The organism is Bradyrhizobium sp. C-145 (assembly GCF_023375135.1).
Lineage (GTDB): Bacteria > Pseudomonadota > Alphaproteobacteria > Rhizobiales > Xanthobacteraceae > Bradyrhizobium > Bradyrhizobium zhanjiangense.
In genome coordinates this window covers 2,714,176-2,771,846 of the sequence record NZ_CP088150.1, presented here as the reverse complement: position 1 = coordinate 2,771,846, position 57,671 = coordinate 2,714,176, and the positions used below count along the sequence as shown (strand labels likewise).

Genomic DNA, 57,671 nt, shown 5'->3' with positions numbered 1-57,671 from the left:
GCGGCCAACGATCGGCGCAATATGGTGCTCGCAATGGCTTTCGAAGCGGACGCCGCGCAGGACGATCATCTCGTCATAGCCTTCGATCTCCTCGAAGGTCTTTTGCAGGATTTCGGTCGGATCCAGCGCATAGCCGGAAAAATATTCTTCGAAGGCACGCGCAACCCGATCCGGCGTGTCGCGCAGGCCGTCGCGCGCGGGATCATCGCCCGCCCAGCGGATCATGGTCCGGACCGCTTGCTCGACCTCCGCCCGATCAGGTCGCTCGGTTGGCCTCTGCGCCACCGCGACACGTTCCAGCTTGCGCACTTGCGACTTCATCTAGATCCTCCCTGCAACGAGCCGCGACATAGACGCGGCCCCACAGCTTGGACGGCTGCAATCGGAAAAGGTTCCCAGGATCAGGAAAAATCGGAAGGACGACAAGCCAGCCGCGAGACGAGAAACCGGCTCTATGAGGCCGCCTTCCGGACATCGAGCACGGCCTGCGCCCATTCGGCCGGCCGCTCCTGCGGCAAATTATGACCGGCGCCCGCGAACACGCGCCGTTCGAAAAAGCCCTCGAACTTACGCGCGTGATGGGCGGTGCCGGGATTGACGCCGTCGCTGTCGCCGTCGATCGCGATCGTCGGGACGCGGATCGGCGGTTGGCTTGCAAGCTTGGCCTCGATCGCGGCATAGGCGGGATCGCCCGCGACCAGTGCATAGCGGTGGCGATAGGAGTGGATCACGACATCGACGAAATCGGGATTGTCGAACGACGCGGCGCTCTTCTCGAACGTGGCGGCGTCGAATATCCATTTCGGTGACCACATCGACCAAAGCTGACGCGCAAAGCCGCGCCGGTTGCGCTCCAGCGCACGGCGGCCACGCTCGTTGTGGAACAGATATTGATACCAGAGCGCGGCCTCCTCCGGCGGTGAGGCCGGCTCCATCGCGCGGGCGATGTTCTGGATGTTGTAGGAATTGCCTGAGACGAGTCCGATCACGCGCTCCGGAAAGAGTGCTGATACCACGCAGGCGGCGCGTCCGCCCCAGTCATAGCCGCCGACGACCGCACGCTTGATGCCGAGTGCGTCCATGAAGGCCAGCAGGTCGGCGCCGAGCGCCGCCTGCTCGCCGGAGCGCAGCGTCTCGGCCGCACGAAACCGCGTCGGCCCGTAGCCGCGCAGCCAGGGCACCAGCACCCGAGCGCCGGCTTGTGCGATCAACGGCGCGGTTTCCGCGTAGGCGTTCACGTCATAGGGAAAGCCGTGGCCCATGATGCAGGGCCAGCCATCGGGCGCGCCGTAGTCCAGATAGGCGATGTCGAGGATATCGGTGGTGACGGTTTTTTGTTGCATGATTTGCTCACCGATTGACGCGATGTCGTAGCCCGGATGGAGCGCAGCGAAATACGGGATTCGCGGATGCAGGGCGTCCCCGCATTCCGCTTCGCTCCATGCGGGCTACAAGAGACGACGAGCCGATCTATCTCTGCGGACCGGACAGCGAGATGTCGCGTTCGGCGCGGAACACGTTGCTGTAGAGATTGGCGATCCACTGCCGGCCGATCTCGGTCTTGTTGAGATAGCCGATCTCGGTCTGGATGTGCGGTGCGACGCTGTTCCAGTAGAACTGCGGATAGCGGTTGACGATGTCGGCGGGCGAGTCGTAGCCGAGCTGGCGGTTGATGCCGACCTCTTCGAACTCGTAATAGAGCGCGTTGGCCTTGCGCAGATAGTTGGGATCGCCGAGCTGGCCGATGAAATCGGCGGCGCGCAGGATCGAGGCCTCGTCGTCGTACTCCTGGCCCTCGCGGGCCGGAAAGCGGGTACCTTCGATGGCGCGCGCGATGCGCTCAGAGTCGAGGCCGCGGATCGGCGGCAGCCGCCGACGCACAAAGAGTTTCGAGCGATCAACGTGATACATCATCAGACTGGCATCCGACGCGCCCCGCGGCAGCGACACCTTGGTCCCGGCCTCGTTGATGATGAAACCGTCGTCGTCATCCTCCGGAAACAAGCCGCGGACATAACCGATGTCATGAGCAAGGCAGGCGATCAGGATATGGAGGTAGTCGTCCGCCGCAAGATGCGCATGGAGATTGCGTCCCGTGAGGATCGCCTGAGCGGCCAGAGTCACCAGCATCGTATGCTCGATGTTGTGGTACAGCGCGTCGCTGTTGCCGATGCATTCCATCGCGGTGCGCGTCGAACCCTCCAGCACCCGGGCAGAGGGCTCGTCGTACCGGCGACGCATGAACGAGCCCAGCATCTTCTCCAGGGTCTCGGCCGCCAGTCGCGGTAACGTCATCATGGATGCAGCCCCGTCTGTCGATGGTATTCCACGCCAACTCCCGACGTTTCATTCTTGTCCTCGGCGCACCAGTCAGCATAGCCCATCTTGGGCCGAGGGACCAAATCCCGGAACGAGAACACGAAAATATATTGCAGTTGCGCTCCGCCATATCGCGATTGCAGCGATGTGGCGACACATCCTAGAGGTGCCGGCGTCCAGACCGCAAGATTGAGGTCATTCGACCGGCAGCACGTCGACGGCGACGCCGAGCTTCTGTTTCGGCGAGCCGACGATGACGCCATCGACAGGCGAGACGTCGGAAAAGTCGCGTCCGACCGCGAGCACGATGTGGTCGTTGGCGATCAGGAGATCATTGGTCGGATCGAAATCGACCCAGCCGAGCTCAGCCCCGCACCACAGCGACACCCAGGCGTGGGTGGCGTCCGCCCCTTGCAGGCGCGGCTGGCCCGGCGGCGGAGTGGTACGTAAGTAGCCGCTGACATAGGCCGCGGGCAGACCGAGCCCGCGCAGCCCTGCGATCATCACATGGGCAAAATCCTGGCAAACGCCGTGACGCTTATCGAAGACCTCGCCGAGCGGCGTCGAAATTACCGTCGCCTTGGGATCGTAGCGAAATTCGCTGCGGATGCGATGCATGAGATCGACCGCGCCTTTGAGGATGCCCGCGCCGGGCGCAAAGCTCACCGCCGCATAGGCGCTGACCGGACGCAGCACCGGCACCAGCGGGCTCGCAAAGACATAGCCGACCGGCGAGGATGGCCCGAGACTCGTCGCCTCGAAGGCAACGTCGCGAATGGTCTCCCAGGGCGGGCTAGAGGCATCGCGCGCCGGCGGCTGTCGCGAGACGGACACACGCGAACGTGAATCGATCCTTAAGTTGCGGTGCGCAGCTTCGATCACCACGCTCTCGGTGAGCGTGCCGAAGAAATCGCGGCGGACATTGCGCTCGACCGGACGCGGTCGGATCTCGAGGTTGTGCGAGATCAGCTCCTGGCCATTGCCGCTTCTCGGCTCCAGCCGCAGCGTGCAGCGGGCGAAGCTGACCGGATTCTCATATTCGTAAGTCGTAACGTGGCGGATGTCGTAGATCACGCCAGCCCCGTCAGCTTTTCCGGCCGGCTGGCATTGGGGCCGTGCGGGAAATAGTGCTGCCCGATCGCCTCGGCGAGGCTGAGCAGATCCTGCTCCAGCGCAAACAGCATCTTGACCTCGAGCTTCTCGGCCTCCGCGGTCGCGAGCATGGCCTGCATCGCCACCGCAAGCCGCTGCGGCTGCTCGATCAGGCCGTACTCCTTCAGGCTCGGCAGCGCGGCGATGTGCTCGTTCAGCGTCGTGACCTGGAACGCCACCGAACGCGGATTGTAGGGATCGAGCACGGCGAGGTCGCGCACCGGCGCCAGGATCGGCGCCAGCAGATAGCGCGAGCGATAGGTGATCTGGCAATCCACCAGCGTCAGCAGGATGTCGAGATCCTCGTCGCCGGCCTCGTCATAGGCGAATTGACGCGTGAAGCGCGTGGTGTTGATGGCGCGCTCGACGCGGCGGCCGACGTCGAGGAAGCGCCAGCCGGCGGCGCGGTTCATGTTCTCCTGCGCGAGGCCTGCAAAGCTCGCAAGCTCCTGCAAGGTCAGTTCGGCAGCGCTCAGCACGCTGTCATCGTCCTCGACCTCGTAGGCGAGCCGCTCGGTCATCTCGGTGATGACCTGCCAGGCATCGGGCGACAGGCGCTCGCGCAACGAGGTCGCGGTGCGCTGGGCCGCGCGGACCAGCGACAGTGCCGAGCCGAGACGCGCCTCGCTCTGCAACGCTTCGGCGACGATAGGTCCGGGCGCCGCGCGCGAGGTCTGCGAGATCGCGCCCCAGGCCACCAGCAGGCGCTGGATGCGTTCGGCCGATTGCAGCGAGGCCGCGGTGCCCTTGTTGGGCCCGCTCGGCGAGCCCAGCGCGCGCACCAAGCGCAGCGTCGCCTCGGCGCGTTCCAGATAACGGCCGAGCCAGAACAGATTGTCGGCGGCGCGGCTCGGCAGCACGCCGGCGATGCGGCGGATCCGCACCTTGTCGGTCGCCGGCAGCAGCGTCGCGGTCGAGACCTGCTTGTCCGATACGACCCAGACGTCGGCGGCGCGGGCGCCGTCGCCCATCGACACCGCGCGCGCATCGGCCTGCTCGGCGATCCGGCAGAAGCCGCCGGGCATGATCACCCAGCCATCGGGCGTGGCGGCTGCGAACACGCGCAGCACGAAGGGCCGCGGCGTGAGCTGCCCGTGCTCCCACACCGGCATGGTCGAGAGCCGCACCACCTCCTGGCCGACATAGTCCATGCCCCGCGCGGTGATGGCGTCGATCAGGCGCTGGCGGTCGCTCGCATCCAACTCGCTCGCGAGCACCGGCCCCGTGCTGTCGAAGCCGGGAACGCCGCGCCGGTAGGCGCCCTCGATCGCGACCTCATCGAGCCGTGCCAGCACCTCATCGCGTGCTGCGCGCTGGCCGCACCACCAGGTGGCGATGTGCGGCATCTTCAGCTCCTCGCCGAGCAGGCGGCGGCTCAGCGCCGGCAGGAAGCCGAGCAGCGCCCGCGCTTCCGGCACGCCCGAACCCGGCATGTTGGCGACGACGACGCCGTCCTTGCGCAGCACGTCGATCAGGCCGGGAACTCCTAACCGCGAGGAGGCATCAAGCTCGAGCGGATCGAGCGAGTTGGAATCGACGCGGCGGAGCAGCACGTCGAGCCGCTTCAGGCCGGCGACAGTGCGGATGTGGATACGGCCGTCGCTGACGGCGAGATCGTCGCCCTCGACCAGGAGGAAGCCGAGATAGCGCGCCAGCGTCGCGTGTTCGAAATAGGTCTCGCTGAAACTACCCGGGGTGAGCACGCCGATGCGCGGCTCGTCGCGGTCGGCCCGCGCACGCAAGCTGTCGCGAAACGCCTCGAAGAACGGCGCGACGCGCGGCACGTTCATCGACTTGTAGAGGTCGGAGAAAGCGCGCGAGAGCACCAGGCGATTCTCCAGCGCATAGCCCGCGCCTGAGGGCGCCTGGGTGCGGTCGCCGAGCACCCACCAGCGGCCGTCGGGCCCGCGGCCGACATCGGCGGCGTAGATCGACAGATACCGCCCGCCGGGCGGCGGCACGCCGCAGACGGGACGGAGATATTCGGGACTGCCGGCGATCGCGGCCGCCGGCAGCGCGCCTTCGGCGACGAGGCGGCCCTCGCCATAGATGTCGCGCAGCACGAGCTCGAGCAGCTCGGCGCGCTGGATGATGCCGGCGGACAGCTGCTGCCAGTCGGCCTCGTCGATCAAGAGCGGCAGATGGCTGATCGACCACGGCCGGTCGGCGCTGTCGCCGGGCGCACGATAGGTGACGCCGGCCTCGCGGAGATGGCGGTCGGCCATGCCGAAGCGACGCTCGACCTCGTCCGGCGCGAGCGCGCCGAAGGCGTCGAAGAAGCGGCTCCAGACCGCGCGCGGGGCGCCGTCGGGTCCCAGGAACTCGTCGGGAATGCCGGGCAGGCGGCTATAGTCGCGGACCCATTGCGCCAGGCGGCGCTGGCCGTCACGCTGACCTTGCGCCCTGCCCGCCTGGTCGTCCTGTTCGGCTGCGCCCTCGCCCATGCGCCTCTCCCTGCCCCACCATCATACTCATTGCAGGAGCGGGGTCCGCAAGTCGAGGGTCAGCGGAAACTCATTTGTGCGTTCCTCCGGCGGCGGCTGGACCGGACCCGGGGTGTGGCCGTGGTCCTGGAAGCGCGCGAGCCGCCGCGCCTCGGCCTCATAGGTGTTGACCGGCTTGGTATCGTAGTTGCGGCCGCCGGGATGGGCGACGTGATAGACGCAGCCGCCGAGCGAGCGGCCGTTCCAGGTGTCGATCAGGTCGAAGGTCAGGGGTGCGTGGACCGGAATGGTCGGGTGCAGGCCGGAGGCCGGCTGCCAGGCCTTGAAGCGGACGCCTGCCACGGCTTCAGTCGAGCGGCCGGTCGATGTCATCGGCAGCCGGCGGCCGTTGCAGGTGACGATGTGGCGGCCCTCGATAAATCCCTCGGCCTTGACCTGAAGCCGCTCGACCGATGAGTCCACATAGCGCACCGTGCCGCCGGCCGAACCCTCCTCGCCGAGCACGTGCCAGGGCTCCAGCGCCTGGCGCAGTTCCAGCGTCACGCCGCCATGATGGACCCGGCCGAAGGCGGGGAAACGGAATTCGAGCTGGGCCAGATACCATTCCGGCTCGAAGGCATAACCGAACTGCTTCAGCTCGGTGAGCACGTCCTGAAAATCCTCCCAGATGAAATGCGGCAGCATGAAGCGGTCATGCAGCGCGGTGCCCCAGCGCACGAACTTGCCGGCCTGCGGCTCGCTCCAGAATTTTGCGATCAGCGCGCGGATCAGGAGCTGCTGCGCCAGCGACATCCGCGGATCGGGCGGCATTTCGAGCGCGCGGAATTCGACGAGGCCGAGGCGGCCGGTCGGACCTTCCGGCGAATAGAGCTTGTCGATGCAGATCTCGGCGCGGTGGGTGTTGCCGGTGATGTCGACGAGCAGATGCCGGAACAGCCGGTCCACCAGCCACAGCGGCGTCTGGGTACCCGGCGGCGGCACATGCGAGAGCGCGATCTCGAGCTCGTAGATGCTGTCGTGACGGGCTTCGTCGATGCGCGGCGCCTGGCTGGTCGGGCCGATGAACAGGCCGGAGAAGAAATAGGACAGCGCCGGATGGCGCTGCCAGTACAGCACGAGGCTCTTCAAGAGATCGGGCCGCCGCAGGAACGGCGAATCCTGTGGGCTAGAGCCGCCGACCACGATGTGATTGCCGCCGCCGGTGCCGGTGTGGCGGCCGTCGACCAGGAAGCGGTTGGCGCCGAGCCGCACCTTCGCAGCATCCTCGTAGAGACCGGTGGTGATGTCGACCGCATCGTGCCAGCTCTTCGCCGGCTGGATGTTGATCTCGATGACACCGGGATCTGGCGTCACCTTGATCACCTCGATGCGCGGATCAAACGGCGGCGGGTAGCCTTCGACATGGACCTGGAGCTGCATCTCCTCGGCGGTGTCTTCCAGCGCCGAAATCAATTCGAGATAGTCTTCGATGCGCTCGACCGGCGGCATGAAGGCGCAGAGCACGCCGTCGCGGATTTCCACGGCCATTGCAGTACGCACTGGAATTGCCGTGTTGAGATGCTCGGGGGCGGTGCGCGGCGGCGATGGCGGTCGCGCCATGCGGGTGAACACGGGAAGCCTGCCACGCGGCTCCATCGGGTCCTGCTCGACGATGTAAGGATATTGGTTCGGCGGGACGTGACCGAGCGAGCCCATCGGCAGGCGCAGGCCAAGCGGTGAATCGCCCGGTGACAGGAACAGGTGATTGCGCCGGAGCGGCCAGCGCTCGCTGCGCCAGCGCGGCGGCGCATTCCAGCGCTGGATCGGCAGCACGAAGCCGCGCGGCGTGGTAAGGCCCTGGTCGAACACGCGCGCCATCCGCGCGCGCGCTTCGGGATCTGACAATTTGGAATCGGTGGGGTCGACGTTGATCGGAAGCTCGGCTTCCTTGTGAAGCCAATAGGCCGGGTCCTCATAGGCCGGCATGATGTAGCCGAGATCGAGCCCGAGCCGCGCCGCGGTGCCTTCCATGAAGGCTTCGGCGTCCTTGACCTCCGGCCGCCTGGGATTCTCGATCCTGGCGATGAGGTCGGCGTTCTTCCAGATCGGCACGCCGTCCTTGCGCCAGTACAGGCCAAAGGCCCAGCGCGGCAGGCTCTCGCCCGGATACCATTTGCCCTGGCCGTAATGCAGCAGCCCGCCCGGCGCAAAGCGCGAGCGCAGGCGGCGGATCAAATCATCACCAAGCGCGCGCTTGGTGGGGCCGACGGCTTCGGTATTCCACTCGCCTGCCTCGAGATCGTCGACCGAGACGAAGGTCGGCTCGCCGCCCATGGTGAGCCGCACATCCTGCGCGGCGAGGTCGCCGTCGACCTGCTCGCCGAGATCGTTGAGCCGCGCCCAGGCTTCGTCGGAGAACGGCTTCGTGATGCGCGGCGCCTCGCGGATGCGCTTCACGCACATGTCGAAAGCGAACTCGACCTCGGCAAAGCCGGCGCCACCGGAGATCGGCGCGGCCGAGCGATAGTGCGGCGTCGCCGCAACCGGGATGTGCCCCTCGCCTGCGAGCATGCCGGAGGTCGCGTCAAAACCGATCCAGCCCGCGCCAGGCAGGTAAACCTCGGCCCAGGCGTGCAGATCGGTGAAATCGTTCTCCACTTCCGGCGGTCCCTCGATCGGGTCGATGTCGGGACGGATCTGAATGAGATAGCCGGAGACGAAGCGCGCGGCGAGCCCGAGATGGCGGAGCGTCTGGATCAGGAGCCACGCGGAGTCGCGGCACGAGCCGGCGCCGGAGGCGAGCGTCTCCTCCGGCGTCTGCACGCCCGGCTCCATGCGGATAATGTAGCGGATCTTCTTCTGCAGGTCGCGATTGAGCTCGACCAGGAAGTTGACGGTGTTCGGCGCTTCGTGCGGGATCGTATCGAGATATTTCGCAAACAGGCGATCGGGTTTGATGGTCTCGAGATACGGCGCAAGCTCCGTCTTCAGATCCTTCGGATAGTCGAACGGAAAACTGTCGGCATAGGGCTCGACGAAGAAGTCGAACGGATTGACCACGGTCATCTGCGTCGTGAAATCGACCTCGAATTTCAGCTCGGTCGTCTTCTCCGGGAAGACATAGCGGGCGAGCCAATTGCCTTGCGGGTCCTGCTGCCAGTTCACGAAATGATTGGATGGCGTGACCTTCAGCGAATAGCTCAGGATCGGCGTGAGCGTATGCGGCGCCGGCCGCAGGCGGATGGTCTGCGGGCCGAGATCGATCGGGCGGTCGTATTTGTAGTGCGTGACGTGGTGTAATGCGACGTAGATCGACACGGGGTGCGGTGCTCCAGCAGCTTTTTTGAGCAGAACACCTGATGTCAATGCGATCAAGCACTAACAACGGGCAGACCGTGCCTAGGAAGTATCCGCGCTACGCGGGCAGTATCGGTAGGGTGGGCAAAGCGACTTGTCCGCCGTAGCTCGAAGAGCGAAGGCGGAAGCGTGCCCACCGCTTCTGTTGCAATGTGGATCGATGGTGGGCACGGCGCAAGAGCGCCTTTGCCCACCCTACGGTTCTGCCGGTGGCTATGGGTCCGGGATCGGCGCGCGCTTTAGGACGCGCTTGTCCGGGACGACAGCGGTGGGTGGCGCAGCGTTACGCCGCCGAGGTCAGCCGCTGCAGGAACTGCGTCACCTCGCGCCGGAGCGTCTCGACCTCGCCATGGACGCGTTCGGAGGCGCTGTTGACGCGGCTCGCGACGCGGCCGGTGTCGGCGGCGGCCTCGTTGATGCCGGTGACGTTGGAGGACACCTGCGTCGTGCTGGACGAGGCCTCCTGGACGTTGCGGGCGATCTCGCGCGTCGCGGCCCCCTGCTGGTCGATCGAAGCTGCAATGCTGGCGGTGATCCCGTCGATCTCTGCGATGGTTTGCGCAATCGCCTCGACCGCCGCGACCGAGTTGCTCGTCGATTGCTGCATCTCGCCGACCTTGGCGCTGATCTCCTCGGTCGCCCTCGCAGCCTGGTTGGCGAGGCTTTTCACCTCGGACGCCACCACCGCGAAGCCGCGGCCGGCTTCGCCCGCCCGCGCCGCCTCGATCGTGGCGTTGAGCGCCAAGAGGTTGGTCTGCTCGGCGATCTCGCTGATCAGCTTGACGACGTCGCCGATCCGCAGCGCCGTCCGCGAGCGTGCGGATCTCGCTGCCGGCGCGATTGGCTTCGTTCACCGCCCGCCCCGTGCTCGTGGTCGAGCCGGCCACTTGGCGGCTGATCTCGGCGATCGAGGACGCGAGCTGTTCCGCCGCGCTCGCCACCGTCGCGACATTGTTCGAGGCTTGGTCGGACGCGCTGCGCATCCCGGACGTCTGGCGGCTGGTCGTCTCGGCCGCCGCGGCCATCTGGCCGGCGTCGGCCTCGAGATCGGTCGCGGCGCTCATCAGGCCGCCGGCGACCTGGTCGAGATGCGTGCCGAACTGCTTTGCGAGCTCTGAGATCTCGACGACGCGGCGGCCGAGGCTGTCGGTGCCGGAGTTGATCACGGAAGCCGAACGGCGGAACGAGCCGGGCAATCCGCGCGCCAGGATCTTGCGAAAATGCTTGCCGCGGCTCGCATAGTCCATCGACGCCGAAGCTTCGCGGACGAAGGCATCGGTGACGTCGAGCATGTCGTTGACCGATTTCTGAATCATTCCGATGCGGCCGGGTTGCCGATCGCCGAACGCGCGCGCTTCCAGGTCGCCATGGGCGGCCTTGCGGCATACCTCCGCGACCTCTTCGATCGCAGCCAGCGAACGGCGCTGGCTCCAGACCGTGTAGCCGAGCAGCAGCACGATGGCGCCGAGCAGCGCAGCGGCCGGAGCAGCAGTCAATGCGCCCGCAATCGACAACGTGAGGACAACGACGGCGAGCAGGCAGGCAAGGCCAGCAGCGGCTTGCGCCTTAGAGAGAGAGCACAAATTCATCGTAGGCGACACCGTTTTGCTTGAGCAGGCCGACCATCATCTCGAAGCTCGCGCGCATGCCGTTCTTGGCATTGGCGTGGCGCGCCTCTTCGGCGCATAGCGCCTTGTAGATCGGCTTGATGCGCTCGATCTGCGCAGGATCGGGTTTGCGGCGGTTGGAGTGGTAGCCGATGATATTGCCGCGATCGTCCAGCGTCGGGGTGACGTGAGCAAACACCCAATAATGGCTGCCGTCTTTGGCGAGATTGACGACGTAGGCGAAGATTTCCTGCCTGGCCTCGAGCGTATCCCACAACAGCTTGAAGACGCAGCGCGGCATGTCGGGGTGGCGGATCAGGCTATGGGGAGCGCCCATCAGCTCGGCATAGCTGTACTTCGCCATGCGGAGGAAAACGTCGTTGGCGTAGGTGATGCGGCCCTTGAGATCAGTCTTCGATACGATCAGCTCCTGCTCCCCGAGGAGATTTTCCACGCCGGTCGGCCGTATCGCACGCGTCATCGTTGACGAATCCTCACGAAGGGCGAATGCCCCGAGTGAGTGGAGCTCGCATCTCTCCAGAACTACGGCGAGAGATGTTAATCAGGCGTGACCACGGGAACCAGCGCGATCACTTGACGCCTCCGTATCATTACCTAGGTGCGTCGCCGTGCAGTGTTTAGCTACCGCCGGCGCACGATGAGGAGATTACATCGTCGCCCCTAACACCCACGGCGCGAACTCGGCGCCGCCGAAATCGAAGCTCTCGCTCTTGGTCGGCTGTCCCGAGGCGGTCTTGAGGATGAGTTCGAAGATGCGCTGGCCGCAACTCTCGACGCTCTCCTCGCCTTCGAGGATGGTGCCGCAATTGACGTCCATGTCCTCTTCCATGCGCTTGTACATGGGCGTGTTGGTGGCAAGCTTGATCGACGGCGCCGGCTTGCAGCCAAACACGCTGCCGCGCCCGGTGGTGAAGCAGACGAGATTGGCGCCGCCTGCCACTTGGCCGGTCGCCGCGACCGGATCGTAGCCGGGCGTGTCCATGAACACGAAACCCTTCTTGGTGACGGGCTCGGCGTAGCGCAGCACCTCGACGAGATTGGTGGTGCCGGCCTTCGCCATCGCGCCGAGCGACTTTTCCAGGATGGTGGTGAGGCCGCCGGCCTTGTTGCCGGGGCTTGGATTGGCGTTCATCTCGGCGCCTTCGCGCTCGGTATACGCGTCCCACCAGCGCATGAGGTCGACCAGCTTCTCGCCGACCTCGTGGCTGACGGCGCGGCGCGTCAGCAGATGCTCGGCACCGTAGGTCTCGGGCGTCTCCGAGAGGATCACGGTGCCGCCGTGACGAACAATGAGATCGCTCGCCGCACCCAATGCCGGATTGGCAGACACGCCGGAATAACCGTCCGAGCCGCCGCATTGCAGGGCTACCGTGAGCTCGCTTGCCGGCACCGTTTCGCGCTTGACCTTGTTCGCGTCAGCGAGCGCCTCGCGCACGAAGGCGATGCCCGCCTCCACCGTCTTGCGGGTGCCGCCGACCTCCTGGATGTCCATCGCGCGCAAGCGGCCGGCGAGCTTCTGCTCTTCCATCAGGCCGCCGATCTGATTCACCTCGCAGCCGAGGCCGAGCACGATGACGTGGGAGAAATTGACGTGCCGCGCATAGCCGCCGAGCGTGCGGCGCAGCAGCGCCAGAGGCTCGTTCTGCGTCATGCCGCAGCCGGTCTTGTGGGTCAGCGCGACCACGCCATCGACATTGGAGAAGTCGGCCAGCGGATTGTCGCCGGTGAAGGGATTCTTCTTGAAGACGTCGGCGACGAGGCTCGCGACATGCGCGCTGCAATTCACCGAGGTGAGGATGCCGATATAGTTGCGCGTGGCGACGCGGCCGTCAGGGCGGCGGATGCCCTCGAAGGTCGCGGGCAGGTCGAAGTTCGGCGTCGGCTTGACGTCGGCGCAATAGGCATAGTCCTTGGCGAAATCGCCCATGCCGCAGTTCTGCGTGTGCACGTGCTGGCCCGGCGCGATGGCCTGGGTGGCAAAACCGATGATCTGGCCGTAGCGCTTGACCGGTTCGCCCAACGCGATCGGCTTGATCGCGACCTTATGGCCGGAGGGAATGCGGTCGATCGTGGTCACGCCGTCGGCGACCACCGTTCCGGGCGGCAGGCTCGCGCGCGCGATCACCACGCCATCATCAGGATGCAGGCGGATGACGGGGCTGATGGTCATGGGTATCTCCTTCGGTCTTACTTCACCTCTCCCCGCTCTTACGGGGAGAGGTCGGATCGCGTTTGGCGATGCGAAGCATCGTCCAATGCGATCCGGGTGAGGGACGAGCTGCGCGCTCGATCGTTAGATTAGTCCGTGTTGAGAGAGGCCCCTCACCCTAACCCTCTCCCCGTAAGAACGGGGAGAGGGAAAGGAGAGAGATCAGGCCTTGCCGCCCGACTCCTTGCGGGTCGCATTCACCTGCATCTTGGCGTAGGTCGTCATCAGGCCGACCTCGTTCGAGAGCGTCACCAGCTTGAAGCCCATGTTGATGGCGCGCGCTGCGCCTTCGGCGCCGCTGCAATGGATGCCCGGGTTGAGGCCGCGCTTGCCGCACTCCTTGATGATCTTCTCATAGATCGCGAGGATCTCCGGCTCGCTGCGATCGAGCTTGGGCTCGAGGCCGTAGGAGAAGCCGAGATCGGACGGACCGATATAGACGCCGTCGATGCCTTCGACGTCCAGGATCGCTTCCATGTTCTCGACCGCGGTCCTCGTCTCCATCATCGGCAGCAGCACGATCTCGTCGTTGGCCGTCTTCTGGTAGGAGCCTGCGGTGCCGTACATGCCGGCGCGGATCGGACCGTTGGAGCGAACGCCCTTCGGCGGATATTTCGAATAGGAGACGAGGTTCCTGGCTTCCTGCGGCGTGTTGACCATCGGGCAGATCACGCCATAGGCGCCGCCGTCGAGCACCTTGCCGATGATGCCGGGCTCGTTCCAGGGCACGCGGACCATCGGCGTGATCGGATGCTTGTCCATGGCCTGGAAGCACTGGACCATCGACAGATAGTCCTGCACGCCGTGCTGCATGTCGACGGTGACGCTGTCGAAGCCGCATTGCGCGATCATCTCGGCCGAGAAGCCGGAGGGAATTGCGAGCCACGCGTTGACCACGGCCTTGCCCGACTTCCAGATCTCTTTGACTTTGTTCGCCACGTTGCCTTCCTTCTTTGTTGTTTGGACCGTCGTCACCATGACGAGCGCCGCGACAAGGCGATGCCGTTATTACCGCGAACTCGAGCGCCGCGCTACGCTCGCGATAACGCAAGATGTCATCCGACAAGAGGGGCGCCATCCGTCCCGGCGCCGACTTTCTAGCGATCGGCTTGGGCGGCACTTTGAGCGAAAAAACGCGGCTATGTCCATGGCTGTTGCCGCGCGCTCGCGCATATCTGCTTTCACTCCTCGGCACTTGCCTCCTCGCCGGCGCCGAGGCCTGCGAGACTCTGCTCGAGCTCGCCAAGCATGTCCTGCAACTCGGCGAGCTTGCGCGCGCCAAAGCGTCGCGTGATCTCGGTATAGATCGCCTCCGACGTCGGCGCCACGGAGGCCATCAGCTTCACGCCCTCTTTCGAGATCGAGACCATGCTGCGGCGCTGGTCCGCTTTCGCGGTCTTGCGCTCGATCAGATTGCGGGCCTCGAGGTCGCGCAGGATGCGTGACAGGCTCGGCCCGAGCAGAAACGCCGTGCGCGCGAGTTCCGTGACCTCGACCGCCTCGATGGCCGCGAGCGCGCGCAGGATGCGCCATTGCTGCTCGGTCAACCCGTGCTCGCGCAGCGAGGGGCGGAATTGCCGCATCACCGCCTCGCGCGCCCGTAGCAACGACATCGGCAGCGAGCGCGAGAAGTCGCGCATCGGCACCTGGCGCGCGGCAGGCGCGCTTCCGTTGGCGGGATCAGCGGATTTCTTCGTCATGACGCCCTTTCAAGCCGCAAAATGTTTGCAGTGCAGCAAGCCCAATTTGTGTTTGACGCATTCACTTAACATGTTAAGCATCTCCGGGCACCACGATTTGAAAGACAAATGGCGCTTTCCACCGACGATATCCAAGCTTGCGCGAGGCGTCTGCACCAGGCGGAGAAGACCCGCACGCAGATCCGGCAGCTCTCGCAGGGTTTCCCTGACATCACCATTGCCGATGCCTACGCGATTCAGAAGGCCTGGGTCGACGTCAAGATCGCGGAGGGGCGCATCGTCAAAGGCCACAAGATCGGCCTGACCTCGAAGGCGATGCAGAACGCGCTCAATATCGATGAGCCGGATTCCGGCGTGCTGCTCGACGACATGTTCTTTGCCGACGGCGGCATCATTCCGACCGAGCGCTTCATCGCAACGCGCGTGGAAGCGGAGCTCGCCTTCGTCATGAGCAAGCGCCTCGCAGGACCCGACTGCACGATGTTCGACGTGCTCAACGCGACCGACTTCGTAGTGCCCGCGCTGGAGATTTTGGACACGCGGATCGAGCGCGTCGATCCCAAGACCAAGGCGACGCGAAAGATTTTCGACACCATCGCCGACAATGCGGCCAATGCCGGCATCGTGCTCGGCGGACGGCCGATCCGGCCGCTGGAGGCCGATTTACGTTGGATCGGCGCGCTCTGCTTCAAGAACGGCCAGCTCGAGGAAACCGGTCTTGCCGCCGGCGTGCTCAATCATCCCGCAACCGCGGTGGCCTGGCTCGCCAACAAGATCGCGCCGCTTGGGCTAGCGCTGGAGCCCGGACAGGTCGTGCTCGCCGGCTCCTTCATCCGCCCGATCGAGACCCGCAAGGGCGACACAATTCAGGCCGACTATGGCGGCTACGGCTCGGTGAGCTGCTACTTCGCTTAGGCGAACAAGAAGACAGGGTGAAACCGCGATGCCGCATTTCACGATCGAATATTCGGCCAATCTCGATGGCCGCCTCGACATGGGCCTGGTATGCGAAGTCGTGCGCAAGGCGGCGGTCGAGACCGGGATCTTCCCGCTCGGCGGCATCCGCGTTCGCGCCGTCAAGTGCGAGCATTACGCGATCGCGGATGCGCGGCAAGAATACGGCTTTCTCGACATGGTGCTGCGCATCGGCGAGGGCCGCGACCTCAAGACGCGTCAGAAGGCCGGCGAGCACGTCTTCCAGGCGCTCTCCAGACATCTCGATCCCGTCTTCGCGGCCAGCAAGTTTGCCTTGTCGTTCGACATGCAGATCAACGACAAGGACACGAGCTGGAAGCGCAACAACATCCATGACGCCCTGAAAGCGGAGGCGCAGCCCGGCTGACGTTCCCATTCCCTGCCCTGGCAGGGACATCTCGACCTTTGCCACACTCGCATTTGGGAACGTGATCGACGTCGAAGCCGAGGGCATCGCAAGCATGCGCAACTGCGTCGTCGATGAAGCCCGGACAACACTCGAAGTGGAATAGCACCATGACCACCCTCACCGGCGGCGAAGCGATCGTAAGCGGCCTCGTTGCTCACGGAGTCGACACCGTCTTCGGCCTGCCCGGCGCGCAGGTCTACGGCCTATTCGACGCTTTCCATCAGGCCCAGCTCAAGGTGATCGGCGCGCGGCACGAGCAGGCCTGCGGCTACATGGCCTTCGGTTATGCGCGCTCCAGCGGCAGGCCCGGCGTGTTCAGCGTGGTGCCCGGCCCCGGCGTGCTCAACGCCAGCGCGGCGCTGCTCACCGCCTTCGGCTGTAACGAGCCGGTGCTCTGCGTCACCGGCCAGGTGCCGACGCCATTTTTGGGAAAGGGCCGCGGCCATCTGCATGAGATGCCGGACCAGCTCGCGACCGTGCGGACCTATGTGAAATGGGCCGATCGCATCGAATATCCCGGCAACGCGCCGACGGTCGTCGCGCGCGCGTTCCAGGAGATGACCTCCGGCCGCCGCGGGCCTGCTTCTGTCGAGATGCCCTGGGACGTTTTCACCCAACGCGCCGACACGGCGGCCGCACAGGTGCTGGAACCGCTGCCTGCGCCGCAGCCCGATCCTGACCTGATCAAGCAGGCCGCCGCGCTGATCAAGACCAGCAAGGCGCCGATGATTTTCGTCGGCAGCGGCGCCATCGACGCGCGCAAGGAGATCCTCGAACTCGCCGAGATGATCGATGCGCCCGTCGTTGCCTTCCGCAGCGGCCGCGGCATCGTCTCCAACGCGCACGAGCTCGGACTCACCATGGCCGCCGCCTACAAGCTGTGGCCCACGACCGATTTGATGATCGCAATCGGCACCCGCGCGGAGCTGCCGGCCTCGGGCTTCCGCTGGCCCTATCAGCCGAAGGGACTGAAATCTGTCAGGATCGACATCGATCCGGCCGAGATGCGCCGGCTCGCTTCCGATACCGCTATTGTCGCCGACGCGAAGACCGGCACAGCCGATCTCGTCGCAGCCGTGAAGAAGGCCGGCTATGCGCGAAGCCGCGGCCGGCGCGGAGACATCCGCGAGGCCACCGCAACCACGCAAGCGGAGATCCAGCGCATCCAGCCGCAGATGGCGTATCTCAACATCCTGCGCGAGGTGCTGCCGGCAAATGCGATCGTGACAGATGAATTGTCGCAGTTCGGCTTCGCCTCCTGGTACGGCTTTCCGGTCTATGAGCCGCGCACCTTCATCACGTCAGGCTATCAGGGCACGCTCGGCTCCGGCTTTCCGACTGCGCTCGGCGCCAAGGTCGCCAACCCCGACAAGCCGGTGGTGGCGATCACCGGCGACGGCGGCTTCATGTTCGGCGTGCAGGAGCTCTCGACCGCCGTGCAGTTCAACATCGGCGTGGTGACGCTGGTGTTCAACAACAACGCCTATGGCAATGTCCGCCGCGACCAGCGCGAACGCTTTGACGGCCGCGTGGTGGCGTCGGATCTCGTCAATCCGGATTTCGTCAAGCTCGCCGAATCCTTCGGCGTTGCGGCTGCGCGCCTCACCGCACCGGACCAGTTCAAGGCGGCGATGGAGAAGGCGCTCGCCCATGGCGGGCCCTATCTGATCTCGGTCGAGGTGACGCGGGACTCCGAAGTCAGTCCGTGGGCGTTCATTCACCCGCCGAAGCCGTAAGCGTCAGCGCGTCCTGCGGAAGGTCAAATTGATCCGCTTCCGCCCGAGCAGCGCATGTTCGCCGTCGGCGAGCGGCGCAACGCCGTGATAAGCGAGCCTGCTAGCCCCGCCCCAGACCACGACGTCGCCATGCACCAGGCGGAAGCGGCGCGGCTTATCGCTGCGCGCCAGGCCGCCGAACAGGAAAGTCGCGGACAGGCCGAGCGAGACCGAGACGATCGGGGCCGAATAGTCGAGCTCGTCCTTGTCCTGATGCAGCGACAGCCGCGTGCCGGGCTCGTAGCGGTTGACGAGGCAGGCATCGGGCGCGAAGTCTTTGAAGCCGCCCTGCTCCGCCGCCCGGCGGGCGAGAGCCCGAAACACGGGCGGCATCGCGGGCCAAGACGCGCCAGTTCGCGGATCGATTGGATCATAGCGATAGCCGGTGTGATCGGTGATCCAGCCGCGCTCGCCGCAATTGGTCATGGCCACCGACATCTGGTAGCCGCCGGGCGTCGTCATGCGCCGGAACGGCGATTGCGCCACGATGGCGCGCACGGCTTCGAGCAGCTCGCTCTCGATCGGCTTGACGAAGCCGCGCAGCAGCACGGCGCCGTCGGCGATCTCCTCGCGCGATGGCTGCGCCTCGGCGACGCTGTCGAACAGATCACCCATCAATCGCAGCGCTCATTTGGCATCATGAAAAATCACACCCAGCGTGTGGCGCTGGCCGGACCTGATACGGCTGACGCCATGGCGGAGATTAACGCGGTAGGTGCCGCGTGTCCCCTGCACCGGCCGGTGATGCACGGCAAAGGCCACCGCATCGCCCTGTGCCAGCGGCACCACCTCGGCGCGGGACTGCATGCGTGGCCGTTGCTCGGTCAGCACGAACTCGCCGCCGGTGAAATCGCGCCCAGGCTCTGACAGCAGGATCGCGACCTGGATCGGGAACACGTGCTCGCCATAGAGATCCTGATGCAGGCAATTGTAGTCGCCAGCCTCATATTGCAGCAGCAGCGGCGTCGGCCGGCTCTGGCCGGCCTCGTGGCAGCGCTTCAGGAAAGCTGCGTGCGCGGCGGGATAGCGGATGTCGATCCCCATCGCCTCGTTCCAGCGGTTGGCGACGCCCTGAAGATGCGCATAGAGCGCCGGACGCATCTGCGCGATCAAGTCGGGGAGTGGATAGGAGAAATATTTGTACTCGCCTCGGCCAAAGCCGTGGCGGCCCATGACGATGCGGCTGCGGAAGTGTGTGTCGTCGGGATAGAGGGCGGTCACGGCGCGGCATTGGTCCGGCGTGAGCAGGTTCTTCAGGACGGCGCAGCCCTGGCTGTCGAGTTCAGCGGTGATCTGCGGCCAGTCGAGGATGTCGACGTGGGAGGCAATGTCGACGGATAGCTTAGGGGCTGATTTGCGTGCTGTTGCTGTCATGGCTACGACTCTCGCAATATGCCGCCCTCCGCCGCCACCCGATTTCCGACTATCTTCCCGTCATTGCGAGGAGCCCTTGCGACGAAGCAATCCAGAGTCCCTCCGCGGAACCAGTCTGGATTGCTTCGCTTCGCTCGCAATGACGATGGAGAGCTATCAACCCAGCACCGGGAGCGTCACCACGTCATAGCCGTGCTTGATCGTGCGCTTCAGCACGGGATCCTCCAGCTCGAAATCGAAGCGGCCGGCGGGGCGGATGCCGCCCTTGGCGGCGAAGGTGCCGCCGAACATGGCGCAGCCGTCGGGCAGCTTCCCGCCCGGAAAGCCGCGCGTGATGAGGTCAGGGACCGGGAGCATCGCATCGAGCGTGCCCTCCTGGTAGAGCACGCGCTCGCCGTTGATCGTGGCGTAGGATCGCAAAATCATCCTGTCCCAATGGCCGATGACGTCCTCGAGCTCCCACAGCGTGGAGGCGATCGGCTTGTCGCACATCTGCTTTGAGACCGTGACGCTATAGGCCTCGACCTTGCGGTCGGTGTGATCGGAGCCGCAGCCGACGAAGATGCGGCCCTGCCAGCCGATCAGCACGAACTCGACCTCGCCGGACGACTCGCCGCCGGTACATTCGATGCGGTCTTCCATCGTCAGCCGCCGCGCCGAGGCGCGGTAGTAGATCGGCGTCGAGGCCGGAGGGGCGATGCCCATCTCTTGCAGCTCGGCGATGTGCTTGTCGCGCGCGACAGGATCGCGGCCGGTCCAGCCGGCGATGACGACCTGGTCGATCGCCAGCGTCAGCGGCGTCGTGGTGTCCTGGGCGTCGACGGTGAAAGTCAGGTCAAACACGGATCACGGCCTCCATGCCGACAGCAAGTTCGAAGATACGGCGGTCGGATCCGCCGGCGCCGGCCAGCATCAGGCCGACGGGAACGGCGCCCTGACGATGCGCAGGCAGCGAGATGGCGCAGCCGTCGATCATGTTGATCAGGGTGCAATTGCGCAGGGCACGCAGGTTCTGGGTGGTGAACGCCTTGTCGTCGGCGAGATCGGCAATCTTCGGCGGCGTGTTGGCGGTGGTGGGCAGCACCAGGGCGTCATAGGGCGCGATGCGTGCATTGACGCGGGCGATCAGCGAGCGGCGCTCGTTGAGCAGATCGATGTAGTCGGCCGCGCTCTGCGCCTCGCCGCGCATGATGCGGACAGCGACGCGTGGATCGTAGACATCGCCCTTGGACGTGATGAGATAGCGGTGCCAGGCATAGCTCTCGGCCGCGGCAAAGCCGCCCTTGGCGTTCATCGGGCCGATGTCGTGGAATTCAGCCATCTCGATGCGCTCGATGATGGCGCCGTGATCGGCGAGCGCCTTCAGCGCGCGCTCGAAGGTTTCAGAGACGGCTGTGTCGAGGTCGTCGAGCGCGATCGTGGTCGGCACGGCGAGCCGCATGCCCTTTACGGGGCGCGGCTTCACCGCGGTGATCGGCTCGTTGGCGAGCACCGCATCGAGTATGGCACAGCAACTGACCGATCGCGCCAGCGGGCCGATGCTGTCGAGCGACAACGACAGCGGCACAGAGCCGTCGAGCGGCACACGGCGCTGCGTCGGCTTGTAGCCGACGATACCGTTGAAGGCGGCCGGAATCCGACAGGAACCGCCGGTATCGGTGCCGAGCGCGCCATGCGCCATGCCGTCGAGCACGGACACTGCCGCGCCCGAGGACGAGCCGCCGGGGACGTGGCCCTCCGCCCGGTTCCAGGCGCCTTTCGGCGTGCCGTAATGCGGATTGATGCCGATGCCGGAATAGGCGAACTCGGTCATGTTGGTTCGCCCGATCACGACGAAGCCGGCGCCGCGCAGCCGCGCAACCGCCGCCGCGTCGTGCTCCGCCGGATCGGAATCGTCGAGCGCACGGGAGCCGGCGCGCGTCGTCTGCCCCTTGATGTCGAAGAGATCCTTGATCGAGATCGGAATACCGGCATAGCGCGATGGCGCGGCCTTGGCCTTGCGCAAGCCGTCCATCGCGTCCGCCGCCGCGAGCGCGGCGTCCTTGTCGACATGTATGAAGGCGCGTTGGCCCTCACCGGTGGGATCGGCGATCCTGGCAAGGCACGCCTCGACCAGCTTGCGGGAGGTGGTGCGGCCACTTTCGAGGTCTTCGGCGAGCTTCGCCAGCGTCGGAAAATCGGGCATGTCTGTCTCACGGAATATTGGCGCGCGCAATCTATAGCGCCGGCTCAGTTCGACACAAGTATTGTGCGCATGATGGCATGCATGTGCATTGCTGGACCGTTGACGCACTATAGTCGATTGTCGCATCAAGATCGAAACAGGCGGGCGCGAAGCCTGTCTCTTGGGAGGAGCTGCCGATATGGCCGAACCGCAGCGCGCGCGACCGAAACCAACGCCGGAAACCCAGCATTTCTGGGACGGCACGAAAGTCGGCGAATTGCGCCTGCAGCGCTGCGACGCCTGCGCGCATGTCTACTTCCCGCCGCGCCCGTTCTGCCCTTCCTGCGCCTCGCGCAAGGTCTCGGTGTTCAAGGCGAGCGGCAAGGGCTTTCTTTACAGCTACGTGATCAACCATCGTCCCGCTGCGCCCGGATTCACGCCGCCCTACGCGATCGCGGTGGTCGAGCTCGCCGAGGGGCCGCGGATGATGAGCAACATCATCGACTGCCCGCAGACGCCGGAGGCGCTCGAGCTCGACATGAAGCTCGAGGTCGCCTTTGAGAAACTCGACGACAAGATCACCCTCCCCGTCTTCCGTCCGGCGAAGGGGTAAGCCATGCGCAAGAACCAGGTTGCCGTCGTCGGCGCGGCCGAGACCACCGAGCTCGGCGTCATCCCCAACGCCTCGCAGCTCCAGCTCCATGCCGACGCGGCGCTCAATGCCATCGCCGATGCCGGGCTGAAACTCTCCGACATTGACGGCTTTGCCACCGCGGTCGAAACACCGCAGCAGGTCTGCCATTATCTCGGCATCAAGCCGACCTGGGTGGACGGCACCTCGGTTGGTGGCTGCTCCTTCATGCTGCACGTCCGCCATGCCGCCGCGGCGATCGAGGCCGGCCTGTGCAAGACCGTGCTGATCACCCATGCCGAGAGCGGCAAGTCGATGATCGGCAAATTGCCGCGCTCGACGCCGGCAGACAGCCTCAACGGCCAGTTCGAGGCGCCCTATGGTGTCTACGGCCCGCCCAGCATGTTCCCGATCCCCGTGCTGCGCTTCATGAAGACCTACGGCATCACGCATGAACAACTGGCTTCGGTCGCAGTGGTGCAGCGGGAATGGGCGGCGAAGAATCCGCGCGCGATGATGAAGGACCCGATCACGGTCGCCGACGTCCTCAACTCGCGCATGATCGCCTATCCGTTCCGCCTGCTCCAATGCTGCCTGGTCACCGATGGCGGCGGCGCGCTGATCCTGACCTCGGCGGATCGGGCCAGGGACTTTCCGCGCAAGCCCGTCTACATCATGGGCACCGGCGAGAGCGTCGAGACGCCGATGGTCAGCCAGATGGAGACCTTCAACTCCTCGCGCGCGTTCAAGACTGCAGGGCCCCTCGCCTTCAAGGAAGCCGGCATCGTGCACGCCGACGTCGACCATCTCATGATCTACGACGCGTTCGCACATCTGCCGCTGTTCGGTCTCGGCGATCTCGGCTTCATGCCTTATGAGGAGACCGGCAGGTTCATCGCGGACGGCAACACGCGGCCGGGGGCCAAGCTGCCGCTCAACACCAATGGCGGCGGATTGAGTTACATGCACTCCGGCATGTACGGCATGTACGCGCTTCAGGAGAGCGTGCGCCAGATGCGCGGCATCGCGCCGGCGCAGGTCCCTGGCGCGAAGATTTCGGTGTGTCACGGCGTCGGCGGCATGTTCGCGGCGAGTGGCACGATCGTGTTTACGAACGAGAGGTAGTTCACATGAGCAAATCACTGCAAGACAAGGTCATCATCGTCACCGGCGCAGGCCGCGGCATCGGGCGGGAGATCGCGCTGCTGTGCGCCGCGGAAGGCGCCAAGGTCGTCGTCAACGATCCCGGCGGTGCCGCCGACGGCGCCGGCTCGAACGCGGCGCCCGCCGAGGAGGTGGTCGAGGAGATCAAGAAGCGCGGCGGCACTGCAGTTGCGAACTTCGAGTCGGTGGCCGAAGCAATTCCCGCCAGCAAGATCGTGAAGACCGCCACCGATCATTTCGGCCGGCTCGACGGCGTCGTCAACAATGCCGGCATCTTGCGCGACATGATCTTCCACAAGATGAGCGTGGAAGCGTTCGAGGCCGTCATCAAGGTGCATTTGATGGGCTCGTTCTACGTGTCCCACGCCGCGGCGCGGATCTTCCGCGAGCAGGAGTCGGGCTCCTTCGTGCACTTCACCTCGACCTCGGGCCTGATCGGTAACTTTGGACAAGCCAATTACGCCGCCGCCAAGCTCGGCATCGTCGGGCTCTCCAAATCCATCGCGCTCGACATGGGCCGCTTCAACGTCCGCTCCAACTGCGTCTCGCCGTTCGCCTGGACCCGCATGATCGGCACCATCCCGACCGAGACCGAAGCCGAGAAGGCGCGCGTCGAGAAGATCAAGCAGATGGGACCGGAGAAGATCGCCCCGCTCTGCGGCTATCTGCTCGGCGATTCCGCCAAGGACGTCACCGGGCAGATCTTTGGCGTGCGCATGAACGAGATCTTCCTGTTCAGCCAGAATCGTCCGATCCGCTCGGTGCAGCGGAGCGAAGGCTGGACGCCGCAGTCGATCGCGGAACACGGCATGCCGGCGCTGAAGGGCTCGTTCTACAAGCTCGACCGTTCCGCCGACATATTCACCTGGGATCCCGTCTAGCCGCGTTTCCGGCATTCCTGCCCTGCGATCTCCGGCTGCCTCGGCCAGAGATCGCCCCGCTTTACGCCCGAATGCGGGCGGATGGTGCCCTCCCAACAAACTTTGGGAGGAAACCATGACAAGAATACTGACCAACCCCGACATCTCTGCCACCGGTGGCCTTGGGCGCCGCGCTCTCCTCAAAGGCACGGCGGCTCTCGCCGCCTCCACCGTCCTCGCCTCGCAGGCCAACGCGCGCGACTTCGGCGCCAATGCCGAGCCGCAGCGCTATCCCGACCCCGACATCGTCGTCATCGACCCCAAGCGCTTCAAGGCCAAGGTCGGCAACACCGCGATCAAGCGGCTCTATACCGGCTGCCTGTGGGCGGAGGGACCGGCGTGGAATGCGCAGGGGCAATATCTCGTCTGGAGCGACATCCCAGCCAACCGCCAGCTTCGCTATCTCGACGACGACGGTCACATCTCCGAGCAGTTCCACAAGCCGTCGAACGAAGCCAACGGCAACTCGTTCGACACCGAAGGACGTCAGATCAGCGCCGAGCGCACCCGCCTCGTCCGCTACGAGCACGACGGTTCGGTAACGGCGCTGGCCGAGCAGGCAGGCGGCAAGCCGCTCAACGGCCCGAACGACATGGTGGTGCATCCTAACGACAAGGCGATCTGGTTCACCGATCCCGGTTATGGCGCGATCAGCATCTACGAAGGCAAGCTTGCCAACACCGGCTCGCTCCAACCTCATCAAAAGGAAGCCGTCTATCGCCTGGACACCCAGACCGGGCAGGTCGCGAAGGTCGCCGACGAGCCGTTCAAGCCGAACGGCATCGCCTTCAGCCACGACTACAAGAAGCTCTATGTCTGCGATACCGGCATCACGCATTATCCGCAGGCCGAGAACGTGGTGTGGTCCTACGACATCGACGGTGCCAAGCTGTCGAACCCGAAGAAGCTGATCGACATGAAGCTCGACAGCAAGTCGGGTTTCCCCGACGGCTTGCGCGTCGATACCGAAGGCAACATCTGGGTCGGCGCCGGCTGGGTCGGACCCGGTTATGACGGCGTGCAGGTGTTCGCGCCGACCGATGGTGCACGCATCGGCCAGATCCTACTGCCCGAGACCTGCGCCAATGTCTGTTTCGGCGGCAAGAAGCGCAACCGCCTGTTCATGACCGCGAGTCAGTCGCTCTATGCGGTGTATGTGGAGACGCAGGGCGCGCATTTCTGTTGACTGCCCCGCACCCTGTTCGTCATGCCCGGGCTTGACCCGGGCATCCACACCTGTTCCGCTGTTGCAGAGGCACGTGGATGGCCGGGTCAAGCCCGGCCATGACGAGCGAGGGTGTGGCACCTGCGTCGACCCTATCCCGTATTCCTCAGCCCCGCCGAGATGCCGTTGATTGTGAGCTGGATTCCACGCAGCACCTGCTCATCCGGGTTCTGCGCGCGGTGCTCCTTCAACAGCTCGACCTGCACATGGTTGAGCGGATCGAGATAGGGGAAGCGGTGGCGCACGGAGCGCTCCAGCAGCGGGTTGCTCTGAAGCAACCGATCCTGGCCCATGATGTCGAGCAACGTCTCGATACAGGAATGCCATTCGCGACGGATGCGACCGAAAATCTTTTCGCGCAGGGCTTCGTCCGGCACGAGCTCGGCATAGCGCGAGGCGATGGCGATCGAGCTTTTCGCCAGCACCATGTCCATGTTCGAGAGCAGCATGCGGAAGAACGGCCATTCCCTGTAGAGCTCTTTCAGGAACGGCATGCCCTGGTCGGGATGATCAGCGATCCACTGCTCGACCGCACTGCCAAAACCGTACCAGCCCGGCAGCATCAGGCGGCATTGCGCCCAGGAGAACACCCAGGGGATCGCGCGCAAATCCTCGATCGCGCGGGTCTTCTTGCGCGAGGCCGGGCGACTGCCAATGTTGAGCGTTGCGATCTCGTTGATGACGGTGGAGGCCCAGAAATAATCGACGAAGCCGTCGGTCTCGTAGACGAGGCCGCGATAAGCCCTGAAGGCGAGGTTCGACAATTCGTCCATCGCGGTCAGGTATTCGCGGCGCGGCGCGCTCTGGCGCGGATTCAGGAGACTCGCCTCCAGCGTCGCCGCGGCGAGGATCTCCAGATTGTTGCGGCCGACCTCGGCGTTGGAATATTTCGACGAGATGATCTCGCCCTGCTCGGTGATGCGAATCTGGCCGTTCACGGCACCGCCGGGCTGCGCGATGATGGCATCATAGCTCGGCCCGCCACCGCGGCCGACCGAGCCGCCGCGGCCGTGGAACAGGCGCAGCCGGACGTGATGCCGCTCGAACACCTCGACGAGCCCGATCTCGGCCTTGTAGAGCTCCCAGCCCGAGGTGACGAAGCCGCCATCCTTGTTGCTGTCGGAATAGCCGAGCATGACCTCCTGCACGCTGCCGCGGCTGTCGACGAGGCGGCGGTAATCGTGCAGCGACAGCATGCGGTCCATGATGCCGGCGGAAGCCTGCAGATCCTCGATGGTCTCGAACAGCGGCACGATGTTGATGGCGCTGCGCCCGGAGGGATGGACGAGGCCGACCTCCTTCAAGAGCACCGCGACTTCGAGCATGTCGGACATGCCCTTGCACATCGAGATGATGCATTGGGGGATGGCGTCCGAACCGAACTTCGCATGCGCTTCCGCGGCGGCATGGAACACGTTGAGCTCGCCCATGGTCTCGTCGCTGTACTTGACGAAGGGCGAGACCAGCGCGCGCGTTGAGCGCAATTCGTTGGTGAGCAGCGAAATGCGGGCATCCTCGCCGAGCGCGAGATAGGACATGCCGGGGTTGGCAGCGTCCATCAGCTCGGCGATGGTGCGCTCATGCACGGCCGAGTTCTGGCGGATGTCGAGTCGCGCCAGATGGAAGCCGAAGCAGTCCACCGCGCGCCGCAAGCGCCGCAGCCGGCCGCGGGCGATGACGCCGGCATTGTTGGAAATCAGCGAGCGGTGCAGCACGTCGAGATCGGCTTGCAGCTCCTTGACGCTCTCGTAAGGCTTGCCCTTGCCGACCGGTCGCCGCGTGATCTCGACGTCGAGCTTTTCGGCGGTCGCGGTGAGGCGCGCATAGATGCCCGAAACTGCGAGGCGATAAGGCTCGCCGCTCCGGTGCGGCGAGGTGTCCGGCGAGCGCTCCGCCAGCGTGCGCAGCTCCTCGGAGACATCGGCGAGATGCGCGGCGATCGACAGCTCCGAGCCGAGCACGTGCAGCTCGTTGAGATAGAACTGCATCACGCGGCTCGACTGCAGCCGCAGCGTGCCGCGCATCACGTCGGCGGTGACGAAGGGATTGCCGTCGCGATCGCCGCCGATCCAGCTGCCCATGCGCAGGAACGAGGCGAGCTCGCTTGCCGCCTGCTCGCCGCCCTCCTCCAGCCGGTCTTCCAACGCGTTGACCAGGCGCGGCACCTCGCGCAGGAAGGTGTAGTCGTAGAACGACAGGCCGTTGGAGACCTCGTCGAGCACCGTGAGCTTGGTCCGGCGCAGGAGATTGGTCTGCCACAGCGTCAGCACCTCGCGGCGGAGTTGCTCGTCGCTTGCGGCGGTCTCCTCCGCGGTCAGCGCGACGCGCTCGCGGCGGTCGAGCAGGGCTGCAATCTCCATCTCGCGGTCCATGGTGCTCTTGCGGCGGACCTCGGTCGGGTGCGCGGTCAGCACCGGGCTGACCAGCGCGGACTTGAAGAAAGTGCGCAGCGCGTCGGGGCCGATGCCCGCCGCCTTGGCATGGGCGAGCGTTTCCGCCAGCACGCCGGAGCCGCCATTCTTGCCCGCGCCGCGGGCACGCATCTGGCGGATGTTGTTCTGGTCCTCGGCGATGTTGGCGAGATGGGAGAAATAGCTGAAGGCGCGGACGATCCGCACCGTCTCGGAGGTCGACATGCCATCGAGGATCTGCTCGAGTTCGCGGCGGGCGAGCCGGTCCTCGTCGCGATGGAAGCGGATCGAGGTCTGGCGGATGCGCTCGACCAGATCGAACACGTCGGCGCCCTCCTGGTCGCGCACGGTATCGCCCAGGATGCGCCCGAGCAGGCGGATGTCGTCGCGCAGGCGCGCATCCGCTTCCATCGCCTGGACGTCCTCCGGGCGGTTGGGGCGATGCTCAGTGGCGTCGGATGATATGGTCTGGAGGGACATGGCTCGCTCCCCTTTAAGAGCTCCCTGGCTCCTCGGTCCGAAGGAGTGTGCGATATTTTTCTACCGCAGTGCAAGATGAACTTGGTGGCGGCGCGGCAGAACAGCGTACACACGTCCTCGGTCTCGCGGCGCAGGCGCCCGAGCTTTGCTGTCCGTTTCGCCCTCATCGAGAAGAAAGGGCGCTGGGAAGGCCGGGCGCCGGCTGGCACCCAGGGTCCGCACGCGAGAAACGCACGCGGGGTGACCACAGGTGACGCCGGGACATCCCGGCCTTCCCTGCGCAATGGTTTTACGGCTTATGGCGCGCTCTCCCCGGGGAGCGATGCACTATTGCCCCCGTCGCCTTGCGGTTGACTGATGCGCGCGGTCCGGTCGGGCCGCTTCACCACCGCAAGCCTTGACGCACAGACCCCGGGCGTCAGGACCACACGCTTTTGCCGCCGCGGACGTCCCTCCCAAACATTCGGAAGCTCGCGCGTGCTCGCCCCCGAAGCCGAAAGGAAACGCTGTGACCGCGCCGTGTCGATCGCGCGGATCGCGATGGCTCACAGGCGTAGCCCGCCCTGCCACCTCGTCACGCGCCGGCGCTACCGCGTCCATCGCATCCCGGCCTACGTATCGTGACGATCGCGAAACGTCCCTTTGACGGGCCGGGATGAAATACGGCTTAACCGAAACGCTAAATTCGGTCAATCAGAATATTTTGTGCCCCTCTCCCTTGACCTGCATGTGGCGTGATTTGCCCGTCGGGCAGCGCGAGGGATTGGGCGCGCAAGCGCCCGAGCTGCCTCCTTCCACCCGCACTGGTCGGGTAAAGATACAAGTCAGCAGTCAAGTCGGGCGGGCCAAATGAAAGGCGCTGTCGCAAGGTGGTCTCGCGGCTCATGAGTGTTCATAGCACACGGCGGAGCGGCGACCACCCGTGGTACGGTCCGCTCCAGGTAAAATAGCGCCGGCTCAAGTGCCCACGAATGAGGTCTGATTCACCCCAATCAGCTGAGGTCCTTCGCGTGAGTGCCAACAGGCGACCTTACTCGGTCGGCCACTGGCGGCGGACATTGGTCGATGCCAGCGGCACAAGAAACAGGCTCCGCCCCATACGCATGCGTTGATGGAACCGGAGTTCAGCTCGCGTTGTTTTCGGGTCGGGCGTCAAAGCAATATGGCTCAGAGAAGCCTTGTATACGTGAGTATAGTCGTCACAAGGCACATTCCTGATCGATCATTGGCCGCTGCGAGGCCAGGTTCGACCCGCCGTGCATCGTTAGCGATCGCCGGCGCTATTTGCCACTCCGGGGGCGAGAAGCAGCCCCGCAAGCCGGTACGAGAGATGCGTCGGTTGATTCATCGCTCGTGAGCAAGAGGTGATTATGCAACATCCGATTCAAGTGCCGTCGGTCGCGCTCGATTCGAATGGGCGCAAGCGCCCCGAGGAGGCACTGCGCGAGAGCGAGGAGCGCTTTCGCACTTTGGTGCAATTCTCCTTTGATGTGTACTGGGAAACTGACGCGCAGCATCGCTTCATCCGCCAGGAGTTCGCTGAGACACTTCCCGAACCGCCGGTCTCCGAGATCGGCAGGACACGATGGGAGGTCCCTTATCTGGAGCCTAGTGCAGAGGGCTGGCGCAAGCACCGGGAGATACTCGATGCCCGCCTCCCGTTTCGTGATTTCGAGCTCGCGCGGCCGACGCCCGACGGCGGCAAGCGCTATGTTTCCGTCTCTGGGCTGCCCATCTTTGACGAGACGGGGCAGTTCATGGGCTACCGCGGTGTGGGGCGCCACATCACGGAGCGCAAGCGCGCCGAACAGGCGCTGATCGAGAGCGAGGCCCGTTTCCGTACCTTCGTGGACCACGCGACCGATACGTTCATGCTCCACAGTGAAGACGGTCGCGTTCTCGATGTGAATCGAAATGCCTGCGAAAGCCTCGGCTACAGCCGGAGCGAACTGGTCGGGGCAACTGCGTCCTTGTTCGATCTGGAGATGGATGAAGCGACCTGGCGTATCAACCGCGAGCGCCTCAAGGCCGGCGGCATCGCTACGCTCGAGAGTCGCTATTGCCGAAAGGACGGCACTGTGTTTCCCGTCGAAGTGCGTATGCGGGAATTCTGCGAAGGCGGCCAGTCACGGATCATTTGTCTGAGCCGCGACATCACCGAACGGAAGCGAACCGCCGAGACGTTCCGCGAGATGCAGGCTGAACTAACACGCGCCAATCGCGCGGCGGCAATGGGCCAGGTCACGGCTTCGGTGACACACGAATTAAGCCAACCAATCACCGCGATGCTCTGCAACGCAGAAGCCGCACTGAACTGGCTAGGAACTCAATCTCCGAATCTCGAAAAGGCACGGCAGGCGCTCGCATCCATTGTCGCAGAAGCCAAGCGAGGCAGCGAGATCATCGGTTGGATCCGTTCCCTGATCAAGAAAACTCCGGCGCCGAAGGAGAGCGTCGACATCAATGGTGCAATCCTGGACGTGATCACCATAGCCCGGAGCGAACTGCTCAAACATGATGTCTTGATCCAGACTGACCTCGCCCCGGGCTTGCCGCTCGTGAACGGATATCGCGTCCAGCTGCAACAGGTTGTTCTCAATTTGATCCTCAACGCGATCGAGGCAATGAACTGCCTCGACGTCGGGAGACGGAAGCTGCGGATCAGCACGGCTGTAGATGCCTCAAGTCTAGTAATTGTCGCCGTGCGGGATAACGGTCCCGGATTTGACGTGGCAATGGTTGACCGCCTGTTCGAGCCCTTCTACACCACCAAGCCGGACGGGACCGGCATGGGGTTGTCGATCTGCCAAACGATCATCGAGGCGCACGGAGGACGACTTTGGACCCGTGCGAATGAACCACGCGGGGCCGTGTTTCTGTTTAGTCTGCCTTCGGAACAGGGGTGATCCACTTCGCTTTTCATGAGCGGGCGCTGTGCAGGCGGGAGCCACGGCCTCAAACGCAGCACGTAGGATGGGTTGAGCCCTTGCGAAACCCATCATGCTGCATCATAGGCGGGAATTGATATAGGCGGGAATTGATGGGTTTCGCTTCTACCCATCCTGCGAGCTCTGCTCCCTGCGGGCGACCTCTGGCCTTGGCTCAGCGCCCTCAATTGCGCTGTGCGGTCCAGTAGCCTGAACAGCGCGCGTTTCCTGAATGGCCGCTCCACGTCCCGCGGCCAAAATTGCTGGAGAGCCTCCCTGAGCCGGAGGCGAATTTGTCCTGAACTGTCACGGACGCCCGAACTGCGCCGGAACGCGCCACATAGCCTCTGAACCTGACTAAATTCGGATGTGTCACTATTCCGTTGGTGATGTTGACCGTGAAATTATAGGTCGCATCGCAAGGTCCTCTTTGCGTCACGAAAACGAGGCCCCAGGAGCCGTCGAATGCAGAGCGGGCTTGCGCGACGGAGTGGAAGGCGACCAGGCAGCCCAGGATCGCCACACAGGTGAAAAGCTTCTTCATTGTCTGCTCCAAGCTGTCTCCCACACATGGCGAGCGAAGCTGGCGAGTTCAATGCGGCTCGCCGGGGGCCGGAGAAGTGATGTCGGCTACGGGTCCGAATGCGAAGAACTCAACCTGAGCAAATCTAGCACGGAGGATGGGTTGAGCCCTTACGAAACCCATCAGGCTGCGTCACAGGCGGAGGGGTTGATGGGTTTCGCTGGCGCTCTAGCCATACTACGAGCTGAGCGCTAGAGGTCGGCTTTGTGCCCACTTGCGGACAATTCGGTAGGCGCGAGCGGAGGTCAGCGATGGGCCATGGGACTAAACCGCTCGCGCGGTAGGACCCCGGGGCTGGCGACACAGCCAAGACGATAGCGCGACGGGGCGTCCTGTCTTGAGATGAGGGGTTCGCAACCTTCATCCAAGACAGGAGCATCCCCATGACCGACGAGGCAATGAGCCCGTTGCGCCGGCGCATGATCGAGGACATGACGATCCGCAAGCTCGCGCCGAAGACCCAACATGACTACGTGCAAAGAATCAAGAACTTCGCCGCGTTTCTCGGGCGCTCGCCGGATACGGCGACCTTCGAGGACGTGCGCCGCTATCAGCTACATCTGACGGCAAGCGGCGTTGGCGTGCCGACCATCAACCAGACCGTCTCGACGCTGCGGTTCTTCTTTCGGGTCACGCTCAAGCGCCACGAGATCGTCGAACACACCCATGTCATTCACGAGCCGCGCAAGCTGCCGGTGGTGCTCAGCGTCGAGGAAGTGGCGCGGCTGCTCGATGCCGCGCCGGGGCTGAAGTACAAGGCGGCCTTGAGCGTGGCCTACGGCGCTGGCCTGCGCGCCACTGAAGTGGTCTCGCTCAAGGTCTCCGATATCGACAGCAAGCGCATGATCATCCGCGTCGAGCAGGGCAAGGGCGGCAAGGACCGTCACGTCATGCTATCGCCGAGCCTGCTGGACCTGCTGCGGGCCTGGTGGAAGGCGGCGCGTCCGCAGGGTTGGCTGTTCCCGGGACGCGATCCGGCGCAGCCGATGACCACGCGCCAGCTCAATCGCGCCTGTCACGCCGCTGCGCAAATGGCGGAGATCAACAAGCGCGTCTCGCTGCACACCTTGCGGCACAGCTTCGCTACCCACCTCCTGGAGCAGAACATCGATGTCCGCGTGATCCAGGTGCTGCTCGGTCATGCCAAGCTCGACACCACGGCGCTGTATACCCGCGTCGCGACCAAGACGATCAGCGAGGTCATGAGCCCGCTGGAGCACATCGCGCTCAAACTCAAGGAGATCCGGCCGCCCGGCTGACGCCAAAGCGGTGTCGCGCCCGGCTTTGGAGGTTGCGGATATCTTCCGCGACCATGGCCCGGCATGGCGCAAGGCCCATGCCGGCCATGTCAGCCTCCACCAGCTCAAGGTGATGTCGGCGATCGAGCGCTGCCGCACGGCAGCCCTCGGCGGCCATGTCGCGCGCTGTGAGGACTGCGCCTATACGACCATCGCCTACAACTCCTGCCGCAACCGGCACTGCCCGAAGTGCCAGGGCGCCGCCGCGAAGGAATGGCTTGCCGACCGCGCGGCCGAGCTGCTGCCGGTGCCGTACTATCATGTGGTGTTCACGCTGCCGGCGGCCATCGCCGACATCGCTTACCAGAACAAGACCGTCCTCTACGACCTCTTGTTCAAGGTCTCGGCCGAGACCATGCTGACGATCGCCGCCGATCCGAAGCATTTGGGGGCCAGGATCGGCATTACCTCCGTGCTGCACACCTGGGGCTCGGCGCTCACCCATCACCCGCATGTGCACATGATCGTGCCGGGCGGCGGCATCTCGCTGGACAATAAGCGCTGGATATCGTGCCGGCCGGGCTTCTTGCTGCCGGTGCGCGTACTCTCCCGCCTGTTCCGGCGCGTGTTCCTGGAGAAGCTCGTCGCTGCCCACCAAGCCGGCCGCCTCAGCTTCTTCGGCGATTACGCCCACCTCGCCGAGGCGCAATCCTTCGCAGCTTACCTCACCCCGCTGCGCAAGGCCGAGTGGGTCGTCTACGCCAAGCGGCCGTTCGGCGGTCCCGAGGCAGTGCTGGCCTATCTGTCGCGCTACACCCACCGTGTTGCCATCGCCAACAGCCGCCTGATTGCCTGCGACCAGCGTGGCGTCACCTTCAAGTGGAAGGACTATCGCATCGAGGGCCGTGATCGCTACAAGCAGATGACGCTCGGGACCTTCGAGTTCATCCGCCGCTTCCTCATCCACGTGCTGCCACGCGGCTTCCACCGCATCCGCCACTACGGCCTGTTCGCCAAAGGCGCTTGCGCCGATAACATCGCCCGCGCCCGTGAGCTGCTCGCCGTTGCAAAACCTCAAGATGAGCCCACCGCTGCCGCCATCGATCCCAGCAAGCCGAGCTGTCCGTGCTGCGGCGGTCGCATGATCGTCATCGAGGTCTTCGCGCGCGGTGCAACGTCACGGTACCAGCCAACAGGTCCTCAGAGCGTCATCAGGATCGACACCTCATGACCGCGTCAAAGTCCTACAAATCTGCTCGTTACACGCGCCGGCTCTCGACCGGCCACGGCAGAGTGCACTCAGATGTAAAGCTGTCGTCTAAAATCGCCCGACAATTTGCTGCGTTCGACGCAATCTGTCGCTCTTCCATCAGCCGCGGCATCGTCAGCCAGCTTGCTGCGTCGGCTCGATCCCAATCGCACGCTCCGCCCGCGGCGCTCAAATCCCCATAGCGCACGCCGCACCACCAACGTATCCCCTCCCGCGGTTTCCTCCCTTGGAGGCTTTCGGACGCCGACCCTCGGAGCCCGCGGCACCGTCAATCATTGGGCCGGCATCCGAAACCCTTCACAATTCGGGAAGTAATTCGGACCCGTATTGACGCAAGCGACGGTTGCGTCGCGTGCTGGAAATGGTTCTATTAATCTAGCTTCATCCACCCGATAGCAGCGAGATGCGGTTCGCATGCGAGATCAAATCGCCAGAACTGTTGGAGCCTTGTTCATTAGCTCAGATGGTAAGGTTCTTCTCGGTCTGCGTGCCCCCTCGAAGAAGGTCTGGCCACGCCATTGGGATACGATCGGTGGGCGCGTCGAGGACGGCGAGAGCCTGGATGAGGCACTGATACGCGAAGTCCAAGAGGAGGTCGGCGTAACGCCAACTCAATTTAGGCTAGTCGCAACTGTAAAAGAGCGGCAGGTGCGGTCCGGATAATTTGCAACACCAGAGATGTCACTAGTCCAAGACGCATGATTTCCGGTAGTCATGAGCCGCCAATGATGGCCAAGCCGCGCGCCGCCAGAGGCCGACATTGACGGGTAGGCGCCCTAAGCCGGCACGATCACCTTTCCGATCGGCCAGAGCGCGATGCCTGCGAGCTTCAGGTGGGCCCAGGCGAAGGGGATGCCGATGATGGTGACGGCGAGCACCAGCGCGGTCACGAGGTGGCCGAGCGCCAGCCACCAGCCGGCCAGCACAAACCAGATGATGTTACCGATCACCCCGAGCGGGCCGGTGCCGATATCCTCGACACCGGTGACATCGTAGCGGCTGACCGCCTTCGAGCCGAACGGCAGCAGCGTGTAGACCGCGATATTGAACGCCGCCCGCGCCCAGGGCAGGCCGATGATGGTGATGGCCATGATGATCGCAGCGATCAGCCAGCCGAACGCCATCCAGGCGCCGCCGATCAGGATCCAGAGCAGGTTGAGCAGGATGGAAACGGGAGCCATGGGATGATCCGGAAGTGGATGACCACGTCTATATAGGCTCGAAATCTGTCGCCGCTAAGACTGTCCGATCGGCGCAACCGGCTACCGCCCCTCGAATTTCGGGTCGCGCTGTTTCGCCATCCGTTATCTCGTAGGGTGGGCAAAGGCGCGTTTGCGCCGTGCCCACGATCAATACCTGCGACCGTCCTGGTGGGCACGCTCCGCTTTGCTCACCCTACGGCACTCACCGGGCTACGCATCGTCAGATCTTCCGTCCCAGCTGCTCCCAATAGGAATCGCGCAGGCGGCGTTTGAAGATCTTTCCGGAGTCTTCGCGCGGCAGCCCGGTGCGGATCTCGATGTGCTTTGGCACCTTGTAATCGGCGAGATGGGCTTTCAGGCTGGCGCGTATGGAGGCTTCATCGAGCGCGACGCCGGCCTGCGGCTCGATCACCGCCATCAGCGCCTCGCCGAATTCGGCATCGGGGATGCCGAACACCGCGCAATCGTGCACGCCGGGCACGGCATGCAGCACGGATTCGATCTCGGCCGGGTAGATGTTGACGCCGCCCGAGATCACCATGTCGCGCTTGCGGTCACAGATGAAAACGTAACCCTCTTCATCGATATAACCGACGTCGCCGGAGGTGATGAAGCCGTCGCGATCGATCTCGGCGCGCTTCTCCGGCTTGTTGTGATAGGTGAAATCGGCCATCCCGGCCATGCGGGAATAGATCTCGCCGATCTCGCCGACGCCGAGCACGCGGCCGTCCTCGCTGAGGAAGCGCAGCTCGGCGCCGGGCGAGATCTTGCCGACCGTGCCGGGCTTCTTCAGCGCGTCCTCGGAGGTCGCGAAGGTGACGGCGCCGGATTCGGTCGAGCCGTAGAATTCATAGATCACCGGCCCCCACCATTCGATCATGGCGCGCTTGACGTCGGCCGGACATGGCGCGGCGGCGTGGATGACGTGGCGCAGCGAAGAGACGTCGTACGTCTTGCGCACCTGCTCCGGCAGCTTCATCAGGCGGATGAACATGGTCGGCACCATGAAGATGGTGTCGACCTTGTAGCGCTCGATCAGCTGCAAAAACTCCTCCGCCTCGAAACGCGGCATCAGCACCAGCGCGCCGCCGAGCTTGCCGGCACGGATGCCGAAAGAATTCGGCGCGGAATGATAGAGCGGGCCCGGCAGCAGCGCGCGGGCGCCGGGCTTGAGCCCGTAGATCATCGCGCGCATGCGCTCGCCGGCGGCCAGCTGCTCCAGCGTCGGCGCATTGCGGCGGACGCCTTTGGGATGGCCTGTGGTGCCCGAGGTGTAGATCATGTTCATCGGCTGCGGCACGACCGGGCCGTCATAAGGCTGGTGCTGCGCGAGCCAGGACTCGAAATCGATTGCGAAGTCCGGCGTCGCCAGATGATGGGGATCGATCTTGTAGCTGGACAGGATCTCCCGCGGGGTCGGCACGCCGAGCACGGTGACGCCTTTGGGGATCGCATCGCGCAAGGGGTGCAGCATGTCGGCATGTCCGATCAGCACGGACGTGCCGGTATCTCCGAGGATGTAATTGATCTCCTCCGGCTTGAAGTGCCAGTTGATCGGCACGCCATAGGCGCCCAGCCGCATCGCGGCATAGGCGGCCTCCAGGAAGGCGATGTCGTTGCGCATCAGCATGCAGACGCAATCGCCTGGCTTGACGCCGAGCTTGGCGAGGCCGGAGGCGATGCGGTCGGCACGGTCAGCGATTTCGGCGTGGGGGCGACGGCGGCCGCCGGAGACGATGCCGAGGAAATGGGACGTTTCGCTCATTTTTGTTTTCCGATCTTTCGTCGGGTTAAGAAATGTGGAGACCACCAGCCCGTCGCTCCGGGGCGATGCGAAGCATCGAGCCTGGAATCCATTTCACCTCAAAAAATGCGGCTCGATGGATTCCGGGCCTGCGTCTACGGCGCATTCCGGAATGACAAGTTGCTAATCCGCAAATTTCGGCGCGCGCTTCTCCAGATTGGCGCGGACCGCCTCGGTCTGGTTGGCGCTGCCGATCAGCTTCTGCTGCTCGACGGATTCGGCGAGCAGCGCGGGGCCCGGATCGACCGAGAGATTGTTGAGCAAACGCTTGGCGGCGCGGATCGCATCGGGACTCTTGCCGGCGATCTCGCGCGCGACTTCGAGGGCGCTAGCGCGCGGGTCGTCGCAGATGCGCGTAGCGAGACCGTAGGTCATCGCCTCCTGCGCCGAGAAGATGCGGCCGGTATAGGTGAGGTCGCGCAAGATATCGTCGCGCACGAGCGAGGCCAGGATCGGCGTGCCCGCCATATCAGGGACGAGGCCCCATTTGATCTCCATCACCGACATCCGCGCATCCGCCGCGAGGAAGCGCATGTCGGCGCCGAGTGCGAGCTGGAAGCCGCCGCCGAAAGCGACACCGTGCACGGCCGCGATCACCGGCACCGGAAGCTGGCGCCAGCCCCACACCGCCTGTTGCGGGAAGTTCGCCTGGCCATGGGTGCGCTTGGTGAGATCACGATTTTCGCCACCCGGAATTCCGTTGCCACCTTTTTCCTTCATGGCAGCGAAACGCCCCATGTCGAGCCCGGCGCAGAAGGCGCGGCCTTCACCTGAGAGCACGACGACGCGCACACTCTTGTCCTTCGAGAGACGCTCGGTTGCGGCGACAAGGGCCTCGAACATGGCCTGATCCAGCGCATTCATCTTGTCCGCGCGCACCAGCCGGACGTCGGCAACGCCTTCCGAGATCGAGATCGAGACGCGCTCTTCCATGGATGAATTCTCCCCTGTTCTTGTTCAGTGCCGCTTTACAGGAAGCCGGCGGCCAGATTTAGTCAATCGACCAATTAACTGACAATCCGTACGGGAGAAACAGCCATGTTCAAGGAAAATCTTCTGGCCGGACGGCGCATTCTCGTCACCGGCGGCGGCACTGGGCTCGGCAAGTCGATGGCGGCGCGGTTCCTCCAGCTCGGCGCCGAGGTGCACATCTGCGGCCGGCGCAAGATCGTCTGCGACGAGACCGCGACCGAATTGATGGATCTCTATGGCGGCCGCGTCACCAGCCACGGCGTCGATATCCGCAACGCGCTCGCGGTCGAGGAGATGATCGAGACCATCTTTCGCGACGGTCCCCTCACCGACCTCATCAACAATGCCGCCGGCAATTTCATCTCGCGCAGCGAGGAACTGTCGCCGCGCGGCTTCGATGCGGTCGCCAACATCGTCATGCACGGCACGTTCTACGTCACCCATGCGATCGGCAAGCGCTGGATCGCCTTGAAGCAGCCCGGCAACGTCGTCTCGATCACCGTGACCTGGGTGCGCAACGGCTCTCCTTACGTGGTGCCATCGGCGATGAGCAAGTCGGCAATCCACGCCATGACGATGTCGCTCGCCACCGAATGGGGCCGCTACGGCATCCGCCTCAACACCATCGCGCCGGGCGAAATCCCGACCGAAGGCATGAGCAAGCGGATCAAGCCCGGTGATGAAGCCGGCGCACGCACCAAGGCGATGAACCCGATGGGCCGCGTCGGCACCATGGAGGAACTGCAGAACCTTGCGGTGTTCCTGATCTCCGGCGGCTGCGACTGGATCAACGGCGAGACCATCGCCATGGACGGCGCGCAGGCGCTCGCGATGGGCGGCAATTTCTATCAGCTCCGCGACTGGAGCGACGACGACTGGAAAGCCGCACGCGAGAGCATCATGGCGCAGAACGAGAAGGACCGGGCGAAGCGGGGGTAGTTATCGTCGTCCCGGCGAAGGCCGGGCCCCATACGCACTGAATTTTGTTTGGCGAAGATTGGTCACGACCAGTCTTCGTCAAATTGCGTTCAGTGGTTATGGGTCCCGGCCGTCGCCGGGACGACGGCGTTGAGAGAGTTGCGCACTCTCCCTCCCCCACCTTGTCTTCACCCGCGGATGACGCCACACTTCCCCGCATAAAAACAAGACGCGACGGGAGAAACATGACCACACAGCCATTGGCCAATCTCGCCGACATGGTGCGCGAGCGCGCGACAAGCCGCGGCAACGCCATCGCCTACGAGTTCGAGGGCCGCCTCATCAGCTTTGCAGAGTTCGATATCAAGACGAACCAAGTCGCCAACGCACTGATTGCCATGGGCGTGAAGAAAGGCGACCGCATCGCCTATCTCGGCAAGAACAGCGACTTCTATTTCGAGCTGTTGATGGGCGCGATGAAGGCCGGCGTGGTGACGGCGCCGGTGAATTGGCGGCTCGCGGGACCCGAGGTCGCATTCATCGTGGAGGACTGCAAGGCGCCGGTGCTGTTCGTCGGGCCGGAGTTCATCACGCTCGTCCGCCAGATCAAGGACAAGCTACCGAGCGTACGGACAATCATCACCACCGAGGGCGGCGCGCCGGAATGGCCGGATTTTGCGGCCTGGCGCGATGCGCAGAGCGGTGAGGACCCGAAGGTGCCGATCGCTACCCGCGACATCGCGATCCAGCTCTACACGTCGGGCACGACGGGCAAGCCGAAGGGCGCGATGCTGTCGCACGCAAACTTCCTCAACCTGGTGCAGTCAGGCAATGCCGAAGACAAGCCGGAGTGGAACCGGTGGTCAACCGACGATGTCTCGCTGGTGGCGATGCCGGTCTTCCACATCGGCGGTTCGGGCTGGGGCGTGATGGGGCTCTATCACGGCGCCCGCGGCGTGATCGCGCGCGAGTTCGATCCGACAAAAGTGCTGGATTTCTTCGAGCAGTCGGGGATCACAAAGCTGTTCATGGTGCCGGCGGCGATGCAGTTCGTGGTGCGGCAGCCACGCGCCAGGACGGTCGATTTCTCGCGCCTGAAATACATGCTCTATGGCGCCTCGCCGATACCAGCGGCGCTGCTGAAGGAGTGCATCGAGGTTTTCAAGTGCGGCTTCGTGCAGCTATACGGCATGACCGAGACCACGGGCACGATCGTCGCCCTGCCGCCGGAAGACCACGTCGAGGGTCTGGAGCGGATGCGTTCGGCCGGCAAGGCACTGCCGGGCGTCGAGATCGCGATCCTGGACGTGGACGGCAAGCCACTGCCGCCGCGTGAGGTCGGCGAGATCGCGACGCGCTCCGGCTCGAACATGGCCGGCTATTGGAACCTGCCCGAGGCGACCGCCGCGACGCTGCGCTCGGACGGCTGGCTGCGCACCGGCGATGCCGGCTACATGGACGAGGACGGCTATCTCTACATCCACGACCGCATCAAGGACATGATCATCTCCGGCGGCGAGAACATCTACCCCGCCGAGGTCGAGAGTGCGTTGTGCGATCATCCCGATGTCGCGGAAGCTGCCGTGATCGGCGTGCCCGACGACAAATGGGGCGAGGCGGTGAAGGCCGTCGTGGTGATGAAGCCGGGCAAGCAGGCGAGTGCCACCGACATCATCAACTTCACCCGCGAGCGCATCGCCGGCTACAAGACGCCGAAGAGCGTGGAGTTCCTGCCGGCGCTGCCCCGCAATCCATCAGGCAAGATCTTGCGGCGGCAATTGCGCGAGCCGTATTGGGCGGGGAAGGACCGAAGGGTGAATTGATCGTCATTGCGAAACCGAAGCGATGAACAATCCAGCATCCCGCCACGGCGACATTCCTGGATTGCTTCGCTCCGCTCGCAATGACGGCTAATGTTTCCCCGGCCCCATATAGCTGAACAAAAACCCCGCCACTTTCCGCATCTGGATCTCCTCGCTGCCCTCGGTGATCCTATAACGCCGGTGGTGGCGGTAGATGTGCTCGAACGGCTTGTGGCGTGAGTAGCCCATGCCGCCGTGGACCTGCATAGCGCGGTCGGCGGATTCGCAGCAGAGGCGGTTTGCCCAGTAGTTGCACATCGAGACGCGATCGGAGAGCGTGCGCTCGATCTGCTCCTCGGTGAGCTGGTCCATCTCCCAGGCGGTCTTGCGGATCAGAAGACGCAGCATCTCGGCCTGTGTCGCCAGCTCGACCAGCGGGAACTGGATCGCCTGGTTCTCGGCAAGTGCCTTCCCGAACGGCTTTCGCTCGCGCGCGTACTTCACGCTCTCGTTGATGCAGTAAACCGCAGCTCCCAGCGAGCTCGCGGCCTGCCGGATACGGTTCTGGTGCACGAAGCATTGCGCCAGCGACAGGCCGCGGCCGACCTCGCCGAACAGCGCATCCTCCGGCACGAACACGTCGGTGAAGCTGACGCGCGGGTGGTCGGTCGGCATGTTGAAGGTCCACATGTACTCCTCGACCTTGACACCGGGACTCTTGGCCGGCACCAGGAAGCAGGTGATGCCGCGGGCGTCGCCGTCATTGCCGCTGGTGCGCGCGAACAGCGCGCAGTGCGTGGCAACGTGCATGCCGGTGGTCCACATCTTCTCGCCGTTGATGATCCAGCCCTTGACATTATCGCGGGTCGCCGGCACCGCACGCGTCTCCATGTGGGTCGCGTCCGAGCCGTGATGCGGCTCGGTCAAGCCAAAGGTGATGCGGTACTTGCCTTTGATCGAGCCGTCGATCATCGCCTTCTGGTCGTCGCGGCCGTAGCGGTCGAGCATGGTAACGACGGGGAAATTGCCGACGATGGAGTGCTCGTTCTGGAGGTCGTTGTGCAGGCCGAGACCCTTTGCGGCAAAGTGCTCGCGGATCACGGCCATCCAGAGATTGGAGCCGTCCTTGCCGCCATATTGCTTCGGCACCGGAAACCGCAGATGGCCGGCGGCGTCCGCAAGGTCCTTGGCCTTGCGCAGCAACGCTTCCCATTCGTGGCGTGGCAGGCCGCCATTCTCGAAATCGGTGCGCGCCCATTCGCGGCGGTGATCGAAGAAGCGGATGTTGTCGTCGGCTTCTTCCAGCGGCTTGATCTCGCGTTCGATGAAACGGTCGAGCTCTCCGAGATAGGCGACGAGATCGGCAGGCAATGAGAAATCCAAGGGTTCTCTCCCGGAATGATTTTTCGTTTTGCGTTAAGGCGCTACGCGCATTCTTGCTTCGCATGATTAAGCGGAGAAGAGCGCATCCAAGTCAAGCAAGCCGAGACGTGTGAGGCGCGCAAGGCGCGCTTGCGCAATTCGATGGTGTTCAGACGCACCCGCGCGCTACTATGCCGGCAATATTCCTTCACGAGAAAATGCGGGAGCGATCATGGAGCTGAAATTTTCGAAGGTGGAACGCAAGGGCCCGATCACGATCGTCACGCTGTCGCGCCCCGAGGTCTACAACGCGCTGCACACCGATGCGCATTTCGAGCTCAACAAGGTGTTCGACGACTTCTCCGCCGATCCCGAGCAATGGATCGCGATCGTCACGGGTAGCGGCGACAAAGCGTTTTGCGCCGGCAACGATCTGAAGTGGCAGGCGGCGGGCGGCAAGCGCGGCTGGGACAAAGGCGGCTTTGGCGGCCTGACCTCGCGGTTCGACTGCGACAAGCCAATCATCGCAGCGGTGAATGGCGTCGCGATGGGCGGCGGCTTCGAGATCGCGCTGGCCTGCGACCTCATTATCGCCTCGGAGACCGCGACCTTCGCTCTGCCCGAGCCGCGCGTCGGCCTAGCCGCACTCGCCGGCGGCCTGCACCGGCTGCCGCGGCAGATCGGGCTCAAGCGCGCCATGGGCATGATCCTCACCGCACGCCATGTCAGCGCCAAGGAAGGCCTCGAGCTCGGCTTCGTCAACGAGGTGGTGCCGCAAGGCGAAGCACTCAACGCCGCGCTGCGCTGGGCTGACATGATCACCAAGAACTCGCCGATGTCGATCCGAGCCTCGAAGCAGGCGATCCAGAAGGGGCTTGGCGTCTCCCTGGAGCAGGCGATCGAGGAGCAGCGCGAGTATCCGGCGGTGAAGGCGATGGCGGCGTCGCGGGATTACATCGAGGGCCCGAAGGCGTTCGCGGAAAAGCGGCCGCCAAAATGGGTGGGGAAGTGACCGCGCTCGGCGCCGCGCGCCCTAACATCACCGGTGTCATGCCCCGGCTTGACCGGGGCATCCAGTACGCCGTCGCTTCTCCGTATGTCACTGCCGTCTCTCGAATACTGGATCGCCCGCCTGCGCGGGCGATGACAGCTGAGAGCTTGGATGACGAGTACCACAAACTCGTCATTGCGAGCCAGCGCCGCGGGAAGCGCGGCCCGATGACAGGCTCCGCGAAGCAATCCAGAATCTTTCCGCGGAAGCAGTCTGGATTGCTTCGTCGCATCAGCGCAAATTGCTCCGCAATTTTGTCGCGAGCTCCTCGCAATGACGGAGCAGGTGGCTACGCCTACCCGCCTCGCGGCAGCTCTCGCTTGTAGGACGCGTAATTCGGCTGATCGACTGCGAGCTTGTCCATCGTGGTCGCCCAGAGGTGCTCGGCAAGGCCCGGCGTTGCGAGATCGACCTCGCCTTTGGCGATGCGATCGGCGAGCGCTTGATTGAGCTCGGCGACCGAGCCGTCCACGCCCAGCAGCGCGCGCAGCCGCTCCACCTCCCTTGCATCGCTCTCCTCCTCCCGTGTCAGCTGCCGCGTGACGAGGTCGAGGATGTTGATGGCGACGCGCAGCTTGAAGGCCTGGTGGCCGGAGATCAGCGGCGTGATGTCGTTGCGCAAGAAATCTGCGACTGACTTGGTCAGCTCGATCGGTGTGGGTTCGTCCTGCATGGTCAACTCCCGCGCGGCGCGAGCAGCCGCAACAGATCGATCTCGGTCTCGGAGGCGCGGCGGCCGATCATGGCGCGCTCCATGGAATGGTCGGGCCCCTCGCGGAACCGCTGCATCATGCCGCCGCACATGATGCCCCAGCGTAGCGTCCCCATCACTTCCCAGAATTTCACGCGCGCCGGATCGACCTTGCGGCCGGCGGCCTCATAACCTGCGAACAGCTCCTCACGCGAGCCAAAGCCGCCGACCGGCTTGTCGATCTCGCCAAAGCGCCAGGAGTTGACGCAGACCCAGCCGAGATCCTCCATGGGATCGCCGAGATGGGCGAGTTCCCAATCGAGGACCGCACGGACACCGTCGGCGCCGATGATGAGATTGCCGTTGCGGAAATCGCCATGCACCAGCGTCTCCACGGCCGAGGGGCCGGGATCGTGATCGCGCAGCCAGCGCAGCGCCAGCTCGAACACGGGCTTTGGCCAGTTCAGGCTGCGATAGTCGTGCTCGAACTCGCCGATCTCCTTCGCCGCGGTCATGCGGCGCAGCTCGGGCAGCTTGTCCAGCGGCAGCTTGTGCAGGCCGGCGAGCACGCCGCCGATCTGCCGCGCCAGCAGCGGCCGTGCAGCTGCGAACTCGTCATCGCGAAGGATCTTGCGGGCGATGGTCTCGCCCTCGACCCGCTGCATGATGAAGCCGGTGCCGAGATCGTCCTCCGGCGTGAGCACATGCATCACCCGCGGCGATGGCACGCCGGCCTCATAGGCGAGCTGCATCAGCTGCGCTTCAGCGCCAAGGCCGGCCGCACGCGTTGGCGCAGCGCCATAGCCCTTCGGCGAGCGGCGCAGGATCGCGCCGATCGGACCATCGGGATGCACGACGTCGAAGCGCCAGGTTTCCTGGCTGGCGCCGCCCGAGAGCTTTGCCGCGCCGGTGACGCCGGTCGCGCCCGGGCACCAGCGCTGGACGCTGCGTGAAAGCTCCGCCTCGATCATTTGCCTTTGAACTGCGCGGGCCGCTTCTCCAGGAACGCGCCGACGCCCTCGCGAAAATCCTGGGTGTCGCCGGCGCGGAGCTGGCACTGGAATTCGAGATTGAGCTGATCCTCGAACGAGTTTTCAGGGCTGTCCCAATAGAGCTTGCGGATCAGCGACAGCGCGACCGTCGGGCCGCTGGCGAGCTCGCGCGCGAGCTTCATCGCTTCCTCCATCAGCACGCCGTCATCGTAGACGCGGTTGACGAGGCCCCATTCCAGCGCCTTCTCGGCCGGCAGCCGCTCGCCCATCAGCGACAATTCGATCGAGCGCGCCCGGCCGATGAGGCGCGGCAGTAGCCAGGTCGAGCCGCAATCGGGCACGAGACCGATGCGGCGGAAGGCTTGCAGGAAATACGACGAGCGCGCACACAGGATCATGTCGCCGAGCAGCGCGAAGCTCATGCCGGCGCCCGCAGCCGGGCCGTTGACGGCGGTGATGATGGGGCAATGCAGGTTGCGGATGCGGCGCAGGAAGGGATGAAAACCGGTCTCGAGCGTCAGGCCGGCCTTGGTCTTCTTCGACTGATTGTTGCGGCCCTGGAGATTCGCGCCGGTGCAGAACGCCCGCCCCGCGCCGGTCAGCACGACGCAGCGCACCTCGTCCCTCTTCTCCTCGATGGTATCAAGTGCTTCGGCAAGACCGCCCAGCATGTCCAAGGAGACCGCGTTCATCACCTCCTGATGGTCGAGCTTGAGGATCGCGACCGCGCCATCGAAATCGAGCGTGACGTGTTTGAACTGCATGGTTTCCTCGTCAGTTGCCGGCCTGGGTCAGTTTCGCAGACCGGAATTTGTTTTGCCGGGGCGCATATTTGATTTTTGTCGCGGCCTTGTCCATGGTGATCGGGACATAGCAAGCAATCTTGTGCGCAGCGGCTGACGCGCGCCATGCCAAATATGGGAAACGCGCCATGAACCTTTTCGACCTCACCGGCCGCGTCGCCGTGATCACCGGCGGCAATGGCGGCATCGGGCTCGGCATCGCGCAGGCGCTCGCCGGCCAGGGCTGCAACGTCTCGATCTGGGGCCGCAATCCTGACAAGAACAGAAGCGCTGCCGCGAGCCTGGCCGGCCTTGCCGGCAAGGTCGACACCCGCGTCTGCGACGTCACCGATCCGGCCTCGGTCAATGCCGCGATGAAGGCGACGCTCGACACGTTCGGCAGGGTCGACGGCTGCTTTGCCAATGCCGGCATCGGCGGCGGCGGCCGGCGCTCCTTCATCGAGCGCACCGAGGAGGAATGGCGCACGATGTTTTCGACCAATCTCGACGGCGTGTTTCATGCGTTCCAGGCCGCGGCGAAGCACATGACCGAACGCGCCAATGCCGGCGATCCCTTCGGCCGGTTGGTTGCCACCTCGAGCCTCGCCTCGATCTTCGGCACCGCGCGCAACGAGCACTATGCGGCGACCAAGGCCGCCATCAACGCGCTGGTGCGCGCGCTCGGCGTTGAGCTGGCGCGTTACGGGGTCACCGCGAACGCGATCCTGCCAGGCTGGATCAAGAGCGACATGACTGCCGGCATCATGGCGAACGACAAATTCGTCGCCAATGTGATGCCGCGCATTCCGGTGCGCCGCTTCGGCGAGGCATCCGATTTCGGCGGCATTGCCGTGTATCTGATGAGCAAGGCGTCGTCGTATCACACCGCCGATACGTTCGTGATCGACGGCGGCTATACGGCGTTCTGATTTTTTGTAGGGTGGGCAAAGGCGCTCTTGCGCCGTGCCCACCATAGGCATCTTCCAATGTCGTGGTGGGCACGCTGCGCTTTGCCCACCCTACGGCTTCTCGTTTTGTCAGCGCAGAAGGGAATGGGCAAATGTTCTCGCACGTCATGATCGGCACCAACGACTTGGACAAGGCCAAGGCGTTCTACGACAAGCTGCTCGGCACGCTTGAGGTACGGCCGGCCAGGGTCGACGGCCATCGCATCTTCTACATCACCAAGACCGGTGTGTTCTCGGTGTCGAAGCCGATCAACGGCGAACCGGCGACCTGCGCGAATGGCGGCACGATCGGCTTTGCTTGCAATTCGCCGGAGCAGGTCGAGGCTTGGCACGCGGCCGGAGTCGCCGCCGGTGCAAAATCGATCGAGGATCCGCCTGGCATCCGCCAGGGCCCCGGCGGCAAGCTCTACCTCGCCTATTTGCGTGATCTCGACGGCAACAAGATCTGCGCGATGCATCGGCTGCCGGCGTGAGCTAGCTACATCCACCGCTGTCATTCCCCGCGAAAGCGGGGAATCCAGTACGCCGCGGCTTCTCGATTCAATCACTGCGGTCTCTGGAATACTGGATCGCCCGGTCTTCGCCGGACGATGACAGCGGAGAGTGAGGCGCGCGCCTGCCGCCTCTCGCCCAGCACCATTCAAACAACATTTCAAACGCCCGCGCAAAATTCCATCGCATGGCATGGCGCGCGTGAAAAATGCGTGCTCGCACTTTGGCAGCGCTGCGACTATTCTCCGGCTCAGCAGTCTCAACGATCCGGGAGGAACAATGACAAAACACACCTACATTCCCCGCACCACCAACTACACTCTCAATCCCGGCGACGAGCTCAACGACCTCAGGATGTCGGACCAGGTCCGGCCGCTCTATGATCACGTCAAGAAGTTCATCCGCGACACCGTCGAGCCGATGTCGATCGAGTTTGCCAAGGCTGGCGAGAGCAAGGAGGATCGCTGGAGCTTTACCCCGAAGCAGCTCGAGGTGCTGGAGAAGGCCAAGAACAAGGCCAAGCAGGAAGGCCTCTGGAACTTCTTCCTGCCCGACGACGAGACCGGCCAGGGCCTGAAGAATCTCGACTACGCCTATATCGCGGCCGAGCTCGGCAAGAGCCCGCTGGCTTCGGAGACCATGAATTGCTCGGCGCCCGACACCGGCAACATGGAGGTGCTGGAGCGCGTCGGCACCAAGGAGCAGAAGGAGAAGTGGCTAAAGCCGCTGCTCAACGGCGAGATCCGCTCGGCCTACGTCATGACCGAGCCGAACGTCGCCTCCTCCGACGCCAAGAACATCTCGACGACGGCCAAGCTCGTCGGCGACGAATGGGTCATCAATGGCGAGAAGTACTACATCTCAGGTCTCGGCGATCCCCGCTGCAAGATCCTCATCGTGATGGTGAAGACCAATCCGGATGCGGCGCCGAGCAAGCAGCAGTCGCAGATCCTGGTGCCGCGCGACACGCCCGGCGTCGAGGTGCTCGGCCCCATGTACGTGTTTGGCCAGGACCACGCGCCGCGCGGCCACATGCATATGCGCTTCAACAACGTCCGCGTGCCCAAGGAGAACATGCTGCTCGGTGAGGGCCGCGGCTTCGAGATCTCGCAGCTCCGCCTCGGACCGGGGCGCATCCACCATTGCATGCGCACCATTGGCAAGGCCGAGAAGGCGCTCGACCTCATGGTGCAGCGTGGCCTCACCCGCGAGGCCTTCGGCAAGAAGATCGCCCATCTCGGCGGCAACATGCAGATCATCGCGCAGGCGCGCTGCGAGATCGAGGCGATGCGGCTGATGGTGCTGAAGGCGGCGAAGGCGATGGATGTGCTCGGCAACAAGGAGGCCCGCGTCTGGGTCTCCATGGTCAAGGCCATGGTGCCGGAGCGCGCCTGCAAGATCATCGACCAGGCGATCCAGATGCACGGCGCCACCGGCATCTCGCACTGGACCCCGCTGGCCGAGATGTACCAGGACGTCCGTCACCTGCGCTTCGCCGACGGTCCGGACGAGGTGCACTGGATGGTGGTGGGGCGCCACGAGTTGAGCATGGCGTGAGGCGCCGCTCTATCTTTCCCCTCTCCCCGCTTGCGGGGAGAGGGTCAGGGTGAGGGGGACTCTCCACAAGGACGGTGACAGATGGACTCGCGGAGACTCCCCCTCACCCGCCTTACGTCACCGGCACGAGCTTGTCCTGCGTCTTGGTCTCGAAGTCGCTCGCGTCGTGGCGTTCGTGGAGCTGGCTGGCGGGATCGCCGGAGACGCGGTTGACCATGCGGCCGCGCTTCACGGCCGGGCGCTTGGCGATCCGGTCGGTCCAGCGCTGCACGTTCTTGTAGTCCTGCACCGAGAGGAATTCGCCGGCACCATAAACCAGCCCCTTGGCGAGCGCACCGTACCAGGGCCACACCGCCATGTCGGCGATGGTGTACTCGCTGCCCGCGAGATATTCGTTGTCGGCGAGCCGCCGATCGAGCACGTCGAGCTGGCGCTTGGTCTCCATTGCGAAGCGATCGATGGCGTATTCGATCTTGGTCGGCGCGTAGGCGTAGAAATGGCCGAAGCCGCCGCCGAGATAGGGCGCGCTGCCCATCTGCCAGAACAGCCACGACATCGCCTCGGTGCGGGTCTTGACGTCCTTCGGCAGGAAGGCGCCGAACTTCTCGGCGAGGTAGAACAGGATCGAGCCGGACTCGAACACGCGGATCGGCTCGGGCCCGGAGCGGTCCATCAGCGCCGGGATCTTGGAGTTCGGATTGATGTCGACGAAGCCGCTGCCGAACTGGTCGCCGTTGCCGATCCTGATCAGCCAGGCGTCGTATTCGGCGCCCTTATGGCCGAGCGCCAGAAGCTCCTCCAGCATCACCGTGACCTTCACCCCGTTCGGCGTCGCCAGCGAGTAAAGCTGGAGCGGGTGGCGGCCGACCGGCAGCTCCTTGTCGTGGGTGGGCCCGGCGATCGGGCGGTTGATGTTGGCGAACTGCCCGCCATTTTCCTTGTCCCAGGTCCAGACTTTGGGCGGTACGTAGGGGGTGTCGGTCATGAAAATGCTCCGGCGCGGAAGGGCGCGTGCAACGTTAGCTAGCGAGACCGGTAAAATTGACAAGGGCGCCGACATGCATTGCAGGGCGGGGCCGCTCTCCATTTCGTCATGGCACTCGTCCCTGCAACCCGTCCTGCACATGGCGCCTGCACGCAAGATGCGCCTCAGAATCCGGCGTGGCATCGCCGGTGGTGATGGGCTAGCGTCGGGATGCCTTCGCCCGAGGAAAGCAACAAGAGCAAGCGAAGGCCCGCCGCCGGGAGAGAGCCATGAAATCGCCGATCTGCGACATGCTGGGCATCGAGTTCCCGCTGCTCGCCTTCAGCCATTGCCGCGATGTCGTTGCCGCCGTCAGCCGCGCCGGCGGCTTCGGCGTGCTGGGCGCCACTGTGCACACGCCGGATACGCTCGAACGCGAACTGAAGTGGATCGACGATCACGTCGACGGCAAGCCCTACGGCATCGACGTGCTGATCCCCGAAAACATCTCCACCGCGGGCGAAAAGGACGTCACCTGGAAGAGCCTGGAGGCGCGCGTGCCGCAAGAGCACCGCAACTACACACGCGATCTTCTGAAGAAATACGATATCGAGCTGACCGCCACTGAAGTGGCAGACAATCAGCCGCAACCGTTCGACGGGAAGACCGCACTTCAATTGCTCGAGGTCTCCTTCAATCATCCAATCCGCTTAATCGCAAATGCGCTGGGCGTGCCGCCGAAGGCGATGATCGAGATGGGCAAAAAGCATGGCGTGCCCGTTGCCGCGCTTGTCGGCGCCAAGGAGCACGCACTGCGCCAGGTCGCGGCCGGCGTCGACATCCTCGTCGTGCAGGGCACCGAGGCCGGTGGCCATTGCGGCGAGGTCTCGACCATGGTGCTGGTGCCGGAGGTGATCAAGGCGATTAGGCCGATCCGCGACGTGCCGGTGCTGGCGGCCGGTGGCATCATGACCGGACGGCAGATGGCGGCCTGCATGGCGATGGGCGCGGCCGGCGCCTGGACCGGCTCGGTGTGGCTCGCCACCGTCGAGGCCGAGACTACGGAGATTTTTCGCGAGAAGATGATCGCGGCGTCCTCGCGCGACGCGGTGCGCTCGAAGGGCCGGACCGGCAAGCCGGCACGGCAGCTTCGCTCGGTCTGGACCGATGCCTGGGACCGGGCGCCAGACAGCCCGGGCGCGCTGCCGATGCCGCTCCAGAGCATCATCAGCCGCGACGCTTTCAACTCGATCGACCGCGCGGCGGCGAGCGGCAACGCCAAGGCGCGCGATCTCGTCAGCTATTTCGTCGGCCAGGGCGTCGGGCTGATCGACAGCGTGAAATCGGCCGGCGCCGTGGTGCAGGAGTTCAAGGAAGAGTTCGCCGAAGCCGTCGAGCACATGAATGCGCTGGTGGCGGAGTAATGGTGTGTGGCCGCACTAGCGCCCGTGGCCCATCCTTCGATGGCTCGCCCGACGGCGCGTTGCGCCGTCAGCCTCGCACCTCAGGATGACGCTTCCCCCGTAGCCGTCATCCTGAGGTGGCCGCTTCTTCAGCGGCCCTCGAAGGGCGACGGCGTGCCCAAGATCTGAAACGTGAAGCAAGAAGAAAATGGACAACTCCTCTATCCCCGCAGACCGCATCCCCGTTATCGTCGGCATCGGCGAGATCGTCGACCGTCCCAAGGAGATCACGGATGGCCTCGAGCCGCTCGATCTCCTGGAACAGGCCCTGCGCCGCGCGGAAGCAGACGCCGGCGCAAAGCTGCTCGGCGAGGTGCAATCGCTCGACGTCGTCAACTTCCTGAGCTGGCGCTATCGCGATCCGGAGAAGCTTTTGGCGCAACGGCTCGGCATCTCGCCGTCGCATTGCTACTACGGCCCGGTCGGTGGCGAGAGCCCGATCCGCTACATCCACGAAGCTGCAAAGCGCATCGCGCGCGGCGAATGCGCCGTGGCGGCCATCTGCGGCGCCGAGGCGCAGTCGACCGCGACCAAGGCAGAGCGCGCCGGCGTCAAGCTACCGTGGACGCCGTTCGCGCACGACGTCGAGGAGCCCAAGCGCGGCGCGGCGTTCCAGAAGCCGCTCGCTGTGAAGCTCGGCGTGTTCCGCCCCGTCACCGTCTATCCGTTCTATGAGGCGGCCTCCTCCGCGCATTGGGGCCAGACGCCGCGCGAGGCGATGGCGGAATCCGGCACGCTGTGGTCGCGCTATTCGGAAGCTGCCGCGCAAAACCCAAATGCCTGGCTGAAGCGGCGCTATGCGCCTGAGGAGATCACGACACCGACCGCCAACAACCGCCTGATCGCGTGGCCCTACAACAAGCTCATGGTCGCCAATCCCAGCGTCAACATGGGCGGCGCGCTGCTGCTCACGAGCCTCGCCAAGGCGCGGGCCGCCGGGATCGCCGAGGACAGACTGGTCTATCCGCTCGGCGGCGCCTCGGCGGAGGAGCCGCGCGACTATCTCCTGCGCGACCAGTTCTACGAGAGCCACCCGCAGAACGCGGTGCTGAAGGCCGTGATGGACCTCGCCGGCGGCGACGGCAAACAGTTCGACGCCATCGAGCTCTACAGCTGCTTTCCGTGCGTGCCCAAGATGGCGCGGCGGACGCTGGGCCTGGGCGCCAACGTGCAGCCGACCGTGACCGGCGGCCTCACCTTCTTCGGCGCCCCGCTCAACACCTACATGACGCACGCGGCCTGCGCGATGGTCCGCCGCGTGCGCGACGGCGCCAGGCTCGGCCTGCTCTACGGCCAGGGCGGCTTCGTCACCAAGCATCATGCGCTGGTGGTGTCGAAGACGCCGCCGCACGAGGCGCTGGTGCAGGAGACGAGCGTGCAGGCGGTGGCGGACCGCAACAAACGCACGGTGCCGGAGTTCGTCACGGAAGCAACTGGCAAAGGCAAGGTCGAGAGCTTTACCGTGCTCTACGGCCGCGGCGGCGACGTCGAGCACGGCGTGGTGATGCTGCGCACGGAAGACGACCGGCGCACGCTCGCGCGGATTCCGGCGAGCGACAGCGCGACGCTGGCGCATCTGCTCAACATGGATCGCACGCCGGTAGGCTCACGCGGCGAGATCGCGATGGCTGCCGATGGCGTGCCGGAGTGGCGGGTGGCGTAGCTCTCGTAGAGTAAGCGAAGCGTGCCCACCATCTTGCCACGATGGCGGACATAATGGTGGGCACGGCGCAAGAGCGCCTTTGCCCACCTACGATACTGCCTCAGCTCCTCGGCGCCTGCTTCTCCGAAGCTGTCGCCGGCTTGGCCTTGGCGCCAACCACGCGCACCGCATCCCCATCCGACAGGCCGTCCGGCGGTGCCGTGACGACGCGATCATCCGCTGCGATCCCCGAGGCCAGCTCGATCTCGCGGCCGAGGTCACGGGCGATGGTGACGGTCTTGAACAGCACCTTGTCGTCGGGACCGACAGTCGCAACGCGCAGGCCGCTGCCGTTGAAGATCAGCGCGCTGGCGGGGATGCTGAGCGGCGCGGCATCGCGCTGGAGGTTCAGCTTCACGCTGGCATAGCCGCCGGGCATCAGCTCGCCTGAGGAATTGTCGAGCCCGAGCTGCATGCGCGTGGTGCCGGAGGCGACGTCGACGGCCTGGGAGGAGGCTTCCACTGTCGCCTGGAACGTTCTGTTCGGATATTCCGGCAGGGTGATGGTGGCCTTGGCGCCGATCTTGATCGCCGGCACATAGTTCTGGGGCACGTTGACGTAGACGCGCAGCTTGGTGATGTCGGACACCACGAACATCGCCGGGCCCGCCCCGCCGCCGGCATTGATCAGCGCGCCGACGTCGGTGTCGCGCGCGGTGACGACGCCGTCGAACGGCGCGGTGATCTTCTTGTAGCCGGCCAGCGCTTCCAGGCGCTCCACATTGGCCTGGCCCGAGTGCACGGCGGCGTTCTTGTTGGAGAGATCCGCGGTGCGCTCGTCGATCTCCTGCGCGGAAACGAAGTTCGAGGCGACCAGCGTCTTGCGCCGGTTCAGCGTTGCCTCGGACAGCCTGGCGCTGGCCTGCTGGCTGGCGAGGTCGGCGCGGGCCTGCAAGAGCTGCTGATCGAGGTCTGGCGCCTCGATCTCGGCAATCACCTGCCCTGCCTTGACGCGGGCGCCGATGTCGGCGTTCCAGCTCTTCAGGTAGCCCGACACGCGCGCGAAGATCGGGGCGCGGTAATAGGCTTCCAGCCGGCCCGGCAGATCGATGGTGGCGTTGAGGACCTTGGCGTTGGGCTGGGTCACCGCAACGCTGGGAACGGCCTGATCATCGGTCCATTCCTTTAGCTTGGAGCCCTGCTCCTCGCGGGCACGGATGCCGGTGCCCACGACGAGGCCAGCCGCGATCAGCGCCACCACGCCGAAGATGCCCAGTTTCCGGCGCGACACCGGGGAGCGGGGTTCAGTGGACGACATGCGGGGTCTCCAATGAGGCGGCGGCTTTGGCGCCTTGTTTCTTGTGTACCATGCTGAACACGACAGGAACAAACATCAGCGTTGCGAAGGTTGCAAAGATCAGGCCGCCGATCACGGCGCGGCCGAGCGGCGCATTCTGCTCGCCGCCCTCGCCGAGCCCCAGGGCCATCGGCGCCATGCCGATGATCATGGCGAGCGCGGTCATCAGCACCGGGCGAAACCGGACGAAGCCGGCTTCGAGCGCAGCGGCGACGGGATCGCCGAGCTCCGCGTAGCGTTCGCGCGCGAAGGAGATCACGAGCACGCTGTTGGCGGTGGCAACGCCCATGCACATGATGGCGCCGGTGAGCGCCGGCACCGACAGCGTCGTCTCCGTCATGAACAGCATCCAGACGATGCCCGCGAGCGCCGCCGGCAGCGCCGTGATGATCACGAAGGGATCGGACCAGGACTGGAAGTTCACGACGATCAGGAAATAGATCAGCACGACGGCGCCGAGCAGGCCGAACAGGAGACCAGTAAAGGCGCTGTTCATGGTCTGCACCTGACCGAGCAGCACCACGGAGGACCCCTTCGGCACCTCCTTGGCGGTGTCGGCGATCAGCTGACGGATATCGGCGGCGACCGCGCCGAGATCGCGGCCCGACGTGGTCGCGAAGATCTGCACCATCGACTGGATGTCGTATTGCGAGACCACGGCGCTCGAGGTCGAGCGCTTGATGTCGGCGATGCCGCCGAGGATCGGCGACTGCGCATTGCCGGCGGCGGTGATCGGCAGCGTCTGCAGCGCGCTGAGCGAGTCGATCTGGTATTGCGGCGTCTGCATCACGATCGAGTAGGACACGCCGTTGTCGGGGTTGAGGTAGTAGGTCGGCGCCACCTGCGAGGAGCCGGCGAGATTGACCACGAGGCTGTTGGTGACGTCGCGCTCGGTCAGGCCGACATATTGCGCGCGGGTGCGATCGACATCGATGTTGAAGGTCGGATTGTTCGGCGACTGCTGGATGCGCGCATCGGCAACACCGGGAATCCTGCGGACCTTTGCCAGCAGATTATTCGCGTAAGCGAAGTTGGCGCTGAGATTGGCGCCGCGGATCTGCAGGTCGATCGGTGCCGGCGCGCCGAAATTCAGGATCTGGCTGACGATATCGGCGGGCAGGAACGCGAAGCTGACGCCGGGGAACAATCGCGGCAGCTGCTCACGCAGCACGCGCACATGTTCTTCGGTCGGCTTGTGGCCTTCTTTCAGCTTGATCTGGATATCGCCGTCCTGCGGGCCGATGACGCCGGTGTTGTTGTAGGTCATGTTGATGCCAGAGATCGGCATGCCGATATTGTCGGTCATGGTCTCGATCTCGCCCGGGATCAGCTTGCGGACGGCCTTCTGCACGTCGGCAAGCTGGTTGGCGGTCTCCTCGACCCGGGTGCCGACCTGGGTGCGGACGTGCATCAAAATGTTGCCGGCGTCGACCGCAGGAAAGAAGTTGCGCCCGAGGAACGGCACCAGCGCGAAGGACGTGCCGACGACGAAGAGGAAGCCGATCACGAACACTGCACGGTGCGCCAGCGCGAGCCCGAGCAAACCACGATAGCCACCGCGAATGCGCTCGAACCGCACCTCGAAGCCGCGCTGGAGCCAGACGAAGGGATTGCGCGACTTCGGCGGCCCGCCCTCGTGGTGAACATGCGCCTGCAGCAGGTAGTTCGCCATGGTCGGCACCAGCGTGCGCGACAGGATGAACGACCAAATCATCGCGAACATCACGGCTTCCGCCATCGGCACGAACAGGAAGCGCGCGACGCCGGTCAGGAAGAACATCGGCACGAACACGATGCAGATGCAGAGCAGCGACACGAAGGCCGGCGTCACGATCTGGTTGGCGCCGTCGAGGATCGACTGCTCGACCGGCTTGCCCTGCTCCAGATGGTAATTGATGTTCTCGATCGTCACGGTGGCGTCGTCGACGAGGATGCCGACCGCGAGCGCGAGGCCGCCGAGCGTCATGATGTTGAGCGTCTCGCCGATCGCCGACAGCATGATGATGGCGCCCAGCACCGACAGCGGGATCGAGACCGCGATGATGATGGTCGAGCGCCAGCTGCCGAGGAACAAGAGGATCATGACACTGGTGAGCAGCGCCGCGATCACGCCTTCGAAGGCGACGCCCTGGATCGCGCCGCGGACGAACACCGACTGGTCGCCGATGAAGCCGATCTTCAGCGCGTCGGGCAGCTGATCCTTGACGTCGATCACCTTCTGCTTGATGCCGGCGATGATGTCGAGCGTCGAAGTCGCGCCCGCCTTCAGCACCATCATCAGCACCGAGCGGTTGCCATCGACGTGGACGATGTTGGTCTGCGGCGGGTTGCCGTCGCGCACGCTTGCGACGTCGCGCACATAGACCATGGCGCCGTTGACGGTCCTGATCGGCAGATTGCCGAGTTCGTCGATCCGGAGCGGCGAGTTGTTGAGCTGGATGTTGTATTCGAACTGGCCGATCTTCTGGGTGCCGACCGGCGTGATCAGGTTCTGGGCGGCGAGCGCATTGGCGACGTCCTGGCCCGAGAGGCCGCGGGCCTGCAGCGCGGTCGGATCGAGGTCGATCTGGACCTGGCGCTGCTTGCCGCCGAACGGGTACGGGATCGCCGCGCCGGGCACGGTGACCAGCGGCGTGCGAAGCTGATTGATGCCGATATCGGCGAGGTTCTGCTCGGTAAGCCCCTCGCCCGACAGCGCCACCTGAATGATCGGCACGGTGGAGGCGGAGTAGTTCAGGATCAAGGGCGGCGTCGCGCCCGGCGGCATCTGCTTGAGCAGCGTCTGCGAGATCGCGGTAACCTGCGCGTTCGCGGTGCGGATATCGACGTTGGGCTGGAAGAAGATCTTGATGATGCCAAAGCCGTTATAGGAATTGGCAGTGATGTGCTCGATGTCGTTGACCGTCGTCGTCAGCGCGCGCTGGAACGGCGTCGTGATGCGGCCGGACATCTGGTCGGGCGGCAGGCCGGTGTACTGCCAGACCACGCCGATCACGGGAATGCGAATGTCCGGGAAGATGTCGGTCGGGGTGCGCAGCGCCGCGAGCGGTCCGATGATCAGCAGCAGCAGCGCGAGCACCACGAAAGTATAGGGCCGGCTCAGGGCAATACGGACCAGAGCAATCATGCGCCAGACAATTCCAGGTCAACGAGGATGTGGAATCCGCCCCCGGGCGATCCCCATTTCCCCCTTTACCCGAGCACCGCCGGAAACGCTAACCTCCGGCGGCCTTCGCGCATTCACTTCCCTGCTACCGCATCTGCGAAATCTACATCGCAGCCATGCGGCCGCGTGCTTCACGCAGCGCGGACCGAGTC

At 64.7% G+C, this 57,671-nt stretch carries 44 protein-coding genes and 2 pseudogenes (2 of these 46 only partly in view); 18 read left to right on the top strand and 28 right to left on the bottom strand.

Going from position 1 to position 57,671, the window contains the following annotated elements; all coding sequences use genetic code 11:
- From folE to hpaR, 11 genes and pseudogenes are all read right to left on the bottom strand, one after another.
- Positions 1–321, bottom strand: the 5' portion of a protein-coding gene (folE, locus tag LRP30_RS12760; protein ID WP_091897446.1) for a GTP cyclohydrolase I FolE. The gene continues 306 nt to the left of window position 1, outside the view; the window shows 321 of its 627 coding nt (coding positions 1–321); the start codon lies at positions 319–321; the stop codon falls past the left edge of the window.
- A gap of 131 nt (positions 322–452) precedes the next feature.
- Positions 453–1,343 carry an alpha/beta hydrolase gene (locus tag LRP30_RS12755; protein WP_249760533.1) on the bottom strand — a complete coding sequence of 297 codons (891 nt, stop codon included), beginning with the start codon at positions 1,341–1,343 and terminating at the stop codon, positions 453–455.
- Positions 1,344–1,470: 127 nt separating this feature from the next.
- A complete protein-coding gene (locus LRP30_RS12750; protein WP_128935023.1) occupies positions 1,471–2,298 on the bottom strand; it encodes an HD domain-containing protein in 828 nt (275 codons plus the stop codon).
- A 216-nt stretch (positions 2,299–2,514) separates the two neighbouring features.
- Positions 2,515–3,393, bottom strand: a complete 879-nt coding sequence (locus LRP30_RS12745) for a transglutaminase family protein (protein ID WP_128939006.1) — start codon at positions 3,391–3,393, stop codon at positions 2,515–2,517.
- Positions 3,390–5,915, bottom strand: a complete 2,526-nt coding sequence (locus tag LRP30_RS12740; protein WP_249760532.1) for a circularly permuted type 2 ATP-grasp protein — start codon at positions 5,913–5,915, stop codon at positions 3,390–3,392. Before LRP30_RS12740 ends, LRP30_RS12745 begins: the two co-directional genes overlap by 4 nt.
- Before the next feature lie 27 nt (positions 5,916–5,942).
- Positions 5,943–9,212, bottom strand: a complete 3,270-nt coding sequence (locus LRP30_RS12735; RefSeq protein WP_249760531.1) for a transglutaminase family protein — start codon at positions 9,210–9,212, stop codon at positions 5,943–5,945.
- Positions 9,213–9,534: 322 nt separating this feature from the next.
- Positions 9,535–10,840 (bottom strand): annotated as a pseudogene (locus LRP30_RS45185) (methyl-accepting chemotaxis protein).
- Positions 10,818–11,339 carry a PAS domain-containing protein gene (locus tag LRP30_RS12715; protein WP_249760528.1) on the bottom strand — a complete coding sequence of 174 codons (522 nt, stop codon included), beginning with the start codon at positions 11,337–11,339 and terminating at the stop codon, positions 10,818–10,820. Before LRP30_RS12715 ends, LRP30_RS45185 begins: the two are co-directional and overlap by 23 nt.
- A 186-nt stretch (positions 11,340–11,525) precedes the next feature.
- The gene (locus tag LRP30_RS12710; protein WP_249760527.1) at positions 11,526–13,049 is read right to left on the bottom strand and encodes an altronate dehydratase family protein; all 1,524 of its coding nucleotides are present in this window, start codon (positions 13,047–13,049) and stop codon (positions 11,526–11,528) included.
- Positions 13,050–13,250: 201 nt separating this feature from the next.
- Complete coding sequence (locus tag LRP30_RS12705) at positions 13,251–14,027, bottom strand: aldolase/citrate lyase family protein (RefSeq protein WP_028179613.1); 777 nt, start codon at positions 14,025–14,027, stop codon at positions 13,251–13,253.
- Positions 14,028–14,269: 242 nt separating this feature from the next.
- Positions 14,270–14,788: a homoprotocatechuate degradation operon regulator HpaR gene (hpaR, locus tag LRP30_RS12700; protein ID WP_091897419.1), complete on the bottom strand. Its 519-nt coding sequence runs from the start codon at positions 14,786–14,788 to the stop codon at positions 14,270–14,272.
- Positions 14,789–14,896: 108 nt separating this feature from the next.
- On the opposite strand from hpaR, the gene hpaH reads away from it, so the two are divergent.
- The 3 genes from hpaH (at position 14,897) to LRP30_RS12685 (ending at position 17,908) form a co-directional block, all read left to right on the top strand.
- Positions 14,897–15,703, top strand: coding sequence for a 2-oxo-hept-4-ene-1,7-dioate hydratase (gene hpaH, locus LRP30_RS12695; RefSeq protein ID WP_249760526.1), 807 nt, complete (start codon positions 14,897–14,899; stop codon positions 15,701–15,703).
- A gap of 28 nt (positions 15,704–15,731) precedes the next feature.
- The gene (locus LRP30_RS12690) at positions 15,732–16,130 is read left to right on the top strand and encodes a 5-carboxymethyl-2-hydroxymuconate Delta-isomerase (protein ID WP_128935030.1); all 399 of its coding nucleotides are present in this window, start codon (positions 15,732–15,734) and stop codon (positions 16,128–16,130) included.
- A gap of 149 nt (positions 16,131–16,279) precedes the next feature.
- On the top strand, positions 16,280–17,908 hold the full coding sequence (locus LRP30_RS12685; RefSeq protein WP_249760525.1) for a thiamine pyrophosphate-dependent enzyme: 1,629 nt from the start codon (positions 16,280–16,282) through the stop codon (positions 17,906–17,908).
- A gap of 3 nt (positions 17,909–17,911) precedes the next feature.
- Here LRP30_RS12685 and alkB read toward each other — a convergent pair whose 3' ends face one another.
- From alkB to LRP30_RS12665, 4 genes are all read right to left on the bottom strand, one after another.
- Positions 17,912–18,565 (bottom strand): DNA oxidative demethylase AlkB, encoded by a 654-nt coding sequence (alkB, locus tag LRP30_RS12680; RefSeq protein ID WP_206734796.1) that lies wholly within the window; start codon positions 18,563–18,565, stop codon positions 17,912–17,914.
- Positions 18,566–18,574: 9 nt separating this feature from the next.
- Positions 18,575–19,321 (bottom strand): 2OG-Fe(II) oxygenase, encoded by a 747-nt coding sequence (locus LRP30_RS12675; protein WP_128944849.1) that lies wholly within the window; start codon positions 19,319–19,321, stop codon positions 18,575–18,577.
- Between the two features lie 156 nt (positions 19,322–19,477).
- Complete coding sequence (locus tag LRP30_RS12670; RefSeq protein ID WP_249760524.1) at positions 19,478–20,164, bottom strand: DUF2848 domain-containing protein; 687 nt, start codon at positions 20,162–20,164, stop codon at positions 19,478–19,480.
- A complete protein-coding gene (locus LRP30_RS12665; RefSeq protein ID WP_249760523.1) occupies positions 20,157–21,506 on the bottom strand; it encodes an amidase in 1,350 nt (449 codons plus the stop codon). The genes LRP30_RS12670 and LRP30_RS12665 overlap by 8 nt, the downstream gene beginning before the upstream one ends.
- 178 nt (positions 21,507–21,684) lie before the next feature.
- Here LRP30_RS12665 and LRP30_RS12660 point away from each other — a divergent pair, with 178 nt between their 5' ends.
- The 4 genes from LRP30_RS12660 to LRP30_RS12645 all read left to right on the top strand — a co-directional run bounded on the left by LRP30_RS12660 (position 21,685) and on the right by LRP30_RS12645 (position 25,386).
- Complete coding sequence (locus LRP30_RS12660) at positions 21,685–22,098, top strand: OB-fold domain-containing protein (protein WP_091897396.1); 414 nt, start codon at positions 21,685–21,687, stop codon at positions 22,096–22,098.
- Positions 22,099–22,101: 3 nt separating this feature from the next.
- The gene (locus LRP30_RS12655; protein ID WP_249760522.1) at positions 22,102–23,241 is read left to right on the top strand and encodes a thiolase; all 1,140 of its coding nucleotides are present in this window, start codon (positions 22,102–22,104) and stop codon (positions 23,239–23,241) included.
- Between the two features lie 5 nt (positions 23,242–23,246).
- Complete coding sequence (locus LRP30_RS12650; RefSeq protein ID WP_027571291.1) at positions 23,247–24,161, top strand: SDR family NAD(P)-dependent oxidoreductase; 915 nt, start codon at positions 23,247–23,249, stop codon at positions 24,159–24,161.
- Positions 24,162–24,276: 115 nt separating this feature from the next.
- Positions 24,277–25,386 (top strand): SMP-30/gluconolactonase/LRE family protein, encoded by a 1,110-nt coding sequence (locus LRP30_RS12645; RefSeq protein WP_128935039.1) that lies wholly within the window; start codon positions 24,277–24,279, stop codon positions 25,384–25,386.
- Between the two features lie 131 nt (positions 25,387–25,517).
- On the opposite strand, the gene ppc is transcribed toward LRP30_RS12645, so the two are convergent.
- Positions 25,518–28,316 (bottom strand): phosphoenolpyruvate carboxylase, encoded by a 2,799-nt coding sequence (ppc, locus tag LRP30_RS12640; RefSeq protein WP_249760521.1) that lies wholly within the window; start codon positions 28,314–28,316, stop codon positions 25,518–25,520.
- Positions 28,317–29,686: 1,370 nt separating this feature from the next.
- Between ppc and LRP30_RS12635 the strand changes: the two genes are divergently transcribed.
- Positions 29,687–31,222 (top strand): PAS domain S-box protein, encoded by a 1,536-nt coding sequence (locus LRP30_RS12635; protein WP_249760520.1) that lies wholly within the window; start codon positions 29,687–29,689, stop codon positions 31,220–31,222.
- 205 nt (positions 31,223–31,427) lie between these two features.
- On the opposite strand, the gene LRP30_RS12630 is transcribed toward LRP30_RS12635, so the two are convergent.
- A complete protein-coding gene (locus LRP30_RS12630) occupies positions 31,428–31,787 on the bottom strand; it encodes a hypothetical protein (protein ID WP_245473265.1) in 360 nt (119 codons plus the stop codon).
- 422 nt (positions 31,788–32,209) lie between these two features.
- Here LRP30_RS12630 and LRP30_RS12625 point away from each other — a divergent pair, with 422 nt between their 5' ends.
- A complete protein-coding gene (locus LRP30_RS12625; RefSeq protein ID WP_249757956.1) occupies positions 32,210–33,085 on the top strand; it encodes a site-specific integrase in 876 nt (291 codons plus the stop codon).
- 10 nt (positions 33,086–33,095) lie between these two features.
- On the top strand, positions 33,096–34,295 hold the full coding sequence (locus tag LRP30_RS12620) for an IS91 family transposase (protein WP_249757957.1): 1,200 nt from the start codon (positions 33,096–33,098) through the stop codon (positions 34,293–34,295).
- 815 nt (positions 34,296–35,110) lie between these two features.
- Here the strand turns inward: LRP30_RS12620 and LRP30_RS12615 are convergent.
- From LRP30_RS12615 to LRP30_RS12605, 3 genes are all read right to left on the bottom strand, one after another.
- Positions 35,111–35,515 (bottom strand): YccF domain-containing protein, encoded by a 405-nt coding sequence (locus LRP30_RS12615; RefSeq protein WP_249760519.1) that lies wholly within the window; start codon positions 35,513–35,515, stop codon positions 35,111–35,113.
- A 241-nt stretch (positions 35,516–35,756) separates the two neighbouring features.
- Positions 35,757–37,301 (bottom strand): acyl-CoA synthetase, encoded by a 1,545-nt coding sequence (locus tag LRP30_RS12610; RefSeq protein ID WP_249760518.1) that lies wholly within the window; start codon positions 37,299–37,301, stop codon positions 35,757–35,759.
- Positions 37,302–37,463: 162 nt separating this feature from the next.
- Positions 37,464–38,273: a crotonase/enoyl-CoA hydratase family protein gene (locus tag LRP30_RS12605; RefSeq protein ID WP_249760517.1), complete on the bottom strand. Its 810-nt coding sequence runs from the start codon at positions 38,271–38,273 to the stop codon at positions 37,464–37,466.
- 105 nt (positions 38,274–38,378) lie between these two features.
- Between LRP30_RS12605 and LRP30_RS12600 the strand changes: the two genes are divergently transcribed.
- Positions 38,379–39,251, top strand: coding sequence for an SDR family oxidoreductase (locus tag LRP30_RS12600; RefSeq protein WP_128942983.1), 873 nt, complete (start codon positions 38,379–38,381; stop codon positions 39,249–39,251).
- A 224-nt stretch (positions 39,252–39,475) separates the two neighbouring features.
- The gene (locus LRP30_RS12595) at positions 39,476–41,053 is read left to right on the top strand and encodes a fatty acid--CoA ligase (RefSeq protein WP_249760516.1); all 1,578 of its coding nucleotides are present in this window, start codon (positions 39,476–39,478) and stop codon (positions 41,051–41,053) included.
- 87 nt (positions 41,054–41,140) lie between these two features.
- Here the strand turns inward: LRP30_RS12595 and LRP30_RS12590 are convergent, their stop codons facing one another.
- Positions 41,141–42,415 (bottom strand): acyl-CoA dehydrogenase family protein, encoded by a 1,275-nt coding sequence (locus LRP30_RS12590; RefSeq protein WP_249760515.1) that lies wholly within the window; start codon positions 42,413–42,415, stop codon positions 41,141–41,143.
- A gap of 211 nt (positions 42,416–42,626) precedes the next feature.
- Here LRP30_RS12590 and LRP30_RS12585 point away from each other — a divergent pair, with 211 nt between their 5' ends.
- Positions 42,627–43,406 carry an enoyl-CoA hydratase-related protein gene (locus LRP30_RS12585; RefSeq protein ID WP_249760514.1) on the top strand — a complete coding sequence of 260 codons (780 nt, stop codon included), beginning with the start codon at positions 42,627–42,629 and terminating at the stop codon, positions 43,404–43,406.
- A 334-nt stretch (positions 43,407–43,740) separates the two neighbouring features.
- Here the strand turns inward: LRP30_RS12585 and LRP30_RS12580 are convergent, their stop codons facing one another.
- Genes LRP30_RS12580 through LRP30_RS12570 form a run of 3 tightly spaced genes read right to left on the bottom strand, consistent with a single transcriptional unit; the run spans position 43,741 to position 45,892 of the window.
- Complete coding sequence (locus tag LRP30_RS12580; protein WP_249760513.1) at positions 43,741–44,118, bottom strand: DUF6285 domain-containing protein; 378 nt, start codon at positions 44,116–44,118, stop codon at positions 43,741–43,743.
- Between the two features lie 2 nt (positions 44,119–44,120).
- Entirely contained in the window at positions 44,121–45,107 is a 987-nt protein-coding gene (locus LRP30_RS12575) for a phosphotransferase family protein (protein ID WP_249760512.1), read from the bottom strand.
- A complete protein-coding gene (locus tag LRP30_RS12570) occupies positions 45,104–45,892 on the bottom strand; it encodes an enoyl-CoA hydratase/isomerase (protein WP_128935054.1) in 789 nt (262 codons plus the stop codon). Before LRP30_RS12570 ends, LRP30_RS12575 begins: the two co-directional genes overlap by 4 nt.
- Positions 45,893–46,059: 167 nt before the next feature.
- Between LRP30_RS12570 and LRP30_RS12565 the strand changes: the two genes are divergently transcribed.
- The 3 genes from LRP30_RS12565 (at position 46,060) to LRP30_RS12555 (ending at position 48,927) form a co-directional block, all read left to right on the top strand.
- Entirely contained in the window at positions 46,060–46,839 is a 780-nt protein-coding gene (locus LRP30_RS12565; protein WP_249760511.1) for an SDR family oxidoreductase, read from the top strand.
- A 131-nt stretch (positions 46,840–46,970) separates the two neighbouring features.
- Positions 46,971–47,351 (top strand): VOC family protein, encoded by a 381-nt coding sequence (locus LRP30_RS12560; RefSeq protein WP_128935056.1) that lies wholly within the window; start codon positions 46,971–46,973, stop codon positions 47,349–47,351.
- A gap of 298 nt (positions 47,352–47,649) precedes the next feature.
- Positions 47,650–48,927, top strand: a complete 1,278-nt coding sequence (locus tag LRP30_RS12555; RefSeq protein ID WP_176945975.1) for an acyl-CoA dehydrogenase family protein — start codon at positions 47,650–47,652, stop codon at positions 48,925–48,927.
- Positions 48,928–49,039: 112 nt separating this feature from the next.
- Here the strand turns inward: LRP30_RS12555 and yghU are convergent, their stop codons facing one another.
- Positions 49,040–49,912 (bottom strand): glutathione-dependent disulfide-bond oxidoreductase, encoded by an 873-nt coding sequence (gene yghU, locus LRP30_RS12550; protein WP_249760510.1) that lies wholly within the window; start codon positions 49,910–49,912, stop codon positions 49,040–49,042.
- Between the two features lie 269 nt (positions 49,913–50,181).
- Between yghU and LRP30_RS12545 the strand changes: the two genes are divergently transcribed.
- The gene (locus tag LRP30_RS12545) at positions 50,182–51,315 is read left to right on the top strand and encodes a nitronate monooxygenase (protein ID WP_249760509.1); all 1,134 of its coding nucleotides are present in this window, start codon (positions 50,182–50,184) and stop codon (positions 51,313–51,315) included.
- A gap of 187 nt (positions 51,316–51,502) precedes the next feature.
- A complete protein-coding gene (locus tag LRP30_RS12540; protein WP_249760508.1) occupies positions 51,503–53,017 on the top strand; it encodes an acetyl-CoA acetyltransferase in 1,515 nt (504 codons plus the stop codon).
- A 100-nt stretch (positions 53,018–53,117) separates the two neighbouring features.
- On the opposite strand, the gene LRP30_RS12535 is transcribed toward LRP30_RS12540, so the two are convergent.
- The 3 genes and pseudogenes from LRP30_RS12535 to LRP30_RS12525 all read right to left on the bottom strand — a co-directional run.
- Positions 53,118–54,314 carry an efflux RND transporter periplasmic adaptor subunit gene (locus LRP30_RS12535; protein ID WP_249760507.1) on the bottom strand — a complete coding sequence of 399 codons (1,197 nt, stop codon included), beginning with the start codon at positions 54,312–54,314 and terminating at the stop codon, positions 53,118–53,120.
- The gene (locus LRP30_RS12530; RefSeq protein WP_249760506.1) at positions 54,301–57,480 is read right to left on the bottom strand and encodes an efflux RND transporter permease subunit; all 3,180 of its coding nucleotides are present in this window, start codon (positions 57,478–57,480) and stop codon (positions 54,301–54,303) included. Before LRP30_RS12530 ends, LRP30_RS12535 begins: the two co-directional genes overlap by 14 nt.
- Before the next feature lie 170 nt (positions 57,481–57,650).
- Positions 57,651–57,671 (bottom strand): annotated as a pseudogene (locus LRP30_RS12525) (hypothetical protein); it runs 470 nt beyond the window's last position.

Excerpts from the sequence above, each read along its gene's own strand:
- LRP30_RS12690 (WP_128935030.1), top strand. The coding sequence starts at position 15,732 with ATGCCGCATTTCACGATCGAATATTCGGCCAATCTCGATGGCCGCCTC.
- ppc (WP_249760521.1), bottom strand. The coding sequence starts at position 28,316 with ATGTCCCTCCAGACCATATCATCCGACGCCACTGAGCATCGCCCCAAC.
- LRP30_RS12565 (WP_249760511.1), top strand. The coding sequence starts at position 46,060 with ATGAACCTTTTCGACCTCACCGGCCGCGTCGCCGTGATCACCGGCGGC.
- LRP30_RS12560 (WP_128935056.1), top strand. The coding sequence starts at position 46,971 with ATGTTCTCGCACGTCATGATCGGCACCAACGACTTGGACAAGGCCAAG.
- LRP30_RS12645 (WP_128935039.1), top strand. The coding sequence starts at position 24,277 with ATGACAAGAATACTGACCAACCCCGACATCTCTGCCACCGGTGGCCTT.
- LRP30_RS12660 (WP_091897396.1), top strand. The coding sequence starts at position 21,685 with ATGGCCGAACCGCAGCGCGCGCGACCGAAACCAACGCCGGAAACCCAG.
- LRP30_RS12580 (WP_249760513.1), bottom strand. The coding sequence starts at position 44,118 with ATGCAGGACGAACCCACACCGATCGAGCTGACCAAGTCAGTCGCAGAT.
- LRP30_RS12630 (WP_245473265.1), bottom strand. The coding sequence starts at position 31,787 with ATGAAGAAGCTTTTCACCTGTGTGGCGATCCTGGGCTGCCTGGTCGCC.
- LRP30_RS12610 (WP_249760518.1), bottom strand. The coding sequence starts at position 37,301 with ATGAGCGAAACGTCCCATTTCCTCGGCATCGTCTCCGGCGGCCGCCGT.
- LRP30_RS12755 (WP_249760533.1), bottom strand. The coding sequence starts at position 1,343 with ATGCAACAAAAAACCGTCACCACCGATATCCTCGACATCGCCTATCTG.
- LRP30_RS12750 (WP_128935023.1), bottom strand. The coding sequence starts at position 2,298 with ATGATGACGTTACCGCGACTGGCGGCCGAGACCCTGGAGAAGATGCTG.
- LRP30_RS12715 (WP_249760528.1), bottom strand. The coding sequence starts at position 11,339 with ATGACGCGTGCGATACGGCCGACCGGCGTGGAAAATCTCCTCGGGGAG.
- LRP30_RS12675 (WP_128944849.1), bottom strand. The coding sequence starts at position 19,321 with ATGACAGCAACAGCACGCAAATCAGCCCCTAAGCTATCCGTCGACATT.
- hpaH (WP_249760526.1), top strand. The coding sequence starts at position 14,897 with ATGGCGCTTTCCACCGACGATATCCAAGCTTGCGCGAGGCGTCTGCAC.
- LRP30_RS12530 (WP_249760506.1), bottom strand. The coding sequence starts at position 57,480 with ATGATTGCTCTGGTCCGTATTGCCCTGAGCCGGCCCTATACTTTCGTG.
- LRP30_RS12600 (WP_128942983.1), top strand. The coding sequence starts at position 38,379 with ATGTTCAAGGAAAATCTTCTGGCCGGACGGCGCATTCTCGTCACCGGC.
- LRP30_RS12615 (WP_249760519.1), bottom strand. The coding sequence starts at position 35,515 with ATGGCTCCCGTTTCCATCCTGCTCAACCTGCTCTGGATCCTGATCGGC.
- LRP30_RS12545 (WP_249760509.1), top strand. The coding sequence starts at position 50,182 with ATGAAATCGCCGATCTGCGACATGCTGGGCATCGAGTTCCCGCTGCTC.
- LRP30_RS12655 (WP_249760522.1), top strand. The coding sequence starts at position 22,102 with ATGCGCAAGAACCAGGTTGCCGTCGTCGGCGCGGCCGAGACCACCGAG.
- LRP30_RS12740 (WP_249760532.1), bottom strand. The coding sequence starts at position 5,915 with ATGGGCGAGGGCGCAGCCGAACAGGACGACCAGGCGGGCAGGGCGCAA.
- LRP30_RS12575 (WP_249760512.1), bottom strand. The coding sequence starts at position 45,107 with ATGATCGAGGCGGAGCTTTCACGCAGCGTCCAGCGCTGGTGCCCGGGC.
- LRP30_RS12650 (WP_027571291.1), top strand. The coding sequence starts at position 23,247 with ATGAGCAAATCACTGCAAGACAAGGTCATCATCGTCACCGGCGCAGGC.
- LRP30_RS12625 (WP_249757956.1), top strand. The coding sequence starts at position 32,210 with ATGACCGACGAGGCAATGAGCCCGTTGCGCCGGCGCATGATCGAGGAC.
- LRP30_RS12665 (WP_249760523.1), bottom strand. The coding sequence starts at position 21,506 with ATGCCCGATTTTCCGACGCTGGCGAAGCTCGCCGAAGACCTCGAAAGT.
- LRP30_RS12710 (WP_249760527.1), bottom strand. The coding sequence starts at position 13,049 with ATGACCATCAGCCCCGTCATCCGCCTGCATCCTGATGATGGCGTGGTG.
- LRP30_RS12570 (WP_128935054.1), bottom strand. The coding sequence starts at position 45,892 with ATGCAGTTCAAACACGTCACGCTCGATTTCGATGGCGCGGTCGCGATC.
- hpaR (WP_091897419.1), bottom strand. The coding sequence starts at position 14,788 with ATGACGAAGAAATCCGCTGATCCCGCCAACGGAAGCGCGCCTGCCGCG.
- LRP30_RS12605 (WP_249760517.1), bottom strand. The coding sequence starts at position 38,273 with ATGGAAGAGCGCGTCTCGATCTCGATCTCGGAAGGCGTTGCCGACGTC.
- LRP30_RS12585 (WP_249760514.1), top strand. The coding sequence starts at position 42,627 with ATGGAGCTGAAATTTTCGAAGGTGGAACGCAAGGGCCCGATCACGATC.
- LRP30_RS12555 (WP_176945975.1), top strand. The coding sequence starts at position 47,650 with ATGACAAAACACACCTACATTCCCCGCACCACCAACTACACTCTCAAT.
- LRP30_RS12635 (WP_249760520.1), top strand. The coding sequence starts at position 29,687 with ATGCAACATCCGATTCAAGTGCCGTCGGTCGCGCTCGATTCGAATGGG.
- LRP30_RS12535 (WP_249760507.1), bottom strand. The coding sequence starts at position 54,314 with ATGTCGTCCACTGAACCCCGCTCCCCGGTGTCGCGCCGGAAACTGGGC.
- LRP30_RS12595 (WP_249760516.1), top strand. The coding sequence starts at position 39,476 with ATGACCACACAGCCATTGGCCAATCTCGCCGACATGGTGCGCGAGCGC.
- LRP30_RS12540 (WP_249760508.1), top strand. The coding sequence starts at position 51,503 with ATGGACAACTCCTCTATCCCCGCAGACCGCATCCCCGTTATCGTCGGC.
- yghU (WP_249760510.1), bottom strand. The coding sequence starts at position 49,912 with ATGACCGACACCCCCTACGTACCGCCCAAAGTCTGGACCTGGGACAAG.
- LRP30_RS12685 (WP_249760525.1), top strand. The coding sequence starts at position 16,280 with ATGACCACCCTCACCGGCGGCGAAGCGATCGTAAGCGGCCTCGTTGCT.